Origin of the sequence: Streptomyces sp. ADI95-17 (genome assembly GCF_003846175.1) — a bacterium.
Lineage (GTDB): Bacteria > Actinomycetota > Actinomycetes > Streptomycetales > Streptomycetaceae > Streptomyces > Streptomyces sanglieri.
This window is the reverse complement of sequence record NZ_ML123054.1, coordinates 137,195-193,275: the sequence shown is the minus strand read 5'-3', so window position 1 is coordinate 193,275 and position 56,081 is coordinate 137,195. Positions and strand designations below refer to the sequence as shown.

General features: G+C 68.8%; 57 protein-coding genes, 1 tRNA gene, 1 pseudogene and 1 riboswitch (1 of these 60 cut by a window edge). Of the genes and pseudogenes, 28 read left to right on the top strand and 31 right to left on the bottom strand.

Translation table 11 applies throughout. The features are described 5' to 3' along the window. Together EES42_RS41290 and EES42_RS41285 are read left to right on the top strand one after the other, a co-directional pair. Positions 1-372, top strand: the end of a protein-coding gene (locus EES42_RS41290; RefSeq protein WP_241196918.1) for a Gfo/Idh/MocA family oxidoreductase. Its footprint begins 801 nt before the window's first position; the window shows 372 of its 1,173 coding nt (coding positions 802-1,173); its start codon lies off the left edge, out of view; it ends in the stop codon at positions 370-372. Then, positions 369-848 (top strand): heme-degrading domain-containing protein, encoded by a 480-nt coding sequence (locus EES42_RS41285; RefSeq protein ID WP_124723345.1) that lies wholly within the window; start codon positions 369-371, stop codon positions 846-848. The genes EES42_RS41290 and EES42_RS41285 overlap by 4 nt, the downstream gene beginning before the upstream one ends. 79 nt (positions 849-927) lie before the next feature. Here the strand turns inward: EES42_RS41285 and EES42_RS41280 are convergent, their stop codons facing one another. From EES42_RS41280 to EES42_RS41255, 6 genes are all read right to left on the bottom strand, one after another. After that, positions 928-1,788, bottom strand: coding sequence for a fumarylacetoacetate hydrolase family protein (locus EES42_RS41280; protein ID WP_124723344.1), 861 nt, complete (start codon positions 1,786-1,788; stop codon positions 928-930). A 136-nt stretch (positions 1,789-1,924) separates the two neighbouring features. After that, complete coding sequence (locus EES42_RS41275; protein ID WP_124723343.1) at positions 1,925-2,695, bottom strand: YidC/Oxa1 family membrane protein insertase; 771 nt, start codon at positions 2,693-2,695, stop codon at positions 1,925-1,927. 190 nt (positions 2,696-2,885) lie between these two features. Next, positions 2,886-3,218 carry a DUF6412 domain-containing protein gene (locus EES42_RS41270; RefSeq protein ID WP_124723342.1) on the bottom strand — a complete coding sequence of 111 codons (333 nt, stop codon included), beginning with the start codon at positions 3,216-3,218 and terminating at the stop codon, positions 2,886-2,888. A gap of 153 nt (positions 3,219-3,371) precedes the next feature. Then, complete coding sequence (locus EES42_RS41265) at positions 3,372-4,907, bottom strand: sodium:solute symporter family protein (protein WP_124723341.1); 1,536 nt, start codon at positions 4,905-4,907, stop codon at positions 3,372-3,374. Beyond that, positions 4,904-5,062, bottom strand: coding sequence for a DUF3311 domain-containing protein (locus EES42_RS41260; protein WP_124723383.1), 159 nt, complete (start codon positions 5,060-5,062; stop codon positions 4,904-4,906). Before EES42_RS41260 ends, EES42_RS41265 begins: the two co-directional genes overlap by 4 nt. A gap of 55 nt (positions 5,063-5,117) precedes the next feature. Next, positions 5,118-5,924, bottom strand: a complete 807-nt coding sequence (locus EES42_RS41255; protein WP_124723340.1) for a class E sortase — start codon at positions 5,922-5,924, stop codon at positions 5,118-5,120. Positions 5,925-6,010: 86 nt separating this feature from the next. On the opposite strand from EES42_RS41255, the gene EES42_RS41250 reads away from it, so the two are divergent. From EES42_RS41250 to EES42_RS41225, 6 genes are all read left to right on the top strand, one after another. Next, the gene (locus EES42_RS41250) at positions 6,011-7,018 is read left to right on the top strand and encodes an SEC-C domain-containing protein (RefSeq protein ID WP_124723339.1); all 1,008 of its coding nucleotides are present in this window, start codon (positions 6,011-6,013) and stop codon (positions 7,016-7,018) included. Positions 7,019-7,557: 539 nt separating this feature from the next. Then, positions 7,558-7,998, top strand: a complete 441-nt coding sequence (locus tag EES42_RS41245) for a hypothetical protein (RefSeq protein ID WP_124723338.1) — start codon at positions 7,558-7,560, stop codon at positions 7,996-7,998. Between the two features lie 15 nt (positions 7,999-8,013). Then, positions 8,014-10,341 carry a WXG100 family type VII secretion target gene (locus EES42_RS41240; protein WP_124723337.1) on the top strand — a complete coding sequence of 776 codons (2,328 nt, stop codon included), beginning with the start codon at positions 8,014-8,016 and terminating at the stop codon, positions 10,339-10,341. Next, positions 10,341-11,345, top strand: a complete 1,005-nt coding sequence (locus tag EES42_RS41235) for a hypothetical protein (RefSeq protein WP_124723336.1) — start codon at positions 10,341-10,343, stop codon at positions 11,343-11,345. Before EES42_RS41240 ends, EES42_RS41235 begins: the two co-directional genes overlap by 1 nt. A 316-nt stretch (positions 11,346-11,661) precedes the next feature. Further along, a complete protein-coding gene (locus tag EES42_RS41230) occupies positions 11,662-12,171 on the top strand; it encodes a GNAT family N-acetyltransferase (RefSeq protein ID WP_124723335.1) in 510 nt (169 codons plus the stop codon). Positions 12,172-12,266: 95 nt separating this feature from the next. Further along, positions 12,267-15,407 carry a DUF3427 domain-containing protein gene (locus EES42_RS41225; RefSeq protein ID WP_124723334.1) on the top strand — a complete coding sequence of 1,047 codons (3,141 nt, stop codon included), beginning with the start codon at positions 12,267-12,269 and terminating at the stop codon, positions 15,405-15,407. A 1-nt stretch (position 15,408) separates the two neighbouring features. Here EES42_RS41225 and EES42_RS41220 read toward each other — a convergent pair whose 3' ends face one another. Both EES42_RS41220 and EES42_RS41215 read right to left on the bottom strand, forming a co-directional pair. Then, entirely contained in the window at positions 15,409-16,335 is a 927-nt protein-coding gene (locus EES42_RS41220; RefSeq protein WP_124723333.1) for a YDG/SRA domain-containing protein, read from the bottom strand. Between the two features lie 241 nt (positions 16,336-16,576). Beyond that, positions 16,577-17,212 (bottom strand): ATP-binding protein, encoded by a 636-nt coding sequence (locus tag EES42_RS41215; protein WP_124723332.1) that lies wholly within the window; start codon positions 17,210-17,212, stop codon positions 16,577-16,579. Positions 17,213-17,434: 222 nt separating this feature from the next. Between EES42_RS41215 and EES42_RS41210 the strand changes: the two genes are divergently transcribed. Further along, complete coding sequence (locus EES42_RS41210) at positions 17,435-18,280, top strand: helix-turn-helix domain-containing protein (RefSeq protein WP_124723331.1); 846 nt, start codon at positions 17,435-17,437, stop codon at positions 18,278-18,280. Further along, positions 18,280-18,492, top strand: coding sequence for a DUF397 domain-containing protein (locus tag EES42_RS41205; protein ID WP_124723330.1), 213 nt, complete (start codon positions 18,280-18,282; stop codon positions 18,490-18,492). The genes EES42_RS41210 and EES42_RS41205 overlap by 1 nt, the downstream gene beginning before the upstream one ends. A gap of 52 nt (positions 18,493-18,544) precedes the next feature. Here EES42_RS41205 and EES42_RS41200 read toward each other — a convergent pair whose 3' ends face one another. The 4 genes and pseudogenes from EES42_RS41200 to EES42_RS41175 form a co-directional block, all read right to left on the bottom strand. After that, positions 18,545-19,396, bottom strand: coding sequence for a helix-turn-helix domain-containing protein (locus EES42_RS41200; RefSeq protein WP_124723329.1), 852 nt, complete (start codon positions 19,394-19,396; stop codon positions 18,545-18,547). Between the two features lie 17 nt (positions 19,397-19,413). After that, positions 19,414-20,182: pseudogene (locus EES42_RS41195) on the bottom strand (DUF6879 family protein). Positions 20,183-20,789: 607 nt separating this feature from the next. Further along, the gene (locus EES42_RS41180) at positions 20,790-21,935 is read right to left on the bottom strand and encodes a hypothetical protein (RefSeq protein ID WP_346775444.1); all 1,146 of its coding nucleotides are present in this window, start codon (positions 21,933-21,935) and stop codon (positions 20,790-20,792) included. A gap of 175 nt (positions 21,936-22,110) precedes the next feature. After that, entirely contained in the window at positions 22,111-22,500 is a 390-nt protein-coding gene (locus EES42_RS41175) for a hypothetical protein (protein WP_241196909.1), read from the bottom strand. A 250-nt stretch (positions 22,501-22,750) separates the two neighbouring features. Between EES42_RS41175 and EES42_RS41170 the strand changes: the two genes are divergently transcribed. The 5 genes from EES42_RS41170 (at position 22,751) to EES42_RS41150 (ending at position 28,319) form a co-directional block, all read left to right on the top strand. Then, positions 22,751-23,062, top strand: coding sequence for an ArsR/SmtB family transcription factor (locus tag EES42_RS41170; RefSeq protein ID WP_124723327.1), 312 nt, complete (start codon positions 22,751-22,753; stop codon positions 23,060-23,062). Positions 23,063-23,393: 331 nt separating this feature from the next. Next, on the top strand, positions 23,394-24,851 hold the full coding sequence (locus tag EES42_RS46975) for an eCIS core domain-containing protein (protein WP_241196917.1): 1,458 nt from the start codon (positions 23,394-23,396) through the stop codon (positions 24,849-24,851). Between the two features lie 202 nt (positions 24,852-25,053). Beyond that, a complete protein-coding gene (locus EES42_RS41160; RefSeq protein WP_206433860.1) occupies positions 25,054-26,391 on the top strand; it encodes an MFS transporter in 1,338 nt (445 codons plus the stop codon). A 392-nt stretch (positions 26,392-26,783) separates the two neighbouring features. Then, complete coding sequence (locus EES42_RS41155) at positions 26,784-27,692, top strand: hypothetical protein (protein WP_124723326.1); 909 nt, start codon at positions 26,784-26,786, stop codon at positions 27,690-27,692. Between the two features lie 147 nt (positions 27,693-27,839). Next, the gene (locus tag EES42_RS41150) at positions 27,840-28,319 is read left to right on the top strand and encodes a GNAT family N-acetyltransferase (RefSeq protein WP_124723325.1); all 480 of its coding nucleotides are present in this window, start codon (positions 27,840-27,842) and stop codon (positions 28,317-28,319) included. Between the two features lie 247 nt (positions 28,320-28,566). Here EES42_RS41150 and cpt read toward each other — a convergent pair whose 3' ends face one another. Beyond that, entirely contained in the window at positions 28,567-29,100 is a 534-nt protein-coding gene (cpt, locus tag EES42_RS41145; protein WP_241196908.1) for a chloramphenicol phosphotransferase CPT, read from the bottom strand. Positions 29,101-29,301: 201 nt separating this feature from the next. On the opposite strand from cpt, the gene EES42_RS41140 reads away from it, so the two are divergent. After that, complete coding sequence (locus EES42_RS41140; RefSeq protein WP_124723324.1) at positions 29,302-29,649, top strand: hypothetical protein; 348 nt, start codon at positions 29,302-29,304, stop codon at positions 29,647-29,649. A 153-nt stretch (positions 29,650-29,802) separates the two neighbouring features. After that, a complete protein-coding gene (locus EES42_RS41135) occupies positions 29,803-30,357 on the top strand; it encodes an NADPH-dependent FMN reductase (protein ID WP_124723323.1) in 555 nt (184 codons plus the stop codon). 54 nt (positions 30,358-30,411) lie between these two features. On the opposite strand, the gene EES42_RS41130 is transcribed toward EES42_RS41135, so the two are convergent. After that, the gene (locus EES42_RS41130) at positions 30,412-31,251 is read right to left on the bottom strand and encodes an alpha/beta fold hydrolase (protein ID WP_124723322.1); all 840 of its coding nucleotides are present in this window, start codon (positions 31,249-31,251) and stop codon (positions 30,412-30,414) included. Positions 31,252-31,400: 149 nt separating this feature from the next. Here EES42_RS41130 and EES42_RS41125 point away from each other — a divergent pair, with 149 nt between their 5' ends. Next, the gene (locus EES42_RS41125; RefSeq protein ID WP_124723321.1) at positions 31,401-32,006 is read left to right on the top strand and encodes a MepB family protein; all 606 of its coding nucleotides are present in this window, start codon (positions 31,401-31,403) and stop codon (positions 32,004-32,006) included. A gap of 149 nt (positions 32,007-32,155) precedes the next feature. Here the strand turns inward: EES42_RS41125 and EES42_RS41120 are convergent, their stop codons facing one another. Next, positions 32,156-32,785: a TetR/AcrR family transcriptional regulator gene (locus tag EES42_RS41120; protein ID WP_241196907.1), complete on the bottom strand. Its 630-nt coding sequence runs from the start codon at positions 32,783-32,785 to the stop codon at positions 32,156-32,158. Further along, positions 32,782-34,350, bottom strand: a complete 1,569-nt coding sequence (locus tag EES42_RS41115; protein WP_124723320.1) for an MFS transporter — start codon at positions 34,348-34,350, stop codon at positions 32,782-32,784. The genes EES42_RS41120 and EES42_RS41115 overlap by 4 nt, the downstream gene beginning before the upstream one ends. Positions 34,351-34,588: 238 nt before the next feature. On the opposite strand from EES42_RS41115, the gene EES42_RS41110 reads away from it, so the two are divergent. Further along, the gene (locus tag EES42_RS41110) at positions 34,589-34,891 is read left to right on the top strand and encodes a hypothetical protein (protein WP_124723319.1); all 303 of its coding nucleotides are present in this window, start codon (positions 34,589-34,591) and stop codon (positions 34,889-34,891) included. A gap of 96 nt (positions 34,892-34,987) precedes the next feature. Here the strand turns inward: EES42_RS41110 and EES42_RS41105 are convergent, their stop codons facing one another. Next, positions 34,988-36,409 (bottom strand): DUF445 domain-containing protein, encoded by a 1,422-nt coding sequence (locus tag EES42_RS41105; protein WP_124723318.1) that lies wholly within the window; start codon positions 36,407-36,409, stop codon positions 34,988-34,990. A 98-nt stretch (positions 36,410-36,507) separates the two neighbouring features. Here EES42_RS41105 and EES42_RS41100 point away from each other — a divergent pair, with 98 nt between their 5' ends. Next, positions 36,508-37,767: an SGNH/GDSL hydrolase family protein gene (locus tag EES42_RS41100; protein ID WP_124723317.1), complete on the top strand. Its 1,260-nt coding sequence runs from the start codon at positions 36,508-36,510 to the stop codon at positions 37,765-37,767. A gap of 111 nt (positions 37,768-37,878) precedes the next feature. On the opposite strand, the gene EES42_RS41095 is transcribed toward EES42_RS41100, so the two are convergent. The 4 genes from EES42_RS41095 to EES42_RS41080 form a co-directional block, all read right to left on the bottom strand. After that, positions 37,879-38,601, bottom strand: a complete 723-nt coding sequence (locus EES42_RS41095) for a DUF1707 SHOCT-like domain-containing protein (protein ID WP_164495526.1) — start codon at positions 38,599-38,601, stop codon at positions 37,879-37,881. 61 nt (positions 38,602-38,662) lie between these two features. Continuing rightward, positions 38,663-39,649: an ABC transporter ATP-binding protein gene (locus EES42_RS41090; RefSeq protein ID WP_124723376.1), complete on the bottom strand. Its 987-nt coding sequence runs from the start codon at positions 39,647-39,649 to the stop codon at positions 38,663-38,665. Positions 39,650-39,681: 32 nt separating this feature from the next. Next, a complete protein-coding gene (locus tag EES42_RS41085) occupies positions 39,682-40,506 on the bottom strand; it encodes an ABC transporter permease (RefSeq protein ID WP_241196916.1) in 825 nt (274 codons plus the stop codon). A gap of 73 nt (positions 40,507-40,579) precedes the next feature. After that, a complete protein-coding gene (locus EES42_RS41080) occupies positions 40,580-41,380 on the bottom strand; it encodes an ABC transporter permease (RefSeq protein ID WP_124723315.1) in 801 nt (266 codons plus the stop codon). 181 nt (positions 41,381-41,561) lie between these two features. On the opposite strand from EES42_RS41080, the gene EES42_RS41075 reads away from it, so the two are divergent. After that, positions 41,562-43,994, top strand: coding sequence for a transglycosylase domain-containing protein (locus EES42_RS41075; RefSeq protein WP_124723314.1), 2,433 nt, complete (start codon positions 41,562-41,564; stop codon positions 43,992-43,994). Here EES42_RS41075 and EES42_RS41070 read toward each other — a convergent pair. From EES42_RS41070 to EES42_RS41060, 3 genes are all read right to left on the bottom strand, one after another. Next, the gene (locus EES42_RS41070; protein ID WP_124723313.1) at positions 43,988-44,308 is read right to left on the bottom strand and encodes a DMT family transporter; all 321 of its coding nucleotides are present in this window, start codon (positions 44,306-44,308) and stop codon (positions 43,988-43,990) included. The genes EES42_RS41075 and EES42_RS41070 overlap by 7 nt on opposite strands. A 39-nt stretch (positions 44,309-44,347) precedes the next feature. After that, a riboswitch (guanidine-III (ykkC-III) riboswitch) is annotated at positions 44,348-44,413 on the bottom strand. Positions 44,414-44,466: 53 nt separating this feature from the next. Next, positions 44,467-44,805 (bottom strand): GroES family chaperonin, encoded by a 339-nt coding sequence (locus tag EES42_RS41065; RefSeq protein ID WP_030923137.1) that lies wholly within the window; start codon positions 44,803-44,805, stop codon positions 44,467-44,469. A gap of 61 nt (positions 44,806-44,866) precedes the next feature. Further along, positions 44,867-45,187: a DUF3618 domain-containing protein gene (locus EES42_RS41060; RefSeq protein WP_124723312.1), complete on the bottom strand. Its 321-nt coding sequence runs from the start codon at positions 45,185-45,187 to the stop codon at positions 44,867-44,869. 128 nt (positions 45,188-45,315) lie between these two features. Here EES42_RS41060 and bcp point away from each other — a divergent pair, with 128 nt between their 5' ends. The 4 genes from bcp (at position 45,316) to EES42_RS41040 (ending at position 48,005) form a co-directional block, all read left to right on the top strand. After that, positions 45,316-45,783, top strand: a complete 468-nt coding sequence (gene bcp, locus EES42_RS41055) for a thioredoxin-dependent thiol peroxidase (protein ID WP_124723311.1) — start codon at positions 45,316-45,318, stop codon at positions 45,781-45,783. 223 nt (positions 45,784-46,006) lie between these two features. After that, positions 46,007-47,503 (top strand): glycine betaine/L-proline transporter ProP, encoded by a 1,497-nt coding sequence (gene proP / locus EES42_RS41050; RefSeq protein WP_124723310.1) that lies wholly within the window; start codon positions 46,007-46,009, stop codon positions 47,501-47,503. Between the two features lie 96 nt (positions 47,504-47,599). Beyond that, positions 47,600-47,878, top strand: a complete 279-nt coding sequence (locus EES42_RS41045) for an HNH endonuclease signature motif containing protein (RefSeq protein WP_327311016.1) — start codon at positions 47,600-47,602, stop codon at positions 47,876-47,878. A gap of 43 nt (positions 47,879-47,921) precedes the next feature. Beyond that, positions 47,922-48,005, top strand: a tRNA-Leu gene (locus EES42_RS41040). A gap of 65 nt (positions 48,006-48,070) precedes the next feature. Here the strand turns inward: EES42_RS41040 and rdgB are convergent. The 4 genes from rdgB to EES42_RS41020 all read right to left on the bottom strand — a co-directional run bounded on the left by rdgB (position 48,071) and on the right by EES42_RS41020 (position 50,304). Continuing rightward, on the bottom strand, positions 48,071-48,673 hold the full coding sequence (rdgB, locus tag EES42_RS41035; protein WP_124723309.1) for an RdgB/HAM1 family non-canonical purine NTP pyrophosphatase: 603 nt from the start codon (positions 48,671-48,673) through the stop codon (positions 48,071-48,073). 21 nt (positions 48,674-48,694) lie between these two features. Continuing rightward, a complete protein-coding gene (locus tag EES42_RS41030; protein WP_124723308.1) occupies positions 48,695-49,087 on the bottom strand; it encodes a hypothetical protein in 393 nt (130 codons plus the stop codon). Positions 49,088-49,189: 102 nt separating this feature from the next. After that, positions 49,190-49,927 carry a ribonuclease PH gene (rph, locus tag EES42_RS41025; RefSeq protein WP_124723307.1) on the bottom strand — a complete coding sequence of 246 codons (738 nt, stop codon included), beginning with the start codon at positions 49,925-49,927 and terminating at the stop codon, positions 49,190-49,192. 143 nt (positions 49,928-50,070) lie between these two features. Further along, positions 50,071-50,304, bottom strand: a complete 234-nt coding sequence (locus EES42_RS41020; protein ID WP_014156020.1) for a glucose PTS transporter subunit EIIB — start codon at positions 50,302-50,304, stop codon at positions 50,071-50,073. 222 nt (positions 50,305-50,526) lie between these two features. Here EES42_RS41020 and EES42_RS41015 point away from each other — a divergent pair, with 222 nt between their 5' ends. Together EES42_RS41015 and EES42_RS41010 are read left to right on the top strand one after the other, a co-directional pair. Then, complete coding sequence (locus tag EES42_RS41015; RefSeq protein WP_124723306.1) at positions 50,527-51,837, top strand: PTS transporter subunit EIIC; 1,311 nt, start codon at positions 50,527-50,529, stop codon at positions 51,835-51,837. Positions 51,838-52,107: 270 nt separating this feature from the next. After that, positions 52,108-53,373 carry a PTS transporter subunit EIIC gene (locus EES42_RS41010; protein WP_124723305.1) on the top strand — a complete coding sequence of 422 codons (1,266 nt, stop codon included), beginning with the start codon at positions 52,108-52,110 and terminating at the stop codon, positions 53,371-53,373. 85 nt (positions 53,374-53,458) lie between these two features. On the opposite strand, the gene EES42_RS41005 is transcribed toward EES42_RS41010, so the two are convergent. Beyond that, entirely contained in the window at positions 53,459-54,211 is a 753-nt protein-coding gene (locus tag EES42_RS41005; RefSeq protein WP_124723304.1) for an MBL fold metallo-hydrolase, read from the bottom strand. 177 nt (positions 54,212-54,388) lie between these two features. On the opposite strand from EES42_RS41005, the gene EES42_RS41000 reads away from it, so the two are divergent. Next, positions 54,389-54,904 (top strand): type II toxin-antitoxin system PemK/MazF family toxin, encoded by a 516-nt coding sequence (locus tag EES42_RS41000; RefSeq protein ID WP_124723303.1) that lies wholly within the window; start codon positions 54,389-54,391, stop codon positions 54,902-54,904. A 46-nt stretch (positions 54,905-54,950) separates the two neighbouring features. Here EES42_RS41000 and EES42_RS40995 read toward each other — a convergent pair whose 3' ends face one another. Both EES42_RS40995 and EES42_RS46970 read right to left on the bottom strand, forming a co-directional pair. After that, positions 54,951-55,901 (bottom strand): PLP-dependent cysteine synthase family protein, encoded by a 951-nt coding sequence (locus EES42_RS40995; RefSeq protein ID WP_124723302.1) that lies wholly within the window; start codon positions 55,899-55,901, stop codon positions 54,951-54,953. Further along, positions 55,901-56,081, bottom strand: a 181-nt coding sequence (locus tag EES42_RS46970; protein WP_241196906.1) for a MoaD/ThiS family protein, incomplete at its 5' end; no start/stop codon positions are given. The genes EES42_RS46970 and EES42_RS40995, both read right to left, overlap by 1 nt.

The following is a 56,081-nucleotide window of genomic DNA, read 5'->3' as shown; positions in this document are numbered from 1 at the left end:
GACCCGCAGGAGGCCGACCTGCGCGCGGGCCTGCGTCCGGCGGCGGACCGGCCGTGGGGCGAGGAGCCCGAGGCGCTGTGGGGCCGGATCGGCTCGGGCGAGTCCCCGGCGACGGGCGGCGGCACCCCGGTCCGTTCACTGCCGGGCGACTACCCCGCGTACTACGCGGCGGTCACCGCCGCGCTGCGCGGAGCGGGTGAGAATCCGGTGACCGCCCTTCAGGCGGCGGCCGCTCTGGATGTCCTGGAGGCGGCCCGCCGCTCGGCCCACGAGGGAGTCACCGTGAAACTGCCCGCCACGACGGCGCCGTCCGCCACCGACTCCGATTCCGACTCCACCGACTTCCCCGATACCGAGGAGCAGCCCGTATGAGCCACACCGCTCCGACCGTCTCCGAGCTCATCGCCCAGGAGCGTCGGCTGACACTGCCGCACTTCAGCTACGACGACGCGTACGCCCTCGGCGCCCTGCTCGTCTCGATGGCCCGGGAGAGCCACGCCCCGGTCGCGATCGACATCCGGCGCGGCGCACAGCAGATGTTCCACGCCGCGCTGCCGGGTTCGAGCGCGGACAACGACGCCTGGGCCGACCGCAAGCGCAGGGTCGTGGAGCGGTACGGCGAGAGTTCGTACCTGGTCGGAACCCGGTTCCGGGCGAAGGGGACGACCTTCGAGGACTCCTCGCGCCTGGACCCGGACGTCTATGCCGCACACGGCGGCTCGTTCCCCATCGCGGTCGAGGGCGCGGGCGTCATCGGCTCGGTCACGGTCTCGGGGCTGCCCCAGGCGGAGGACCACGCGATGGTGGTCGCGGCGCTGGAGCGGTTCGCGACGACGCTCGACGCGTGACTGCCGCATGACTCCGTGAGGGGGGCCGGCCCGCTCGGGGAGGGGCGGGCGGTCGCCCCGCCCTTCCCCTCCGCACCCGTTACGCGTCCTTGAGCTCCTGGCGCTGCCGTCCCAGCCCGGCGATCTCCAGCTCGACGACGTCCCCGGCCCGCAGATACGGCTTGGGCTCGGGCTGACCGAGGGCGACCCCGGCCGGCGTCCCGGTGTTGATCACATCGCCCGGGTAGAGCGTCATGAAGTGGCTCAGGTACCGGACGACCTCGCCCACCGGGAAGATCTGGTCGGCCGTCGTGCCGTCCTGCTTCAGCTCGCCGTTGACCCAGAGCTTCAGCGACAGCGCCTGCGGGTCGGCGACCTCGTCCGCCGTCACCAGCCACGGACCCAGCGGGTTGAACGTCTCGCAGTTCTTGCCCTTGTCCCAGGTGCCCCCGCGCTCGATCTGGAACTCGCGCTCGGAGACATCGTGCGCGGTCGCGTAACCGGCGACGTGCGCGAGCCCCTCCTCGGCGGATTCCAGGTAGCGGGCGGTGCGCCCGATGACGACCGCGAGCTCGACCTCCCAGTCGGTCTTGACGCTGCCGCGCGGCACCAGCACCGTGTCGTCGGGCCCGACGACGGTGTCCGGCGCCTTGAAGAACAGGATCGGCTCGGTCGGTATCGCCGCTCCCGTCTCGGTGGCGTGGTCGTGGTAGTTCAGCCCGATGCACACGATCTTGCCGATCCGGGCGAGCGGCGGCCCGACCCGCAGCCCCTCGGCGTCGAGCTCGGGCAGCTCGCCGGGCGCGGCCGCGGCGGCCCGTACCCGGGCAAGCGCGGACTCGTCCGCGAGCAGGGCACTGTCGATGTCGGTGACGATTCCCGACAGGTCGCGCAGGGTTCCGTTCCCGTCCAGCAGCGCCGGTCGTTCCGCGCCTGCCGTACCCACACGAAGCAGCTTCAACGGTCTATCTCCCCTTGGTCGAGATCGGGCCCGTCGGATGGGTGGCGGCCATCGCAGGCTTGTCCGATCGTCCAAGACCTCCGATCACTCCGCAAGACCCTGTTCACACACTGGACCGGCACCCCCGCGTCCGCGGTCACGCCGCGGTGGCCACGGTGGCCTTGGCGGCCGGCATGTCGCGGTAGAGCACGGCCCGCTCGACCGCGGTCCAGGTGGTGCTGGTGACGACGTACAGCGCGGCGGCGAGCGGCACGACGGACACGGTGAACAGGGTGGCGAAGGACATCAGCGGCATCAGCTTCGTCATCGCGCCCATGCCGGGCACCGGCTGCCCGTCGGGGCCGGTGGTCGGAGCGACGGGGTTGGCGGCCATCTGCCGCTTCGTACGCCGGAAGTTGAACGTGGCCACGGCGGCGACGATCGCGAAGAGGCCGAGGTAGACCAGTCCCTGCGGGCCGAACATCCCGCCGTGCGAGAGCGCGTCGTGCCAGCGCTCGCCGAGCGGGGCGTCGAAGAGCTGGTGGCCGAGGAGCTCGTTGGGCTCGCCGCCGATCTTCTGGCTGGAGAAGAGGTGGTAGAGCAGGAAGAAGGCGGGCATCTGCAACAGGCTGGGCAGGCAGCCGGAGAGCGGCGAGACCTTCTCCTCCTTGTGCAGTTCCATGAGCGCCTTCTGCATCCGCTCGGGGTTCTTGCCGTGCTTCTTGCGCAGCGCGGCGATCTGCGGCTGGAGCCTGGTGCGGGCCTTCTGCCCCCGCGCCGCGGCCCGCGACAGCGGGTGCACGGCGAGCCGTACGAGGGCGGTGAACAGCACGATCGCGGCGGCGGCGGAGGCGGTCTGGAAGAGCGGGTGCAGCAGATCGGCCAGCGCGCCGACCAGACTGGCGAATGCGGACATGAAGACGGACATGGATGAGCCCTCCGGGGGTCTCGTCGTGCCGGGAGTAAGTACGGACTCGGCATGACGGACCGCGCGGGGCACCGATGAGTGGTGCCTGCGAGACACCGATGATCGGTGCCTGCCAGGCGCCGATGAGTGGTGCCTGCCAGGCGCCGATGAGTGGTGCCCGCTGGGGAGTGGCTGCTACTGCTGCGCGCCCCTACGCGGCCGTCGGAAGGGCACGGCCGGGGGCTCGGGGGCGCCTGCGCCCCTTGGCGTCGGGATCCCGCTGCGGCAGGAACGCGGTGCGTTTCTCCCGGTCGCGGATGGCGGTACGGACCCGGGTGCGGGGCACCGGGGCGGCGCACCGGGCGCTGATGAGGGAGGCGACGGCGAGCGCGGAGCCTGCGGCGGCGGTCGCGGCGAGCGCGACCGCGGCGGAGAGGCTGCCGCCCTCGGCGAGGAGCACCTCGGTGATGAGGAAGAGCAGCAGTCCGGCGGGGCGGAGCAGCCGGGCGAGGCCACCGCGCAGACGACTCACGTCACCGTTCACGGCCCCTCCCCTCTTCCCCTTCGCGGCCGGTCGGCCGGTCTCGCACCCGTGCCGTTCGTACACACGCGCGTGTGATGCTCTCCAGCCGTTATACACGATGGGTCCGGCACACCGGTCCGCCCCCGACCGGCGCACCGGTCCGTCCGGCGGCGGTCAGTGGCTCGTTCCCGCGGGAGCGCCGTCCGGTTCCGGCTCCCGTTCCGGGGCCGGGATCTCGTCCCGTGCGAGCACCTCGCCGTCCGGCCGCTCGTCGCGTTCGCGCGGTCCCGCGTACGTCACCGCGAGCGCGACGGCGAGGTTGGCGCCGAGCGCCACGATGCCCGCGTTGACGCCCCACACCGGGTCGTTCTCCGTGAACACGAACCCGCACACCACCCCCACGCCGACGACCAGCCCGCTCATCGCCCCGAGCAGGGTCAACCGCCGCCACATCAGCCCCAGCAGCACCATCGGGAGCAGCTGGGCCATTCCCTCGTACGAAATGAGGGAGAGCCGCACCAGGGTGTTCGGGGCGGTGTACGTCAGCAGCAGGGCGAGGCTTCCCGCGATCACGACGACCACTTGCGCGGCGCCCTTCTGCCGCCGCTCCAGGCGAGGTACGAGCGAGAGCACACTGCGCCCCCACATCGTGCCGATGACCAGCATGAAGACGGCCATCGGCACGATCGAGGACAGTGCCGCGGCCACCCCGATGACGCCGACCGTCCAGGCCGGCAGCGAGTCCACGACCAGTTTGAAGAGCGCCAGGTTGGACTCGGCGCCGACGAGCCCCGGCACGACGAAGAGGGCCGCCATGCCGAGCAGCATCGGCACGAAGAGCAGCACGTTGTAGGCGGGCAGCAGCATCGCGTTGCGGCGCAGCACGTCGGCGTTCTTCGCGCCGAGGTAGCCCGCGACGGTCGTCGGGAAGATCACCACGGTGAGCGAGTTGAGGAACGAGGTGGTGATGAACCAGGCCTGTCCGAGTCCGCTGTCCCCGTGCCCGGGGAAGGTCAGCCACTCGCTCTTCTCGGTGACGATCCGGTCGAGGAAGGGCCCGTAGCCGTCGAAGTAGTGCATCGGTACGTAGACGGCGAGGAACCCGAGCGTGGCGATCACGAGCACGTCCTTCAGCACGGACACCCACGCGCTGCCCCGCAGCCCGCTCACCACGACGAAGCCGGTGGTGACGGCGAAGGCGATGAAGTAGGCCCAGTTCAGGCTGATGGCACCGTAGGAGATGGTCGAGACGACCACGCCCATGCCGGTGATCTGGAGCTGGATGTACGGCAGCAGGAAGACGGTCGCGAGGACGGCGACGAGCGCGCCGAGCCAGGGCCGTCCGAAGCGGTGCGCGACCATGTCGGTGATCCCGACGAGTCCGTGCCTGCGCGCGTACGCCCAGAGCATCGGGCCGACGACGTAGCCGATGGCGTACCCGCAGGACATGTACGCCACCACGTAGAGCACCGGCGCCCCGTAGTTGTAGCCCCAGCCCGCGGCGCCCAGATAGCTGAAGCTGGTGTAGCCCTCGCCGGCCATCAGCACCCAGATGAAGACGGTCCCGAGGCTGCGTCCGCCCACGGACCATTCGGCGAGCCCGCCGCCCTCGCCGTTCCCCTTGCGCCGCCCGCGCGTCGCGAGCAGTCCGAGGGCGACGGTGGCGACCATGAAGACCGCGAAGACGGAGGTCGCGACGGTGGCGTTCACCGGCGGTCCCCCCGCCGGGTCAGCCATACGGCGACGGGGGTCAGCAGGGTCGCCCCGAGCAGCCACACGAAGAGGAACGGCAGCCCGAGGATCACCGGGTGGACCCGGTTCACGAGCGGCAGCACCCCCAGGTAGAGCACGTAGGGGACCAGCAACCACAACAACTGCGGACGTCGTCTGAGCACGTCAGGGAACCTTAGTGCGATGCCGCTACCGCGACCGGACATCCACGAGTCTTCCCCATACGACAAGCCGGTACCGAGAGGTGAATTCGGGCGTACAGGTAGTGAGCGTCACATAGGAACCGGCCTCGGTGTACCCGGTGTAGGGCTTCACATTGCTGCGCGGTACGGCGGCGATGACACCGCCGTCGCGCGGGCTCGTCCGCGCCAGCGTCCGGTCGACGGTGTACGTGTACACGGCCTCCCGGGTCTCGACGTCGATCCGGTCCCCGCGCCGCAGCCGGTTGATGTATCTGAAGGGTTCGCCGTGCGTGTTGCGGTGCCCGGCGAGCGCGAAGTTCCCGGGCCGGCCGGGCTGCGCGGTGCGCGGGTAGTGCCCGACGTATCCCTTGTCGAGTACGCCGCTCTTGCTGATGCCCTGGGCGACGGGCGCGACGAGCCCGAGGCGCGGGATGCGGATGACGGCGTACGCCTGGTCCCAGCGGGGCGCGGAACGCGCGGCGGCACCGCCCTCGCCTCCACCCGAACGCCCGCCGGACGCACCGGAATCATTGGATTTACCCGTTTTACCCGAACCGCCCCCGCTCCCACCCCCGGGATCACCGCCGCCCGTCCCGCTCCCCGGCTCTTCCCCCCACTCCCGCTGAAGGGCCCGCACCTGGTGCTCGGCTCCCGCGCGGGCCTGCCGGTTGGTCCACCACAGCTGATGAACAACGAGCAACAACAGAACGACGCCCAGGGTCACCACCAACTCGGCAGCCGTCCACAGCCCGCGCGCGGCGACCCTGCGCCCCCGCGAGTTCCGCTGCACCACCACCGGTATCCGCTCCCGCACGGCCGCACGATAGGCCCCCGGCCCGTAACTCTCCAGCCCTGGAACAACCCTCCGCCCCGAAGCCGTACAGCAGTACGGTGTGGTTCATGCGCCCCGACACGCCTGCCGACCACACCACCGAAGCCGAGCGCCTGCTGCGCGCCGCGGCGCGGTACCCCGAGGACCGTGAGCCGCTGCTCCTCCAGGCCGCGGCCCATCTGGAACTCGCCGGCGACCGCGCCCGCGCCACCACCCTCTACGACGAACTCCTCGGCTCCACCGATCCCGATCTCGACCACCCGCACCTGGTCAAGGCCCTCAACGCGGCCAACCTGTGGGAGTACGGCCACGAGGCGGAGGCCCGCGCGATCATCGAAGGCATCCGTGCCGCGGGCCCGCTCGACCCGGGCCCCTGGGAGATCGCCGCCGAGACCCTCGAAGCCCACGACGAACTCGAAGCGGCCCACGACTACTTCTCGACCGCGCTGACGCTCCTCCTGACGCCGGGCGAGGAGGTCCCGTACGCCAGCCAGTCGCTGCTGTCCGGCCGCCACCGGGTGCGCAGGCTGATGGGCGTCGACCACGACGCCTGGGACGAGCTCGCCGACACCCTGCACACCGCGACCGTCCCGCTGGACGAGCTCCACGACCCGAAGCGCCTGTGGTCGCTGGGCTCCTCGGACCCGGGCGAGCTCCAGGCCGAGATCACCCGCCTGCGGGCCGAGTTGGGCACGTACCGCACCGCGCTGTCCCGCCCGTTCCCGGTCGCGGTGCTGCACTGGCCGGCCGCCGAACTCGCCGAACTCCTCACCGCCTACCCGGACCTGCGCGAGGAGTACCCCTCCCACCCGGAGCACCTGGCCCGCCTGGAGGCCGCCCTGCGCGACCTCCACCAGGCCGGCACGCCGAACCTCGGCATCGTGACCGGCACGGTCCCGTCGTACGAGGCGTTCGCCGCCTCGGAGGCCGCCTCCCCCTCCGACCCGAACCTCCTCCCCCAGTACGCCACCACCCTCGCCGCCCGGGGCCGGGCGACCCCCTGGCCCCCGGCCCGCAGCGCGGCCTGCTGGTGCGGATCGGGGCGGGCTTATCGGGAGTGCCACGGGGGCGAGTGAGGCATCGGATCGGAGGCGGCCCCGGTCCGGCCGGGGCGCCTACTCGTCGCACGGCGCGCCCCAGGTGGGACGATCAAGCCGGGCAGTGGCACCGCCACGGCACACCATCTCGGGGGCAGCGTCACGATTCCGTGCTGAGACAAGATCGCGGCTACCTTGTCCGAGTTGCTTCTGTTACGAATGAAGAGGTCAGGTGCGCTGTCAGTGAGCAACTAGGGACAGTTGCCGAGGAACTGGCTGCGCGTTGAGGACGAGACGTCGGTGACCTTCAAGATGCGGGTGGACGATCTCCTGAGGCGGTTGGAGGGATCGAGGGCCGCCGCACAGGATCACGGCTCGTGCTCTGCCCACACCGCAACCCGGTGGATTCTTGAGGGGTATTGCCTCTGCCGCAATCACGGATGCGATCCCTGTCGTCGGGGTGCCGCGCAGACAGCGATGTGCTGCCGCACCGGGCTCCGCACAGCCGGACGCACCACTGGGACCGAGGCATACGGCGTGGCCGCACGGATACAGCAACTACGGAGGGAGTCCCTGAGATGGCGTGGGACGAGTGGGAGCAACTGAAGGTCGATGCGCGGGCCCGTCGGCAGGAGGGCATGAGTCTGGACAGCGCTCCCGCCGCGGGCGGTGGAGGCGGCAGCGGGGACGCGGCCGACCTGAAGACGAACCAACCGGGCAAGAAGATCGCGGTCAAGGCCTTGCGAGAATCCATACGGCCGGGGACGGACAAAGCCGGCCGCCACGCCGATGAGTCCTCGTCCTCCGCGGTGCGAGAGTTCTCGGGCTGGGACACCGGTACCGGCCTCAAGGACGCGCACGCGGAATGGGAATTGCAGGTCAGGGACCTCAAGGCGCGTTTGGCGAAGGACCAGGAGGATCTGGAGGGGGCCCACAGGGACCTCCAGTACGTCGACTACGACGTCAGGAGCGGGGTAGCGGGGATCGATGCCGGGTCCGCCCCTCGGCGCGAAGTCTAGGAACGGGGAACAGGCATGCTCGGCTATCAGGACGTGGTCACCATCAGGATCGATGCGCTGACCGCGGCGGCCAAGGACTGGGACGGCATGGCCGGCGGTTTCGAGGAACTCGATACCCTTTACGCCGCGAAGGTGGAGTCGTTTCCCAAAGACGGCACGTGGGTGGGCGAAAGCGCCGACGCAGCAGCAGGGCAGTTCTCGAATACGCGCAAGCAGTTCAAGAACGGGCAGACGGAGGCCCGCGCCATCGCGTCGCTCCTACGGGACGCGCATCAGCAGTTTTCCACGCTGATCGGCCACGTCAATAAGGTGGTGGAGGAGGCGAAGGCGGACGAAATGTCCGTCAACAGCAAGGGGGAGGCTGTCTATGACTTCAGCAAGCTCACTCCGATGCGGCACGACGACGAATACCCCAAGTACGTGTCGCAGGCAAAGGCTTCCGAGGCTGCCTGGACGAAGGCGATCAAGGAGGCCGTGCGGGCGGTCGACGACGCCGACCAAGGCGTCAAACTGGCCCTCCACGAGGCGGCCGGTATCAAGAGCTGGGTCGAGCGCGCGCTCGACCCTCTGGGGGGCCACACGTTCAATGGCTCGGCGGTGGGCGACATCGAGGTGTACGAGGCTCGCGAGGCCAAGTACTACGCGGACAGGTTGCTCGACGGTGAGAAGCTGACAGCTGAAGAGCGGGCCGAAATGGACCGGTTCTTCCGGGACAACGCGCACGACACGGTATTCAGCCAGACGCTCCTCGACTCTCTGGGCCCTGAGAAAACCCTTGAGTTGTCCAACCGGTTCAACGATCTCGCATACCACGACGACACCAAGAACAAGACGCAGTACCTCGGCCTGGAGCAGGGGCTGGCCAACACGGTGTCCGGGGCGACCCGCGTTCCTGATTTCAAGGGACCGGACGGTAAGCAGCTCACGTACGGATCCAAGGCATACCAGGAAGCCTTCTCGGAATGGAAGAAGACTTCGGATGCGTCGTTCTACAACGAATGGCGCGACGGGCTGAAGACGGCGGGGATGGAGAAGTACGACCTGGACGCAGCGGCGAACAACACCAACACCGTCGCCAAGGGGCATGGGCAGCAAGTACGGGGCTACCAGAGCTTAATGACCTTGATGGAACAGGGCAGCGACCAGCCGTCCGCACAGTTCATGGCGGACGTCACGGACGACATGATCTCAGCGGAGAAGCACGACAAGGACGTCTGGGACCTGTACGGCAACTTCGACGAGGCCGGCGGAATGTCCTGGTTCGCGAACGACCCGGTGGACGCCGCCCTCGGCATCATGGGCCGCGACCCCGAGACGTCCACCGGCTATCTCGACCCCCACTCCGGCGACGGCAGTGACGACCGCCTCGACTACCTCCTCAAGGAGCGGGACTGGAACGTCACCAACACCACTGTGTGGCGTGGTGAGATAGAGATGGACGCTTCTGATGTTGCTGACGGCGACAACCGCACCGGGCTCGGTGCCGCAATCGAGGCAGGATCCACCGGCCATCCCGCCGGCGACACGTCCCAGCCGAGCGACGGCAAGCACAGCGCGGCCGAAGCGCGCATCATGCAATCGACCGTGAACATCCTCGACCAGGACACGAAGGGTGACAGCATCGACGCCAACCTGCGCGATCCCATCGCCCGGGCCCTGGTGGATTACTCGCCGGACACCCACAACACGCTCACGCACGACCCCCGTTACAAGTATCCGGAAGGCGGCTCTGTCTTCGAGGACGCCAACGGCGGTCACCTCAACGTCTCCCAGGACTCCCTGACCCGGGTGCTGCGGGGCGTCTCCGACAACCCGCAGAACTTCGCCAATCTCTACGACGCCGAACGCGCACAGGCCGCCGCGGCACTCGCCGGTGCCGACGCGACGTACAGCGACAACAAGGACTGGGAGAACCGGGTCGCCGATGTAGGCATGGGATCCGGCGTCTTCAACGCCATCGGAGCCGATGTCATCCTCGACGACCGCGACGCCCGCAAGGCATGGGCGGACGACGTGGCTCGGTACTCCTACCACGCAGGGGGTGCGCCCCTGACGATCATCCCCAACATCGGGGACGTCGCACAGCGCATGGTGGACGGCGCCACCTATGAATGGTCCAAGGATGTGAAGGCAGAGGCGGACCAGGTCGCCAATGTCAAGGTGGCCGCGGACATGGGCGCCAAGTCGCAAGGCGCCCTCGACCTGGTCCAGCAGTGGGAGAAGACGCGCGGCATGGACTACACGACGGACTCTCGCGCCATCTACCTGCAGGACCAGATGAACCTGCACTACGGCTCAGCCCGCAACCAAGCCCTTGCCGATCTGCATCGGGGACTGTCCTGATGAAGAAGTCCGTCATCGCTGCCGCAACGGCAGCTGCCGTTCTCGCTGCCGGAGGCGGCATCGTCTACGCCACCGGAACCTACGACGACTGGCGTGACGCACGTGCGCTGGACGACGCGTGCCGAGGCATGGTCGATGCCTCCGAGGTGCAGAAGGCGCTGGGCGCGGACCGGGTGAGCGGCAAGAAATCCGGCGGCGCGGGATGCTTGGCCTACGACCCCGGTGAGACCGGGGCCTCTGTGGCGATATCCGTTCAGCGTGGCAGGGACGCAGAGTGGATCAAGGTGAACTCAGGCCTGTTCCTCACCAAGGACCCCGCCGAGATGCTGGTTCCAGTGGGCAGGGGCCGGCCGGCAGCGGTGTCCGCGGGAAGCGGCACGAAGCCGTACGCCACCGCCTTTCTGCCCTGCGGCAAGGGGGCGGACGATGATCTGGTACTCAACCTGACCGCCACCCGGGCCGACTCCGCAGGCAGTACGCAGGACCGGCAGGACGGAATGGCCGTACTGGTCACCCGCGCCCTGGACGCCGCGGCGAAGGATCAGGGGTGCGCACAGCACGACTCCTCGAAGGTGCGCGGCGCACCGTCCGGCGCGTTCAAGGACCTGGCCAAGGCCGGAACCGCGACCGGCACCTGTCGGGGCATCAGCTCACCCTCGTACGAATCTGCGACGGACGCCGCGGCTCCGATCGAGCAATGCCTCACGGCCGACGCCGAAGGCGTCCCCGCGTTCCGTCTGGCCGCCTACTACGGTCCGTACACGAACGCCCCCCGCCGCAACCCCCAGCGCAACCCGAACGACTACGTCGGCGCCGGCGGCACCAACGACGGCAAGTCCTGGACCACCGCGTCGTGCCCCACCGGCACGGCCCTGTACACGCTGGAACCTGTCGCCTCCCACGCCACAGCCGGCGCCGGGGAGCGCAAGGCGCTTCTCTCCTTCGCCGCACGGTCAGCCGAGCGGCACGGCTGCGGTACCCCCGACCAAGCGATCAGCGAGTAGGCGGCCCGGGGCAGGGCGCAGGTGCCGTCGGCACCCGGAAGCGGGTGAGGTCATCCCCTGCTCCACCGCACGCGGACGAGGAGTTGTGGAAGCACCGCGGCGTCGCTCTTCGTCCGGCAGGCGCAGAACACGCGGCTGCCTGCGCGAGGGGGCGCGTGCCTGCACAGATGCACAGGGGCGACCAACGCATGCTGATGCGGCGGCAGCTTGCGCTGCCGCTGCCGCGGGGAGGACGAGCATGGTGACCACTGCCCCTCCCGAAGCCCCGCGAACAAATGAAATCCACCCGACGGCCCGAAGTCCATATGGTTCTGCCATGCCCGAACTCCAGCGCCTCCGCCCCGACCACGCGCCCGCCCTGCTCACCTTCGAGCAGGAGAACCGCACGTACTTCGCCGCATCCGTACCGGACCGGGGCGACGCCTACTTCACCGACTTCGCCGCCCAGCTCACCGCCCGGCTCACCGAACAGGCCGCCGGGATCTGCCACTTCCACCTGCTGGTCGACCCGGACGGAGAGGTGCTGGGCCGGTTCAACCTGGTCGACATCGCGGACGGCTCCGCCGATCTGGGCTTCCGCGTGGCCGAGAAGGCCACCCGCCGCGGCCTGGCCACGGCCACCGTCCTCCACCTCTGCACCCTGGCAGCCACGGAGTACGGCCTGACCACCCTCCGCGCGGCAGCCGCCCTCGAAAACACGGCCTCCCGCACGGTCCTGACCCGCGCGGGTTTCGTCCCGACGGGAGAAGAGGTACAGCTGAGCGGGCGGCCGGGCTTGGGCTATGTGCGGGACTTGAGTAGAGGCCCCAAGGACGGGGCCCGGTAGCCGCCACCCCAGTGCAAGGGCGCAGGCGGCCGGTGGTTTGTCAGTCCCGCTTGATACAACTGCATGCGTAGCTGGTGAGATGAGGGGATTCCGTCATGCCCAACGAGATGGCAGGCAACGCGGCCCCGGTCGCTGGGCTGTACGAGACGCTGATCACCCAACGCCTCGAAGATCGCATGAAGCAGTTCGGCTCCGCGGGCTGGCGCTCCATCGACGAGGTGGTTGGCGCTGAATCTGCGCCAACCGTGCTGACCAGACACATCGCGAACGTCGTACGAAGGGTTCTCCAGGGCCTCTCACCTGCGGAGCAGGTAGTTGCTGCGAACCACATCCTGGATTCGCTCAGCACCATCGAAGGCGCGACCGAGTGGGTCGATCTCGTCCTCGAAGGCCCGCGACAACTGCTCGCAGTCGCAGAGCAAGAAGCTCCTGGTGTGTACGCAATTCGCCCGGCGACGCCCCTCTCCGAGACAGCACTGATCACAAATTCCCCCGAAGACCCGAGCCTGGGCTTCGAACTGCGAGCCGAGCTGGCCACAGCAGACCGCGTTGATCTCCTCTGCGCCTTCGTGAAGTGGCATGGACTCCGAGTCCTTGAGCAGTCGCTCTCCTCCGCGCGCGAGCGTGGTATCCCCATCCGCGTGCTGACCACTACCTACATCGGAGCAACCGAGCGTCGTGCGCTGGACCGCCTGGTCCGTGAATTCGGTGCTGAGGTGAAGGTCAACTACGAGCTTCGCTCGACGCGTCTACACGCCAAGGCGTGGCTCTTCCGTCGCAGTAGTGGCTTCGATACGGCGTACGTAGGCAGCTCGAACCTGTCCAAGGCTGCGTTGCTCGACGGGCTCGAATGGAACGTGCGGCTCTCGTCGGTCGCCACCCCCGCGGTCATCCGCAAGTTCGAGGCAACATTTGATGCGTACTGGAGCGAGCGCTCCTTCGAGCCATACGACCCCGACAGCGATGCATCACGACTCGACGAAGCGCTCGCACAGGCTGGCGGGTCCAGCCGGAACGGAAGCACCGCCATCACACTCTCTGGGCTTGAGGTTCGTCCCTACCCTCACCAGCGCGACATGCTTGAACGCCTCGAAGTGGAACGCATCATCCACGACCGGCACCGCAACCTCCTCGTTGCAGCGACCGGAACGGGCAAGACCGTGATGGCAGCCTTGGACTTCAAGCGCCTGCGGCAGACGCTAGGCCGCGATCCGCGTCTGCTCTTCGTCGCGCACCGCAAGGAGATCTTGGAACAGTCTCTGCGCGTGTACCAGAACGTGTTGGTCGACGCTAACTTCGGTGAACTCTTCGTCGGTGGGGAGATCCCCGATAACTGGACGCACGTCTTCGGTAGCGTTCAGTCGCTCAACTCACGTGTGCTAGACCGCCTCGCTCCAGACCACTTCGATGTCATCGTGATCGACGAGTTCCACCACGGCACGTCCCCGACGTACCGGAGAATCCTGGATCACTTCGAGCCGCAGGAGCTCCTCGGACTCACTGCAACCCCGGAGCGCATGGATGGACTGAACATCCAGGACGAGTTCTTTGACGGTCGGATCGCCGCAGAGATGCGCCTCTGGGAAGCTCTAGAGAACGACCTACTCAGTCCATTCCACTACTTCGGCGTCACCGACAACACTGACATGAGCGCAATCGCCTGGAAGCGTGGAGCGTACGACGCCGGGGACCTCAGCAACCTCTTCACTGGCAATGACGCACGAGCCAGGCTCGTCGTGCAAGCCGTGAAGGACAAGGTTGCTGACCCGGGATCGATGCGCGCCTTGGGCTTCTGCGTGTCAGTCGCACATGCAGTCTTCATGGCCGACTTCTTCCGTCGAGCCGGCCTCAACGCGGTGGCCCTGTCCGGTGAGACCCCACGCCATGAGCGTAAGGAGTCCCTGGACCAGCTCAAAGCAGGAACGCTCCAAGTCATCTTCTCTGTGGACCTGTTCAACGAAGGCCTCGACATCCCTGACGTCGACACCCTGCTTCTTCTGCGTCCCACTTCCAGCGCCACGGTGTTTCTCCAGCAGCTGGGACGAGGCCTGCGGCGGACCGAGGACAAGGCGGTCCTCACCGTCCTGGACTTCATCGGTCAGCACCGCAAGGAGTTCCGCTTCGAGGAACAGTTCCGCGCGCTGACCAACCTCACCCGCAATCGTCTGCTCACCAACATCGAGCACGACTTCCCGCAGCTGCCATCTGGCTGCCAGATCATCCTTGAGTCGAAGGCCAAGGACCTGATCATTGACAACATCCGCAGTCAGATCAGCGTCAACGTCACACAACTTGCCCGCGAGGTCGCCGACTACGCCGAACCGCGACTCGCTAGCTACCTCCAGGAGAGCCGTCGCGAGCTCAAGGAGCTGTACCGGGGCAACGGAAACTCATGGACAGGCCTGCTCCGCCGGGCAAAGCTTCTCCCCGAGTCCGGGCCAGACGGAGAACCCTCACTGCTGAAACGCATCTCAGCCTTTCTCCACGTTGACGACCCGCTCCGAGTCGCCGCGTACGGCAAGCTGCTCATCGACGATGCCCCCGCGTACAGCGAGCTCAGCGAACAAGAGCAGGCCTTCGCCCGCATGTTCTTCTTCTCACTGTGGCCACTGGGCGGCGGCTTCAGCAGCTACCAAGAGGGATTCGACACCCTCCGCCCGCAGCACGCCTTCCGCGACGAACTCCGCCAGGTCCTCGCTCACGTCCTAGACCAGGCCGACCACGTACCCGTCCCGCTGCTCGGCGAGCACGCGAGCCTGCCGCTGTCAGTGCACGCCTCGTACAGCCGCGAAGAGATCCTTCCCGCGCTCGGCCAGTCCTACGTAGGCGGCTTCATGCCGGGGCACTTCCGGGAAGGTGTGAAGTGGTGCGAGAACATCCAAACCGATGCACTGCTCATCACCCTCGAAAAGGATGAGAAGGACTTCTCCCCGGAGACTCGCTACAAGGACTACGCACGGAACGAGCACCTGTTCCACTGGGAGTCCCAGAACCAGACCTCAGAGACGTCCCCCACCGGCATCCGCTACCAGACCCACGAAGAGAAGGGCACCCACGTCCTCCTCTTCGTCCGCCGCTACAAAAAGACAGACATCGGCGGACCTCAGCCGTGGATGCTCCTTGGCTCCGCCGAGTACGTCGAGCACAAGGGCAGCAAGCCCATGGGCATCATCTGGAAGCTCCTCCACGAGATGCCAGCCGACGTGTGGACCTACTCAGCAATCGCTGCGGGTTGATCTAAAGGTTCTCCGAGCGATCTGCCCATCTAGATCGATGCTGCCCCAGGCAGGCTGTGTCGATCTGATGCTCCCGCTCCACGTAGAGGTCGCCGAGCACCCGGCGGTTGAGGGTGTCTACGACCTTGAGGTCATCAGTGATGAGGCGTGCCCCGTTGTCGAAGAGAACATGACAGTTCGGGCAGAGACACAAAATATTGCTACGGACGTCACGACCATCATGTGGCCTGCCTAGCGCATGTATGTGCGCTCCCTCGCTGTACCTCGCACCATTGATGTCGACCACAACTGGGATACGACACATCTGACAGGTGTTGTCGTAGAGAGCTTTTATGGTGCGAGCTTCCTGAGTGTTGCGCACGAGCCGCTGGGTGCTGACATACCTCGCGGCTGCTACCTGCCGAGCCAGGTCCGCTTGGTCATCCGCAGGTGTGTCGCTCACCTCGTCCACGCCCCAACGCTCCCCGGCCGAGGACTTCGCGAGGCGGAACTGCCACATGAGGTGCCCGCGCTCAGTGCGCACATTCCAGTAATCCTCAACGAGGTACAGACCACGGTATACGTACCCTTCGGTCGCCTTACCCCGCCTGATCCCAAGCCCCCGTACGTATCGGATGGGTAGCCCCTCCCGATAGTTGATCAGCATGCCCTCATTGACCCCAGTCAGGGACTGATCCTCCGTGAGGTGCCCGTCATCGTCCGGCTTCCCCCCTTGGGCCGTATAGATGATGGTGTCACCCAAGTCCTCGTCACCGGCGTAACCGCCACTGGCAACTATCGAGTCAACGCCCTCATGTGACGTCCCCGAGATCCCCCGACCCCGAAACCGATGCACGTCTGCCGCGTACAGGGCATCGTGCGTTCGGAACCGCTGCCCCTCGCTCACATTTGGGGGTGGGCCGAAATAGATGGGCTTCGATGGCGACATGCGAACATGCTGCCGATTACTTGCGTTCGATCAAGCTTTTCGGCCGATCATGGCCACTTCCCATCGATCGGTGTCCCGAAGCAACCACTTTGCCGGTGCCCCACGGAAGGGTGAGCGACCCCACCCCACCTCTACGGCACCTGCGAGCCCGCCGCCTGACACCGAGCCTCGGATTTCGCAGCTGGCCTCCAGGCCATCTAGCTCCTGAGCGATTTCATCGAGTTCAGCGACTGGCGTTGTTTCACGCTGAACCTGCCACCTCAGCTTCGAAGTGCGTTTGTGCGCAGTCGAGGGCCTCGTCCGGATCGCAGCCATGGGCACGGAACCAGTGGAGGAGATCGACGATCAGGTCGATTGCCAGCTCCCTCCCCAAAGCCAGACTCAGCCGCTCGCGACGCGCGCTCGCCGGGACACTACCGAGCCCGCAGAGTCCCAATAGGGCTTCCGCCTTGGCAACTTGCGGGCCGTGAACGTGATCACTTGATGACTGAAGACCGGTAGACAACTCACACCAGGTGACTTTGGAATCACCGCGGAGGATGACGCCCCAGTGATCGGCCACACCGTCCACAAGAGTCATTCCCCTCCCCGTCTGACTCCCCTCCGCCGCTGCGACGAGCGTCGGAAGCCCCTGCAGGTCGGGATCGCTCACCTCGACGCGAAGGCGACCACCATTCATCGACACGGCTAGACAACACGGAGTTCCGGGGCCCACATGCGTAACCACGTTTGAGACCAGTTCCGTAACGCAGATCTGCGCCGCATCGACGACTTCCGGCAGGCCCCAGAGCTCCAGGTGCAATCGCATCACTCGCCGCAGGCCGGCGAGCTCTTCAGCCTCAGCCAGGAACGCCAGGTCCCACGCCTTTCTGTCCATCCCGAAACGACACTCACTCAAGCCACTCACTCCTACACTTGCAAGATAGTCACTCTGCGCACCCAACACCTCTCACACTGTCAGTGAAACTCTCAAAATGGAACTCCCATATCGGCGCTCGCGGGAGCACACCAACTGCCGCGCGCCCCCGAAGTGCGCTGTCTTGCTCAATGCGCTCCACACGATGCACGCTCTTGAGGATCAACACGAGGGATCAAAGCCATGCCAGTTGGACCGACCACCCGCAGACGCCAACTCGGCGCAGATCTGCGCCGCCTCCGCGAGCACAAAGGCCTCACTCTGGAAGAGGCAGGAGCTCGGGTTGGCATCTCCAAGGCAACCTTGAGCCGCTACGAGACGAAGGAGGGCACGGTCAAGTGGCCAGCCGTCGACGCCCTCTGCCGCGAATACGGCGCATCGGATCAAGAGCGTTCGTCGCTGGTCGAGCTCGCCAAGGGAGCTCGAATCCAAGGCTGGTGGCGGTCACTGGCCGACCCGATTCCCGAGTCGATGAACCTCATGCTGACCCTCGAAGACGAGGTGGTGAGCGAGGACCACTACGCCTGCATGTACGTACCTGGTCTGCTGCAGACGCGCGAGTATGCAGAAGCGGTACATCGCGCCTCGGAGAGGCGATGCACTGACCAGGAGATCCACCACATGGTGGACATCCGCATGAAGCGGCAAGAACTTCTCGCTCGGACCGAGCCACCACACATCTGGGCGGTGATTGATGAAGCAGTCATCCGGCGCATCGTGGGTGGCCGCGACGTCATGCGCAAGCAGTTGAAGCACCTGTGTGCACTGGCCGCTCAACCGCACATCACTGTGCAGATACTGCCGTTCGAAGCAGGCGCCCACGCGGCAGCAGTGGGTAGCTTCGTCGTCCTTGGTGGCCCCGCACCCGAGCTTGACGTCGTGTACGTGGACATCATTGGTGGTGGCCTCTTCATGGAGAAGACGCAGGAACTTGCGCGCTATAAGTTGGCGTTCGAGTACCTGCGTGCACAGGCGTTGGATATCGATCTGTCTGCCACGTTCCTGAATCGAGTCTGCGGAGAGCTTTGATGGATCACGAACAAGCACACTGGTTCAAGTCGTCGTACAGCGGCGGAAGTGGCACGGAGTGCGTCGAGGTCGCCGACCTGGCGTCGGTCATCGGTGTGCGCGACTCGAAGCAACCTCGGGGGGCTCGGCTGACTGTGCAACGAAGCGCCTGGACCGAGTTCGTACGAGGCCTGCGAAGCTCTGCGTCCGGGGAGTGCGCAGTGCACTCGTGACCAGGCATGGCGCCCTCTGGTAGCAGTCGGGCCAAGCGAGCTGCAGGGCACGTCAGCGAACGTCGACGCTCCGGCGGACCTGGGCGATCGTGCGTTGGGCTTCGGAGCCGTGCACGGCGGATTCGCTCAGGGCCTGCCACGCGCGCTGATACGTGGTGATGGTGTCGGTGTCGTCCAGCCACAGTTCGGCGTGCCAGTCCTCGGTTACCACGAGGCGACCGTCGAAGCACCAGAAGCCATTGGCCGGAGGGACCTTCACTGTTGCGTGGAGGGGGACGATTCCGAGGTGGATGGTGTCCATGCCGATGACGCCGGCCAGGCGGTCCAGCTGGGCGGCGAGTACGTGGGGAGGGCAGATCAAGGTGTGCAGCGCGGCTTCCCACATCAGGACGTGAAGTCGCTTGCCCGGGCGGTACAGCCACTCCTGCCGTTTCATTCGGGAGCGGACGGCTTCTTCCGTGTCTCGGACCGAGTTCTGAAGCTCCGCGTACCTGAGGAACACGTGGCGCGCGTAGTCGGCCGTCTGGAGCATGCCCGACACCATGGTCGGTTCCCACTCGTGGATGGTCGTGGCACCTGCGACCAGCTCGTTCCAGGTGTCCTGCACCGGGCGGTGGCCGGAGGCGAGTTGCCGTCGCCATGAGCGTACGTGCGACTCGAACCCCCGCAGTCGGGCGTGCAGTTCGTCGTAGACGTCCGGGAAGCCGGTTGCGACGGCCCACAGCTTCAGGTCTTCGGGGGAAGCTGTCTGCCGGCCGTTCTCCAGCTTGCTGATCTTGGACTGCGTCCATCCGAGGCGCGCGGCCAATTCTGCACCGGTGAGCGGCCCACCTGGGCACGTGGCACGGAGCTCCCGGAGCCTGGCGCCCAGGGCTGCCCGTGCCTGTTGATAGTCCGTACTCACCGGTTCAGCGCATGCCTTCAGCCGAGCCGGTTGATACCGGCCGCGAACATCTCGTGCGGGAGTGCGTGGTGCCATGCCGCGTCACGGGTCAGGGAGCAGCGCACCACTTCTGCCGGCTCCGTGATGAGTTCGACGTCCACGAGTTGATCGTCGGGGTCGAAGTTCAACCATGCCACGATTCGCGAGTCGAAGATCCAGAAGTCCTCTTCCGGCAGGCCGAGCCGTGCCGCGTCGGCCCTCCGCAGACTTCTGATGTCCTCGCCGATGACGGTGTTCCGCTTCGCGTTGTCGAGGAGGTAAAGCTGGCCGGGGGTCGGCGGGTCGTCGGGTCGTCGGGTCGTCGGCGATACGGACTCGTTCGACCCGCTTTCCCTGCTCCGTCTGAGCTCGGATCATGGCGCAGTACGGGTCTTCAAGGTCCCAGTCGACGCTGCCGGTCTCGGCGAACTGGCGGTATGTGTCTGTGATTTCGTCGCTTGCGTAGCGCCGCCGGGTCTCCAGCCGCCATGCCGTGTGCTTGAACGTCCTGAACAGGTTCTCGAACTCGTCCAGGTCGATGATCCTCGCCGCGCGGGTGACGTCCCTCGGCGCATAGTCGACCAAGAGTTCGCGCGGCACAACGACGGCCACTTCGCCTTCCGACAGGTGATGCAGCTGGGCCACGTCCTCTGGATCGCTGAGCGGCGGTCCGTGAACGATGACTTCGCGGCTTTCGAGATCCTCGTGGAGGGACGGACATCCCGTGCCGCCGCTACCTGTGCCGTTGAACCGCAGTCTGCGTGCCATTTCGACCTGCCTCTCGCGCGGAACCGCTCCGGATCACAGGATCGCCGCCACCATCCAGGAATGTCGATGCATGGCTGGCACCGTCGCGAGAATATTCGTGAATATCAGCTCGTCCCTCCAACTGCACCTGCATAGCTTTCCTTTCGTGAGTAATCCCAGGACGACGATGGCTGCGCCGGTTCACGTGGTGAGCCCCCTCGCGGCACCCGAACCCACCCCCGGATGCGATGTGTGCAGAGCACTCGCACGGGAACGCCAGGAGGCTGCCGGGTCGGGCAACTGGTCAACGGTCACCGACTGCAATATTGAACTGCGGCGACACCACAGGGTGCATCCGTGACAGCTGTCCGTCTGCACGCCGCGTACCGCTACGTGCCGCATCGCATCACTGAGCACCCCGACACTGGCACCACATTCGAAGCCGGATGTCTCTGGTGCAACTGGGCCGCGGAACCTTCGACGGACTCCGCGAGCGTCGATGTGGAATGCATGCGCCACACCGGCCTCAGCGGGCACAAGAGCTTCCGGCGCGTCCGCACGTCTTTTGCTGTGGTCATGCGCGCGTGAGGTCTCGGTCGGCTTCCTGCCCGATGCGGACAGGACATGATCAGCCCACGCCCGGTGCGGCCGCCGATGTCGTGTTGATCTTTGCGAAGCGCTTTCGCCACGGCAGATGCTCGGGCTCCGAGGATGGGGCTGCTGGGTATACGACGTTCGCTGCGTTCAGGCGGCACGGGGTGCATTCCGTCTCGTCCAGCAAGGGGCGGAAGGTGTGCTTCTCGCCCGGGCCCTTGCATTCGACGAGCTCGCGGGGGCGTACGGGCTCGTAGGGCCAGGAGACGGCGCGGGTCTCGGGAAGCTTCTGGGCGAGGCGGTAGCGGAGGAAGCCGACCGCCGAGCGCACGCCTTCTTTCGGGCGTTCGGCAAGCAGGGCCTGGCGAAGGTCGGACTCGCCCAGGCCGCGCTCCAGCCACTTCACCGCCTCGACGGCCAGCTGCGCGGCCTCGCGTACGCCCAGGTGCAGTTCGCGGCGGGAGTGGCGCAGGGAGAGCAGCACTCGCTCGGCTCGGGCCAGCAGGGTCGGATCCGCTGCCGGGGACGCCGTCGCGGCCGGCCGCTCCGGTTCGGAGGGTGGGTGGGGAGTGGTCTTATCACTGTGGTCTTCTACCGGTTCATAGCCACCGGCCGTCGGGGCAATCGGCGTGCCGACCGTCGGAGAGTGCGTACTCGGTGACCGAGGGGCGGGCGGGGCCGTGGACCGGGCTGCGGGAAAGGCTACGGGAGAGGCGGCGGGCGGGGTTGCCCGCGCGTGGCAAGCCTGCTCACTCGTCAGGGGGTTGTTCGCGACCAGTTGCTCGGTGATCCAGCGTCCCCCGTCGCCCTGGCTTCGCCATTCGTGGACGTACCCGTACTCGACGAGCTGTCCCTTCGCCTTCTGGTACGCGCGGCCCTTGATACCCAGCTTCCGGGCCAGTTCGCCCAAGGGCTGGAAGGCGGCGTTATCCGGGAGGCCCTGTACGTACAGGAGCAGGATCTTCGCGTCACTGCTCAGGCGTGGGTGGCGTACGACATCGTGCGATGCCTTCGTATAGCGCGCGGACGGCGCGATAGCATGACGCAACATTTCCGGTGGCTCTTTCCCACTGGTGGTGTAGGCCCTCGGGTTGGTGTTGGCGCACCGCCGGGGGCCGCCCCATGTACACACGGGCACACAGAGCGTGATGACCTCGTCACCGTACAGCACCGATTCCATGTCCCGCCACGTGTACGGGACTTCGCGCCTCGATCGCCATATTGGCCGCACCTGCTGCCGCGGCGACGATGTGGCGTGTCCGCACGTCGTCCGTTGCTGCCGTGGCCGCAGGCGCCGGTTCGGCCGCCCCGCGCGGGCGCTCCGCAACGCAGACCCCCGAGCCCCCGCTGCCCGGTCAGGCCTGCCAGAGGGTGCCGTGCCGGTGCTTCGGCGGGGGGATTTCGATTGTGTCTGCGGCTTCGAGGGTGAGTTCACCGGTGGGAGTGTTCAGCAGGCGTCGGAGGAGGCCTGTCTGGGCGCGGAGGCGTTGGCGGGATCGGCGTTCTTCCAGGGTGGAGGCGCGCGAGATGCCTCGGTCGCGGTTGTGGCGGGGGAAGCGGTAGACGTCGACCCGGCGGCGGATGATCTGCGGGACGGGCCTGCGGGCCTGGAACGTTGCCTCGGTGAGGCTTCGGGTGCTGTACCGGAGGTCGCCCAGGGTCACCGAATGCCAGGGCAGGTTCGGGCCGTCGGCGTAGGTCATTGTGGCCCGCGAAGGGGGGACGTGGTGTGCGGTGCGTGTCACGGGGCTCCGTCTGCGGCAGCCGGCGGGGAATTCTGGTCGGCCGCGTGAAGCCCGTGGGGCCTGTCGCGCGGCCGTGTGTCGTCTGAGACCTGAGCGACCCTAGTCGCGGGCCGGCGCCTGGGACGGGGGTTTCTGCCCCAGGGCCTCCGGTCGGCCGGCGCCTCCGTGGCTGACCTGGTGGGGGTCTCTCGACTTGACTTGGCGCTACATATCGCGAAAACTAGATGCATTCCTTCGGAGAGGCGAACCAATGGACCCCCTGGCCGTGCACAAGGCGCTCGCCAATCCCGCGCGGCTGCAGTTCATGCAGTGGCTGAGGGAGCCGGAGAAGTTCTTCGACGAGGACTCCTACCGGCAGCAGGGGCTCGGATTCCACATCGGGGTGTGTGTCGGTGACATCCAGAAGCGGGCCGGGCTGGCGCAGTCGGTGGTCTCGGGGTATCTGCAGACGCTGAAGGACGCGGGGCTGCTCGTCTCGGAGCGCATCGGCAAGTGGACGTACTACCGGCGCAACGAGCCGGTGATCGCCGAGTTCGCCGCGTACGTTCGTGACGAGTTGTAGGCCGCGCGATCCCCTTCCGGCTCGGGCCGAGACTGCCCGGTGCGGGAAGGGGGCACGAGGAATGCCCCCAGGTCTTCCCTCCCGGGTCTGTCGGCGCGGCCGGGTGGGCTGACATTCTGGGCGGGCGGTGTTGTGCCGTGTCCCTGCCGATGTCCGCTCCCCCGCCACCGCCCGCACCTTGTATCGCTGTCGACGAGAACTGCCGGAAGGAGCGAACTTGCGAGCCCGTGTCTCGGCCTCGGACATCGAGAGCCGGAAGAACGAAAGCCGGAAGTCCGAAAGCCGGAAGGACGAGCTGTCCGCTCGGGAAGGCGCGTCCGCGGCGCCGTCGATGCGCGTCGACGGTGCGCAGGCTCCGTCGCTCTCCCCTCTGCAGCGGAGCGTCGGCAACGCGGTCGTCCTGCGGATGCTCCGGCAGGGGCAGGAGGGCGAGGCTTCCGTCCAGCGCTCCTCGGTCCACGACGTTCTGCGGAGGCCCGGCAGGCCCTTGGACGGGGCGGTGCGGCAGGAGATGGAGAGCCGGCTCGGGGCCGACTTCGGCGACGTACGTGTGCACACGGACAGCGCCGCCCGCGCGTCCGCCGCGGAGGTGGGCGCCCATGCGTACACCTCGGGCAGTCACATCGTGCTCGGTGCCGGCGGTGGCGATCGGCACACCCTGGCCCACGAGCTGACCCATGTGATCCAGCAGCGCCAGGGGCCGGTCCCGGGCACCGACAACGGGGCCGGGCTCCGGATCTCCGACCCCGGTGACCGCTTCGAGCGCGAGGCCGAGGCGAACGCCTCCCGTGCGCTCGCGGGGCCGGTGCAGTCCGTCGAGCATGCCTCGGAACAGCCGGCGGGCAGGGCACACGTCGGCGGTGACGCCGAGTTGCAGCGTCGCATCGTGAAGATCAAGAAGGGCACCCCGGGCACAGCCGAAACGGCCCTGTTCGAGGGCTTCTTCGAGGCCGTCGACAGGGCGGTGGAGTGGGCCTACAACTACGTGACCACCGCCCCGCAACTGGGCCCGCTCAGTGACTACGACGGCTACACGAAGCGTTGGGTCGAGGTCTGGCAGGACTTCCATGCCAACGGCCGGAGCGGTGGCATCTCCAAGGAGTTCGGCTACGCGATCGAATCCGTCGCCCAGGCCCGCCTGGAAGGCGCCGGACGGCCCACGCTTCCCGCGGGGACGTACTTCGCCACGCAGGTGACGTTCGGCTCCACCCGGCCGGACTACGTCCTGTACTCACAGGGGAATCCCATCGGGGCCGTGGACATCACCGCCACCGCCAGCGAGGGCCACGTCCTGAACAAGACCAGCTGGGACGCCCTGTTCCCGCAGTTCGGCGAGTCCGTCTACCTGTCGCTCGACCCCACCGTCATCGCCGGGATGAAACTGGCCAACGCCAATGCCGCGCCCCTCACACAGCAGCAGGCCGACCAGCTGAAGCAGCAGGCCGCGGCGAACCGCGCCATGTGGGAGGGGAACTGGCAGCAGATGGGCATCTCCTTCAAGGAGGACATGCAGCGCGCGGGAATCGTGAACGCCGCGGGCCGGGTGAAGGGCGGCGGCGATGCGGTCGTCCGCGAGGAGCAGCGTCGCAACGCCGTCTTCGACTGGATGATGGACAAGCTGGGCGTCGACGCCGCCACCGCCCAGAGCAACGCCACGGTCATGCTGCTCAAGTTCAACCCGAGTTGGCCCGATTCGTTCTCCTGCAACTACTCCACGGGAAGTGCGTCCCGCGGCGAGGCGTTCCTGACCTCGGTGTTCCCGAAGTGGCAACAGAGCCAGGGAACTTGACAGCAAATCGACCGACCGGCCACTCATTGATCACGGCCCGCGCCTCCGCCTCGCCCCTTGTATTGCGTCACGTGTCCGTCGATACGTGACGCCCGGGCCGAGGGCCGGGGCCGGCCGGGCGTCCCATCCCCACGGCGCAACCCATCCCCACGATGCAATGCATCTACTTTTCTAGATTTATTGAAAGGTTCTGATCGTTCCGATGAGAAAGACCTCCCTCACCGTCCTCGTGCTCGCCCTCGGCGTGTTCGGGATCATCACCACCGAAATGGGCATGGTCGGTGTGCTCCCCCAGGTGTCGGCCGAACTCGGCGTCACACCGTCCACCGCCGGCTGGCTCGTCGGAGTGTTCGCCCTGGTCATCGCGGTGTCCGGGCCGTTCACCACGCTGCTCGCCTCCGGCATCGACCGCAAGAAGGTGCTCGCCGCCGCGATCGCGGTGTTCGCCGTCTCCAACGCCGTCTACGCGCTCACCACGCAGTACGAGGTGATGCTCGCCTTCCGCGTCATTCCCGCGCTCTTCCATCCCGTGTTCTTCGCGGTCGCGCTCGCCACCGCCGCGCGGCTGGTACCCGCGAAGGACGCGACCCGGGCCACGACGACCGTGTTCGCGGGGGTCACCGTCGGCTTCGCGTTCGGTGTGCCGTTGACCTCGTACCTCGCCGAACATCTGTCCCTGTCGTCGGCCTTCTGGTTCGGTGCGCTCGTCAACCTGATCGCCTTCCTCGGCATTCTGCGGTTCGTGCCGTCGATGCCGGCCGGGCAAGGCGGGCGGACCTCGTACGGTGCGCAGTTGAGCGTTCTCAAGCGGCCCCGGATGTGGCTGACCATCGTGTCGGTCGTGCTCGTCTTCGCGGCGATGTTCTCGGTCTACGGCTACTTCGCGGAGTACCTGGGTCAGGTCACGCACATGGGCGGTACGTGGGTCAGCGCCATGCTGATGGCGTTCGGCATCGTGATGATCCTCGGGAACTTCGCCTTCGGCAGCCTGCTGCGACGCAGTGTCATCCGGACCGTGGTCGCCTACCCGGTCCTGTGCCTGCTGGTCTACGTCCTTCTCTACGCGGTCGGCCCGCTGTTCGCCCCGATGGTTCCGGCGGTCCTGGTCTGGGGCGCCGTGCATTCCGGCGGCCTCATCGTGAGCCAGAGCTGGCTGGGACGAGACGCGAGCGATGCGCCCGAGTTCGGCAACAGCCTTTTCATCTCGTTCTCCAACCTCGGCATCACCGTGGGCACCGCCGTCGGTGGCTGGGTCCTGGCGGAGCACGGTGCCCGGCAACTGCCTTGGGTCGGAGCCGGGTTCGCGATCGCCGCGCTGCTCGTCATGGGCCTGCGGCTGAGGCTGGAACGCGGCGGGGAGCGAAGCGCGACGAAGGCCGGTCGGCCGGAGCGCGCGGATGCCGCGGATTCCGCGGATGCCGGGGGTGCCGCGGATTCCGCGGATGCCGCGGATGCCGGGGGTGCCGGGGGTGCCGGGGGTGCCGGGGCGACCGGCATCAGTCATCCCAACGGGTCCGCGCCGGTGAGCCAGAACGGCTGACGGCCCCAGGCCCCTTCGACCCCACGTTCCTTCGACCCCACGTTCCTTCGGCCTCTCGCCTCTTCAGTCTCTCGCCCCTTCGGTCTTTCGCTCCTTGCACTGCTCGTCCCCCGACTCCCCGGCGGAGTCGGGGGACACCTCTGTTCCGTCCCTTTCGCGCAGTGGAGTTGAGCGAGGGATGCGATTGCCACGCAGTGACGGATGCCGCCAAACGAGTGCCACCCACGCCATCTGCTGGGCACAGGGCCAGGACTTTCGGGAGACTGGCGGCCAGTGCGGTGGTGCCGCTTGAACAGTTCGTTACCGAGAGGCGATTTCCGGCCACAACACAACACCCCTTACCCTGCGATACATCGGTCACCAACGGTCGGCCGGGACAGAAGGGCGACAACATGACCTCCGAGACCAACACACTGGTCACCATCGATGCCACAACTACCTTGCTGGAGGCGGAACTTCCGCGACTGGAGCAGCACCAGCAGAGCCTGGAGAAGGAACTCGCGACCGTCACCGAGCGCCTGGAGTCGGTGCGTACCGCGTTGACCGCACTGCGCGCCCTGTCGGCCTCCCCCGCCACTGCCCCCGCGCCCACCGCGACTGCCGACGTGGCCGAGGACGTCAAGGCCGAGGAGGCCGAGAGCGCAGCGGCCGCCGAGGCCGGGGCGGCGAGCGTTCCGGCTGCCCGGATTCCGCAGCAGGCGCAGGATTCCGTGGACTCCGCCGCCCAGGCGGAGGCCCCGCAGGAGGAGGCGGCGACCACCCCCGCGCGCCGCACCGCCCGAAAGGCGCCCGCCGCACCCAAGGGCCGCAAGCAGGCCGCAGCCAAGCCGAGGGCTCAGCGCGGCCAGAGCAAGAAGGCCGCCGCCAAGCCCGTCGAGGAGGTCAAGGACGCCGAGGACAGCAAGGGCACCGAGGACACGGAGGCCGCCGCGCCCGCCAAGGCGACCAAGGCGACCAGGGCGACCCGGACGGTGAAGGACACCAAGTCCGCCGCACCGGCCAAGGCGACCAAGGCCGCCAAGCCGGCGAAGGCCCGCGCGCCGAAGAAGGCCGCGTCCACCGCGACCGCGTCGACCCCCGCACCGGCCGTCGACGACAGCGGCAGCCTCACCGAGCTGACCATGAAGGTGCTCGCCGAGGCCGGCAACAAGCCGGTCCGCGCCCGTGACGTGACGAAGGCCCTGGGGCGCGAGCTCACCCCCAACGGCATCAACACCGTTCGCAGCACCCTGGACCGGCTCGTCGCCACCTCCCGGGCCCACCGCGCCGGCCGGGGCCTCTACCAGGCCCCCGCGAACTGACCTTCTTGCAAGGGGAGTTCACTGGATGCCCGGTTCCGCCGCTCCGGCGGCGCCGGGCATCCCGGCGTTGCGGACCGGGCGACGGCAGGGTCGGCGAAGGCGGATATCCGTTCGATGCGGCGGCGCATCCGTCTATAAGTTGCGCGCATGTCTTCATCACTGCGACTCGAAAAGATCACGGCGGACAACGTCGAGGCCGCCTGCCGACTGAAAGTACGGCCCGACCAGGACGGACTCGTGAAGCCGGTCGCCTGGTCGCTCGCCCAGGCCTACGCGACCCCCGACATCGCCTGGCCACGGCTGATCCTCGACGGCGATCAGCTCGTGGGCTTCGTCATGGCCTTCTTCGACGTCCGCTTCTACCCGGACGATCCGAACGACAACAGGCTGCGCTCCGGACTCTGGCGGTTGAACATCGCCGCCGATCAACAGGGCCGGGGGTACGGCCGTTTCGCCGTGGAAGCGGTGTGCGAGGAGATCCGGCGGCGGGGACAGACGCGTGCGACCGTGAGCTGGGTTCCCGGTGAGCACGGGCCCGAACAGTTCTACTTCAGGCTCGGGTTCCGGCTGACCGGGGAGACGAGCGGGGACCAGGTCGTCGGTGAGCTGGAGCTCGGCGACGCGTAGTGCCATGGTGCGCCATGCCGTGACGTGCGCCATGCCGGGGTACGCAGTGCCGTGACGTGACGTGCGCCATGCCGGGGTGCGCAGTGCCGTGACGTGTGCCATGCCGGGGTGCGCAGTGCCGTGACGTGACGTGTGCCATTCCGTGACGTGCGCCGTGCCGTGCTGCGATGTGCGCTTTGGTGCATCGTGCGGTGAAGCGCCGCGCTGTGGCCGGAAATGATCAGTGGGGATGGTGGGCCGAGCCCCGTCACACGATGTGAGCTGCGATGATCCGCGCACACTCGATGGGCTCGCTCCGCGTCGTGTCCACTTCCAGGTCGTAGGTCACACCCCGGTGGACCAGTTCCGCCTGTGCTGCCGCCATGCCGGGTACGCGATCGCCCCGCGCGATCTCACGGGCAGCGGCGACGGCGCTCTCGCACCGGACTCCGACCCACAGCACCCCGAGTCCGTCGAGCGCCTTCTGCCACCGCTGCTGGGACTCCGCACCGCCGAGGAACACCTCGTCCACGATGATCCCGGCGCCGGCCCGGGCCATCGTGGCGACACCCTCGATCCATGCCGTCTCCAACGTACGGAACTCCGCGCCGACGACCACCTCGCCGTCCGGGGCGAACTCGATGCCCGCGTCCGACTCGCTCATGGACGCGGGCATCGCCTCGACCAGTGTGTCGACCCCGAACGTCAGCCATGGATCCGGCAATACCGTCTGGAGGCACCGGGCGATGCCTGATTTTCCGGAGCTGGAGCCGCCGTTGAGCACGATCATCTGGGTCTTCATCGAGCCACAGTAAAACCCGGCAGCGGGGGCAGTCGGGCACCTCGGTCAACACAGTGGAACCGGTGCATGACCCGCATGGCCGTCGGCAGAACCGATTCAGCAGCTCACGTCCGGGTGACGGAGCCCCACATGGGGCCGAAATCGCAGGTCAACGGCTCAGACTTGGGCCGTTTCCGACCCCCCGCACAAGGAGTTCCCTCCATGCGTCTTCGTTCCACCGTCGCTGCCGCCTTCGGCGCGCTCGCGCTGCTCGTCGCCGTGCCGGCCTCGGCCGGCGCGGCCACCGGGGACTTCTCGTACACATATTCAGGCCTCGACGGCTCGCCACGGGTGGGCTTCCTCTTCGACCCGCCGAGCCGGATGTGCATCACGCTGCCCGAGGTCGCCGACCCCAACTCGTCGTACCCCGCCCACACCCCGCAGAACTTCACCGACTCCAGCGCGACCGTCTTCACCGGTCCCGACTGCAACGGCGACTACTTCACCCTCCGGCCCCACGGCGGCCACGCCGGCAGCCGGCTGAAGCTCCGCTCGGTCGTCTTCAGCTGACCCCGTCGCAAGCCGCACGCACCACGCGACCCCCACCCCGGTACGAGCCGCCCCGCGCCCGTGCCGGGGTGGTGTCGTGCCAGGGGCGTGTACGGGGGCGTGTACGGGGGCGTGTGCGGGAATGAGTTCCGGGGCTTCGGAGGTTGAGCTGGTATGCCCACACCACCCGTGATCCTTCTGCTGTCCGGAAGCCTGCGCAGCGGCTCCTCCAACGAGACCGTGCTGCGCACCGCGCAGGCCGTGGCCGCCTCGGAGGTACGGACCGTTCTCTACGGCGGCCTCGCGGCGCTCCCGCACTTCAATCCCGACGACGACACGGATCCGCTGCCGCGGCCGGTGGCGGAGCTGCGTGCGGCCATCGACGGGGCGGATGCCGTTCTGGTCTGTACGCCGGAGTACGCGGGGACCTTGCCGGGGGCGTTCAAGAACCTGCTGGACTGGACGGTCGGCGGCACCGAGATCTGCGACAAGCCGACCGCCTGGGTGAACGCCGCGGCACCCGGGCGCGGTCAGGGCGCGGAGGCCACACTGCGTACGGTGCTGGGCTATACCGGCGCGGACATCGTGGAGCCGGCCTGCGTACGGATCTCCGTGGACCGCAACACGGTCGGTCCGGACGGGGTCATCACCGATCCGGGCGCCCGCGAGCAGCTGGGGCGGGTGCTCGGGCTGCTGACGGGGCGGGCCGCGGAGGCCGGGCGGGGGTAGGCGGCCCCGGCTTCGGACCGCCCCGCCTCCCCCGCTTCCGTCCTCGTCCCGTTCTCAGCTCGTCAGTGTGTTCCGCAGTGCGTCGGCGAAGCCCTTCGGGTCGCCGAGGAAGCCGGCGTGGTCGCCCGGGAACTCGACCGGGCGGGTGCCGAGCAGTTCCGCCAGCACGGTGGACGTCCGGTACGTGATCAGGCCCTGCGAGTCGGCGCCGATCCCGACCAGGACCCGGGTCGGTGCGGCGGTCAGGGCGGCGATGTCGGGTACGTAGCGGGCGGTGCCCCGCAGATCGTGGCCGAAGAAGCGGGCGCCGTTGGCGAGGTCCTGCTCCGTGGGCTCGCCGAACGGCCCGTCGGCGGCGCCCTCCCCGCCCTCACCGATTTCCGTGCTCTCCCCGCCCTCGGTCACGAATCCGGCGACGGCCATGAACTTCATCCATGCCGCGCCCTGGCCCTCCTTGTGGAAGGTCTCGATGATGGCCTCGGTCTTGGCGCGCTGTTCGGCCGCGTCGGGAAGGATCTCCATGATGGGCGGCTCGTGCGCGACCAGCGTCCGTACCCGGTCGGGGTGCCGGGCGACGAGTGCCAGCCCGGTCACCGCGCCGCCGCTGCTCCCGAACACATCGGCCGTATCGGCCCCGAGCGCGTCCAGGATCGCCGCCACGTCGTCCGCCCGCCGGTCGGGCAGGGTGTCCTCGTCGGGGTCGTCGAGAGTGCTGCCGGAGATGCCCCGCGGGTCGTGCGTGACGACGGTGTGGTCGCTCGCGAGCGCGTCCGCCAGCGAGGCGAACGCCTCGGCCTCCATGGGCGACCCCATGATCAGCAGGAGCGGTCCCGCGCCGCGTACCTCGTAGTGCAGCTGCGCGCCGGGAACCCGGAGGGTGTGGGTGGCGGTCATGCCGGTGGTCCTTCCTTGATCGGCGCTCCGCGGTCGCGGTGCCGTTGTGTTCGACAGAGGTAGGACTCCGGCCGTCGGGGAAACTCATCGCCCGATGGGCTCCCCGCCCGGGGCGCAACGACGGGACAGGCACTGACAGAATGGGTGAAATGGCAGCACATTCTGATCCTCGGCCGGCGCCCTGGCCGGACGGCGCACCCCTTCACCCCGATCTCCTCGCGGCGAAGGCGCTCGTCTACGACCCGAGCGGGCTCGTGTGCTCGCGGCCGGTGCCCGAGGCCGAGAGCGCCGAGTACGGGGCGCACGGGTTCACCGTGGACGGCTCCGCCGTCAGGTTCCGGGTGGCCCGGACCACCCCGACCAAGGTCGGCCAGTTCGTGACGGTGTGGAAGCGGTCCGCCGACGGCGGGCCGATCCGGCCCTACGACTCCGGGGACCCCGTCGACCTCTTCGTCATCAGCACCCGCGACACCGGTGACACTGGTGACGCGGGTGACGCGGGTGACACCGATGGCATCAGTGGTGCCGGTGGTTTCGGGCAGTTCGTGTTTCCGCGGGCGGTGCTCCGCGAGCGGGACATCGTGTCGACGGCCGGGGTCGGCGGGAAGCGTGGGTTCCGTGTCTATCCGCCGTGGGTGACGACGACCAACCGCCAGGCCGGCCGTACGCAGAAGTGGCAGGTGGAGTACTTCCTGCCGGTCCCGGACGGCGAGCCGGCCGACCCGGACCGGTGCCGGGCGCTCTACCGTCCTTGACGGGGGTGGGCGGTCTGTCGTCCGTGACGGGAGTGGACGGTCTGCCTCCCTTGACGGGAGTGGACGGTCTGCCGTCCGTGACGGTGGCGGGCGGTCAGCGGTAGTCCTCCGGGTACCCCTGCCCGGACCATCCATGTCCGACTGCCGATTCAGGCACCGCCGATCAGGGACTGCAGCGCGGGCGCGTACAGGTCCGCGATGTGTTCGGTGGTGGCGTCCGCGCCGGCGCCCTCGCGGTGGAGGCTGAGGGTGGCGCCGAGGCCGAGGAGGTGGCCGGCGATCAGTTCGGCGCGCAGGGCGCGTTCGCGGCCGGGGAGGCGGGCGGTCAGGGCGTCGGTGACCTGTTCGTGGAAGCGGTCGCGCAGCAGGGAGCGTTCGTCCTGGTTGCCCAGCGAGAAGACGACGCGCAACAGCGGGTCCGACTGCAGTTCGCGGCGGTGGTTCACCAGTGTCACCACCATGTGGCGGCCCAGGGCTTCGAGCGGCGCGTCGAGGAGTTCGGCGGCGGCGGGGCCGAAGTCGGCGACGGTGTTGAAGAGTTCTTCCTTGCGGCCGAAGTGCTTGACCACCAGGGACGGACTCACTCCGGCGTCGGCCGCGATCCCCCTGATGGTGACCTCGGCGTACGGGCGCTGGGTGAACGCCCGGCGGGCGGCGCGCAGGATCGCGCCCTTGCCGCTGCCCGGGTCGGCGGCGGACCGGGCAGCGGCCGAAGCCGGGGCCGGCGCCGGGGTCCGGGCCGAGGACGGGGCCGGTGCGGTGGCCTGGCCGCTGATCATGCGCCCTCCTGGATCGGCATTGTCCGCACACCGTCCTTCCGGTCCCCCGGGACGTCGCGGTTCCCTTCGACGGTACCCGCCCCGGCGGTCCCGCCCGCCTCGCCGGTCACGCCCGTAGATCCCGTCGCTCCCGTCGCGGGGGTACGGCCGCCCGGCAGGCACAGGGTGACCAGCAGCGCCGCCAGTGCCGCGCCCGCCGCGATCAGGAAGACCAGCTGGTACGCGTGGAGCGTCGGGGCCGTTCTGCCGCCCACCCGGAACGTGATGTTGGCGAGGACCGCCGCCACCGTCGCGCTGCAGAACGCCTGCCCGATCGACCGCATCAGTGTGTTGAGGCCGTTGGCCGCGCCGGTCTCGCTCACCGGGACGCCGCGCATGACCAGCGCGGGGAGTGCCGAGTACGCGATGGCCGTGCCCGAGGCGACGACCGTCGCGCCCCCGATGATCAGCCAGAGGTTGTGGCTGGTGAAGTACCGCACCACGTAGCCGCAGCCGATCACCCCGGCCGCCAGCGCCAGGCTGACCTTCGGGCCGTACTTCGCGGAGATCCGCGCCGAGACCGGTGAGAGCACCACCATCATCACGCCGCCCGGCAGCAGACAGAGGCCACTGACGACGAGCGAGGCGCCCAGACCGTAACCCGTCTCCTTCGGCTCCTGCACCATCTGCGCGGTGACCAGGGAGTTCGCGTAGAAGGCGAAGCCGATCAGCAGGGCGGCGATGTTGGTGAGCAGGACCGCGGGGCGGGCCGAGACCCGCAGGTCGACCATGGGCGAGACCACCCGGAGCTCGTACGCGCCCCAGATCAGCGCCACGACGACGGCCGCCGCCAGCAGGCCGGCCGTCCGGGCCGAGGTCCAGCCCCAGTCTGCGCCCTGGGTGACCGCGAGCAGCAGGCAGACCAGGGCCCCGGACAGCCCCAGCGCGCCGAGGGCGTCGAAGCGGCCACGGGTACGGAGCGGGGATTCCGGTACGCACCACAGCACCAGCACGATGTCGATGACGCCGATCGCACCCGAGACCCAGAACATGGTGTGCCAGTCGAAGTTCTCGACGACGAGGGCCGCGACCGGCAGCCCGATCGCCGCGCCGATGCCGAGCGTCGAGCTCATCAGCGCCACGGCGGACAGCACCCGCTCGGGCGGGAGTTCGTCGCGCAGGATGCTGATGCCCAGCGGCAGGACGGCGAGCGCCGCGCCCTGCAGGGCGCGGCCGGTGATCAGTACCCCGATGTGCGAACTGACCGCGCACAGCACCGAACCCACCACCAGCACCAGCAGCGAGGCGACGAGCACCCGCCGCTTGCCGTACATGTCGCCGACCCGGCCCAGGACGGGCGTGAAGACGGCACCGGTGAGCAGGGTGACGGTGACCAGCCAGCTCGCGGCGGCCGGGCTCGCGCCGGTGAGGGCCGGGATGTGCGGGAGCAGCGGGACGACGATCGTCTGCATCACCGCGACCACGACACCGCAGAACGCCAGCACACCGACGGCGAAGCGGGGATGCGGCGCCTCGGCGGCGGCGGTGGTGGTGCCGGTGGTCGGGGCAGGTATGTCCGCTGGCATGGCTCTCCGTACGGTGCTCGGCGGCTGGGGCGTCGTGCGGGGGCGACGTGCGGGAGGGGGTCGCGACGGTGCGCCGGGCGGGCGGCGCAGGGGCAGGACACCGGGGTGCACGCGTGTTCACCCCCAGGGTAAACGCTTGTGCACCCCCTCGGCGACCGGAATCCCGGGCATCGCGTTAGCCTCGAAGCCCCGGGCTCAGGGCCCGGACAACACGGACGAGAAGGCGAAGGTGGCTGCGATGGCGAAGGTTCCGGCAGCGGCGGTGGCGGCGAGCGGGCTGGTCGGCGGGTACGCCGTCGCGCGATGGACCAGGAAGCGGCCGCTGGGCGGGGTCGCCCTCGCCGCCGCGGGCACTGTCGCCGCGTACGAGTGGAACCGGCAGGCCGGGCCGCGCGCGGCCGTCGGGCTGACCACGGCGTACGTCGCCGCGTTCGCCGGTTCGCACCCGCTGGCCAAGAAGGTCGGCGCCTGGCCCGCCGTCTTCGCCGTGGCGGGCGGCATGGCCGCCGCGTCGTGGGCGGTCACCCGCCGGGCCGCCTGAGCCCGTACGGCCGGGCCGCCCGAAGCGCGTACGGAAGCACAACAGCAGGGGCGGGAGCTCCGAAGAGCCCCCGCCCCTTGCGCCGTCCGGGCTCCGCTACGCCCCCAGCGCCCACGACACCGTATAGATCAGCAGCCCCGCCAGCGCACCCACCACGGTGCCGTTGATCCGGATGAACTGGAGGTCGCGGCCGATGTGCGCCTCGATCTTCTTCGACGTCTGGTCCGCGTCCCAGCTCGCGACCGTGTCGCTGATCAGCGAGGTGATCTCCGCGCGGTAGGTCGTGACGACATAGACCGCCGCGTCCTCCAGCCAGCCGTCCAGCTTCGCCTGCAGCCGGTCGTCCGTCGCCAGCCGCGCCCCCAGTGCCATCAGTGAGGCCCGCGCCCGCAGCCGCAGCTCGCTCTGCTCGTCCTCCGCCGCCGCGATGATCATCGTGCGTACGGACGACCAGGCCGAGGCGATGACGTCCTGGACCTCGCCGCGTCCCAGGATCTCCGACTTCAGCCGCTCCACCCGGGCCCGGGTGTCCGAGTCCGTCTGGAGGTCGGCCGCGAAGTCCGTCAGGAACGTGTCGATCGAGGCGCGCGCCGGGTGCCCCGGCATGTCCCGCATCTCCGTGACGAACCTCAGCAGCTCCTTGTAGACCCGCTCCCCGACCCGCTTGTCGACGAACCGCGGCGTCCAGCCCGGGGCCCCGCCCTGCACCGCGTCCATCACCGAGTCGCCGTGCAGCACCAGCCAGTCGTGGGCGCGCACGCAGATCAGGTCGACCACTCTGCGGTGGCCGCCGTCGGCGACGATCTTGTCCAGCATCTTGCCGAGGCCGGGCCCGATCTCCACCGCGTTGGCCCGCCGGGTGATCGCCTCGCCCACCACGGCCTGCACATCCGAATCCCGCAGCACCTTCAGCGCCCCGCGCAACGCGGTCGACAGCTCGGCGGTGACCCGGTCCGCGTGCTCCGGCTCGGCCAGCCACGCACCGACGCGGCGGCCGACACCCAGCGCGTGGATCCGGCCCCGTACGACATCGCCGGAGAGAAAATTCTCGCCGACGAAGGAACCCAGGGACGCCCCCAGCTGGTCCTTCTTGGTGGGGATAATGGCGGTGTGCGGGATCGGCAGGCCGAGCGGACGCTTGAACAGCGCCGTGACGGCGAACCAGTCGGCCAGCGCACCGACCATCCCCGCCTCGGCGGCCGCGGCGACGAAGCCCGGCCAGCCGCCCACACCCGCGTTCTTCGCCCAGGTGGCGAGTACGTACACGAGCGCGACCAGCAGAAGGAGGCCCGTCGCCGTGGTCTTCATCCGGCGCACACCGCGCCGCTTCTCCTCGTCGGCCGCGGTGTACGCGAACGAGGCGAGGGGGGCGGGCCGGCCGCCGGGCGCCCGCCCCCCGGCACGCTCCTGCTGCCGCGCGGCCTCTCCCCCGGCCTCAGCTCCGGCTCCGGTCCGATCGATCCGTTCCATCCGCTCCACCCGTCCGCGTACGCCTCGCCCCCGGTGTCCCGTACGCATTGTCCCTGCCTGACCTACTCCCGGGCCGCACGTCGAGTTCCCGAGGCCCTGATCCATCATGGGATCAGTCCGATTGATCATGAGGAGACACACCGCCCATGCCCAGGCGCCAGGGGTACGCCCTGCTCATCGCCCTCGTGGCGGGCACCGCCGCGCTCGCCGCCGCCGTGGCGTTCGCCGGCTCCCTGCTGTTCTCCGGCCCCGGCGCCCGGCCGCAGCAGATCGCCGTACCCGACCCGCGCTCCGTGGCCCGTACGCCCGCCGCCGCCGCGCACTCCACCGGCCTCTGGGCCGCGACCTGGACCGCGGCCCCCGCCACCGGGGTCGTCGACTCCTACAACAGCAGCGCGCTCAACCGACGCACCATCCGTGACGTCGTGCACACCAGCATCGGCGGCGACGCGGCCCGCATCACCCTCTCCAACGCCTTCGGCACCCGCCCGCTGGTCATGGACCGCGTCACCGTGAACACCCGCCCGGTGACCTTCGCGGGCGCCCGCACCGTGACCGTGGCGGCCGGCGGGCAGGTCGTCAGCGACCCGGTCACGGTCCCGGTCGCCGCCGACTCCGACCTGGTGGTCACCCTGCGCACCCCCACCGCCCGGGGGCCCGTCACCGTCCACGAGCGCAGCCACCAGACGTCGTACGTGGACACCGCCTGGGGCACCCGGCGGACCGACGGCTGGCGCTACCTCACCGCGGTCGACGTGCACACCCGGACCGCCGCCGGGACGATCGCCGTCATCGGCGACTCGCTCACCGCGGGCACCGGCTCCTCCCTCGACACGAACAGCCGCTGGCCCGATGTCCTCGCCGACCGGCTGGGCGGCCGGTACGGGGTGGCCAACGCGGGCATCGCGGGCAACCGCATCCTGCGCGACGGACTCGGCGGACGCGGCGTACGGGCGAGCGCCCGCTTCGAGCGCGACGTACTGGACGTCGCCGGGGTGAAGACCGTCGTCGTCGCGCTCGGCATCAACGACGTGCAACAGTCCCCGCGGGAGACCGACCCGCAGCGCATCGCGGACGGCCTGCGCGCCATGACCCGGAGCGCCCACGCGCAGGGCCTGCGGGTCGTCGGGGCCACGCTCATGCCGTACGAGGGATTCGCCACCTGGACGCCCCGGAGCGACGACGTACGGGTCCGGGTCAACGCGCTGATCCGGGCGGGCGGGGTCTTCGACTCCGTCATCGACTTCGACGCGGCGGCCCGTGACCCCCACCGCCCGACGCGGCTCCTGCCGGCCTACGACAGCGGCGACCACCTCCACCTGAACGACGCGGGCTACCGGCAGCTGGGCTCGATGGTCGACCTGACGACGCTGGTGCCCGACCGGCCCATGTCCGACCAGCTCTGACAGGCTGCTTCGACGGGCAGCTCGACGGGCGGCGCCCCGTGAGGCGAGCGGGGCTCCGGGAGGCGGGCGGCGCCCCTGGACCCCCAGGAGAACCCCGGGGCTCCGCCCCTGTCAGTCCGACGGCCCCTTCTCCAGCCGGCCACGTCCGCTCCCGCGCCCGTTCCCGCGCTCCCCGTCCAGCTCCCGCTGCCGCTCCCGCAGCCGCGCCAGCTCCGCATCGCGCAGCCGCTGCTTCTCCGCCTTGCTCCGCTTGTGTTCCACACCGACGCCGCCCATCAGCGCGAAGCCGGTGATCCGCACCCGCGGGGAGTCCGGCGACGGGATGCCCTCGTCCTTCGAGCGCTCCCCGAAACCGCCCATGAAACCGACGCCCCGGACCTCGACGTTCAGCTCCGGCGGAACCGTCACCTGGATCCCGCCCATGATCGTGATGCAGCGGATGACCACCTCGCGGTCCTCGAAGTTCGCCTCGCGCAGATCGATCTCGCCGCCGCCCCACATCGCGAACGCGGTGAACTTACGGCCCACCGTCCAGTTCCCCCGGCGACCGAAACCGCCCCACATCGCGAACGCGCCGCTCGACGTGGCGGGCTTGCCGATCCGGTCCGCCCACCGCTTCTGCGATCCGGTCCGCGCCGGAGCCGCCCCCACCGGGGCCACCGCCACGCCCGGCGCGGGAAGATCCCGTACCAGCGGCTCCAACTCCCCATGCGTACGGGCCTTGTAGGCCGCTTCGAGCCGCTGCTCGAACTCCGCCATCTCCAGCCGGCCCTCGGCAACCGCCTCGCGCAGGGTCTCGGCGACACGCTCACGCTCGGAATCGGAAGCACGCATTTCCGGAAGGTCACTTGTCATACCGCGCAGCCTATTGAACGTCCGTACGTCCGTCCCAGCCCTACATGCCGGTGGCCGACTCATACATCTTCGCGATCACGGCCTCGATGTCCGGCTCCCGCACCGAGAGGTCGACCAGCGGGTAGTCCGCGGCGATCCGGGCGACCAGCGGAGCGGCCGACTCCGAGGCCGGGAAGGCCAGCCACTGCCGCGGGCCCTCCACCTTCACCGTACGGACCGAAGGCGCCGACTCCAGCCGGATCGGCGGCAGTTGACGCTCAAGATCGACCACCAGCGTCCGCTCGCTCTCACCCACCTCGTGCAGACCGGCGAGAGCCCCGTCGTACATCAGACGGCCGTGGTCGATCACCATCACACGCTTGCAGAGCTGCTCGATGTCGGTCAGATCATGGGTGGTGAGCAGCACCGTCGTGCCGCGTTCGGCGTTCAGGTCCCGCAGGAATCCACGGACCTTGGACTTGGAGACGACGTCCAGACCGATCGTCGGCTCGTCCAGATACAGCACCTCGGGATCGTGCAGCAGCGCCGCCGCGATGTCACCGCGCATCCGCTGCCCCAACGACAACTGCCGCACCGGAACGTCCAACAGCTCGCCCAGATCGAGGAGTTCGACACACCGTTCCAGGTTCTCCCGGTACCGCGCGTCGGGAATCCGGTACATCCGGTGCATCAGCCGGTACGAATCGCGCAGCGGCAGGTCCCACCACAGCGTGGTGCGCTGGCCGAACACCACACCGATCCGGTGCGCCAGCCTCGTACGCTCCCGCGAAGGGTCGATGCCCGCCACCCGCAGCCGGCCGCCGCTCGGGGTGAGGATGCCGGTCAGCATCTTGATCGTGGTCGACTTCCCGGCACCGTTCGGCCCGATGTAGCCGACCATCTCGCCACGCGCGACGCGGAAGCTGATCGAATCGACCGCCCGCACCTGTCGGCGTTCACTGCGCATGAATCCGGTCTTGCGACGCACGTCGAAGACCTTCTCCACCTGGTCGAGCTCGATGAAGCCGGAGGGGTTTTCCGCGTCCATGTCCGGTGCCCTGTCCCGTTCGTAGTTGTCGATCAACTTCCTGTACTGCGGTACGCGCGCAGCCCCGCGCGCCAGCCCAGACCGGCCGGCAGCCAGCACAGACCCGCCACCACCGGGGGCAGGAACGCCACCCAGACCGGCAGATCCAGCGGGTAGTCCCGGCCCAGCACATACAGCGCGGGCAGCCAGTTCACGAAGGCCAGCGGCACCACGAACGTCACCCCGCGCACCAGATCCTTCGCGAAGACCGACGGCGGGTACTGGAGCAGTGTGTTCCCGCCGTACGTGAAGGCGTTCTGCACCTGGGAGGCGTCCTGCGCGACGAACTGGAACGCCGCCCCCGCCACGAACAGCGCCCCGAAGACCGCCGCCCCGCTCAGCAGCATCATCGGCATCATGGCCACCTTCAGCGGCGTCCACTCGATGTCCAGCGCCACCAGCGCGTACCCCAGCACCAGCACCCCCTGGAGCACCCGCCCCAGCCTGCGCAGCGCGAACCGGTCCGCCGCCACCTGGGCGAGCACCGGGACCGGCCGCACCAGCAACGTGTCCAGCGTGCCGTCGCGCACCCGCGCGCCCAGCCGGTCCATCGAGCCCAGCAACAGATCGGCGAGACCGAACGCGGTGCCCGACACCCCGTACAACAGGGCGATCTCGGGCAGTGTGTAGCCGCCCAGCCGGTCCACGTGCGAGAACATCAGCAGGATCGCGACGAAGTCGAAGGCGGTCGCCGCGAAGTTCCCGAACGCCGTCATGGCGAACGAGGCGCGGTACGCCATCGTCGAGCGCAGCCACATCATCGCGATCAGCCCGTACGCCCTGACCCCCTCGACGAACCCGGGCCGCTCGGCGAACACCGCCTCGGGCCAGTCCGCGGGACGGCCGCCGGGTCCGTCCGCCGTCCCGGCCACCTCCACCGCACCGGTCGTGTCAGCCACCCTGGACCACCACCCTCCTCGTCGCCACCGACTGCACCATCCGCCCCACCAGCAGCAGCGCCAGCGCCCAGCCGGCCTGGAAGGCGTACGCCCTCACCAGCTCCCAGCCCGGGTACTTGCCGAGGAACACATCGACCGGCACCTGGAGCAGCGACGACCACGGCAGCGCCCGCGCGACGTCCCCCAGCACCCCGGGGAACAGCGTCAGCGGAAGCAGCATCCCGGAGAAGAACATCCCGGCCAGCCAGGCCATCTGCGCCGTCCCCGCCCCGTCCAGCAGCCAGAACGCGGAGAGCGCCACCAGATAACGGATCGCGAAACTCACCACGACGCCGAGCCCCACCGAGACCAGGAAGGCCACCCAGACCCCCGGCGAGGAGGGCAGCGCCAGATCGAAGGCGAGCGAACCCACCAGCATCGGCACGATGCCCCGCCCCAGCAGATGGAACGCGGCCCGGCCCAGATCGCCCGCCAGCCACCACAGTTGGAGATCGGCGGGCCGGTAGAGATCGACCGCGATGTCGCCGGTCCGGATCCGCTCGATCAGCTCGTCCTCGAAACCGCCGCCCATCATGGAACAGGTCATCAGCAGCGCCTGCCCCAGCCAGACATAGCTGAGCGCCTGCGACATGTCGTAACCGCCGAGCTGCGGCCGCTCGTCCCACAACGCCACATAGGTGTACGCCAGGATGAACCCGAAGACGGTGTTGGTGAAGACTCCGGCCGCCGTGGCGGTCCGGTAGGTGGCGTAGCGCCGGAACTGTCCCGCCGCCACCACCGCGTAAAGCCGCACCGCACACACCCCCCATCGCCGGGTGCCCAACGGCTTTGGACACCAAAGCGCAAGACCCTAGTCCAGCGGGGACGGCCACCGCGACCGCTTTTCGAGGGCCGATTCGGGGTCGATCCGGCGCATATTCCACAGAAAAGGGCACTATGGGGGAACTGACCGCGGCCGAGGAGTCTGCACGGACATGAGCGACGAGCCACAGCAGCCGAGCGGGGAACACGAGCCCCGGGGCTGGGCCCCCAGGGATCCGGCCGGCCACGGCGCCGCCGGAGCGTCCGGCGGACCGGGCGGCGAAGGCGGCAATCCCCAGAGGCCCGGACAGCCCAAGCGGACCAAGCGCCCCAAGCGCACCGGATGGCGCCGCGCCGTCCCCACCTGGCGGATGGTCCTCGGCGCCGTCCTCTTCGTTGCCGTGCTCCTGATCGGCGGTTTCATCGCCGGGTACGAGCTCGTCGACATCCCGCCCGCCAACGCCAGCGCCACCGCGCAGTCCAACGTCTACCTCTACAAGGACGGCAGCGTCATCGCCCGCTCCGGCGAGATCAACCGGGAGAACGTCAAGCTCGCCCAGGTCCCGCTCACCGTCCAGCGCGCCGTCCTCGCCGCGGAGGACCGCGACTTCTACTCCGAACGGGCCGTCGATCTCAAGGCCATGGCCCGCGCCGCCTTCAACACACTCACCGGCAAGGGCAAGCAGGGCGGCTCGACGATCACCCAGCAGTACGTCAAGAACTACTACCTGGGCCAGGAACAGACCATCGTCCGCAAGGCCAAGGAGTTCTTCATCGCGGTCAAGCTCAACCGCGAGGAGTCCAAGGACCAGATCTTCGAGGGCTACCTCAACACCAGCTACTTCGGCCGCAACGCCTACGGCATCCAGGCCGCCGCCCAGGCCTACTACTCCAAGGACATCGGCGAGATCACCACCGCCGAGGGCGCCTACCTCGCCTCCCTGCTCAACGCCCCCAGCGCGTACGACATCGTCGTCCACCCCCAGAACAAGGCCGCCGCCCTCGGGCGCTGGAACTACGTGCTCGACGGCATGGTCAAGGAGAAATGGCTCGGCCCGGCCGAACGCGCCGCCATGAAATTCCCCGTACCCGGCAAGGTCAAGCCGTCCACCGGACTCTCCGGACAGCGCGGCTACATCGTCCAGGCCGTCGACGACTACCTCACCGGCAACGACGTCATCGACGAGGACACCCTCGCCACCGGCGGCTACCGGATCACCACCACCCTGGAGAAGAAGAAACAGGACGCCCTCGTCAAGGCCGTCGACGACAACGTCATGTCCCACACCAGCCCCGACCGCAAGGCCGACCGCAACGTCCGCGTCGGCGGCGCCTCCATCGACCCCGGCACCGGCCGCGTCGTCGCCATGTACGGCGGCGTCGACTACACCAAGCAGTACGTGAACAACGCGACCCGCCGCGACTACCAGGTCGGCTCCACCTTCAAGCCCTTCGTCTTCACCTCCGCCGTCGCCAACCGCTCCACCACCCAGGACGGCCGGCGCATCACCCCCAACACCATCTACGACGGCACCAACAAGCGCATGGTCCAGGGCCCCGACGGACCCACCGGCTACGCCCCCGCCAACGAGGACGACATCAGCTACGGGCCCATCACCGTCTCCACCGCCACCGACAAGTCCGTCAACGCCGTCTACGCCCAGATGGCCGAGGACGTCGGCCCCGGCAAGGTCAAACAGACCGCCATCGACCTGGGCCTGCCCAAGAACACCCCCGACCTCACCGCGTACCCGTCCAACGCCCTCGGCGTCGCCACCGCCAGCGTCCTCGACATGACCGAGGCGTACGCCACCCTCGCCAACCACGGCCGGCACGGCGCGTACACCCTCGTCGAACGGATCAGCAAGGACGGCGAGGACCTCCAGCTCCCCGACAGCGGCCACACCGGGCAGGCGGTCAGCCGCCAAGCCGCCGACACCACGACCTCGATCCTCCAGAGCGTCGTCGAGAGCGGCACCGGCACCGCCGCCCAGGCCGCGGGCCGCCCCGCCGCGGGCAAGACCGGCACCGCCGAGGAGGACAAGGCGGCCTGGTTCGCCGGCTACACCCCCGACCTCACCACCGTCATCGCCGTCATGGGCCAGGACCCCGAGACCGGCGTGCAGAAACCCCTGTACGGGGCACTCGGGCTCGCCCGCATCAACGGCGGCGGCGCACCCGCCCAGGCCTGGGCCCAGTACACCGAGGCCGCCCTGCGGTCCACCACGGCCACGGACTTCGACCTCGAACTCGAACGCGGCGCCGAGGAACCCGCCCCGCCCACCGGTGAGGAGACCAACCCCCAGGACACCGGAACACCCTCCGAGAACACCTCCAGCACCCCGCCCAACACCCCCGGATCCACCCCGCCCAGCAGCCCGACGACCCCCGGCAGCAGCGAACCGGCCACCGGCGGCACCGACACCGGCAGCCCGAGCGACGGCACCACGGAAAACGGCGGCGCGCAGAACGGCGGCGGTGACAACGGCGGCCCGCGCGGCGGCGAGAACGGCGGCGGGGCGGGGGCCGGGGGCGAGGGCGACGGCGGCCGGGAAGGCAGTGAATTCCTCCCCGGCACCCTGGGCACACCGGCCCCGCGTCAGTGACCCGAGGTCGCCTTCAGCCCGACGACGGCGACCAGCAGCAGACAGACGAAGAAGATCCGGGCGGCGGTCACCGGCTCGTTCAGCACGACCATGCCCAGCACCGCCGCGCCGGCCGCACCGATGCCGACCCACACGCCGTACGCCGTGCCGATCGGCAGCGTCCGGGCCGCATGGGACAGCAACACCATGCTCGCGACGATCCCGAGGCCGGTGAACACGCTCGGCCAGAGCCGGGTGAACCCCTCGGTGTACTTCATCCCGATCGACCAGGCCACTTCCAGCAGACCGGCGACAACGAGCAGAACCCAGGCCATGACGGCACCTCCGACGAGACAGAACACGCGAACAACACGGGTGCGTCGTCTTTTCGAAGCCCGGTACGGCGCGTCTCGTCGGGGTCACACCACGATAGCAAAGAACATGCAAAGGGCCTGGTGACACCGGTCACCAGGCCACACCAGTGGGGTGTCGGCTACAGATACAGCCCGGTGGAATCCACCGACCCCTCGAACCGGTCCGCCGCCACCGCGTGCAGATCGCGCTCACGCATCAGCACGTACGCCACCCCGCGCACCTCGACCTCCGCACGGTCCTCGGGGTCGTACAGCACCCGGTCGCCCGGCTCCACCGTCCGCACGTTCTGGCCCACCGCGACCACCACGGCCCAGGCCAGCCGACGGCCGACCGCGGCAGTCGCCGGGATGAGGATGCCGCCACCGGAACGCCGCTCGCCCTCGGGCGTATCGGACCGGACCAGCACGCGGTCGTGCAGCATGCGGATGGGCAGTTTGTCGTCGGTGTTCTCGCTCACGCCCCGCAACCTACCTGCCCGCGGCGGCTCCACACCCCTCCGGGGTGCGCGGGCCGCGGCATCAGCCCTTGCGGCGCCGCTTCGACGCCACGACCAGACCCACGACACCCACCGCGAGCAGCGCCGCCGGGATCACCCGCTCCAGGCGCGGAGCCCCGTCCTCGGACACGAACTGCGCCTTCACGTCCGACACCGTCCGGTTCACCGCGACGAACGCCCGCCCGGCCGTCCGGTCGACGGCCTCGGCGGCCTTGGCCTTCGCGTCACCCATGATCGTCTTCGGGTGCACCCGCACCCCGATCTCGTCGAGCACCACCGCGAGCTGCTCACGCCTGGTGATGATGTCCGCCTCGATCTGCGCAGGGGTCCTGGCATCCGACACTGCGCCGCCTCCGTGGTCGTCGTCCGGTAAACCTTCATCGACAGTCTGTCAGCTCGACCGGCCGCGCACCCGGCGGCACCCCTATTACGCTCGGTCCCGTACACCCCACGTGCCACCCGAGGAGAACCATGAGCGAGCGACTCCAGCCCGGCGACACCGCCCCCGCCTTCACCCTGCCCGACGCCGACGGCAACGAGATCTCGCTCGCCGACCACAAGGGCCGCAAGGTCATCGTCTACTTCTACCCTGCCGCCCTCACCCCCGGCTGCACCAAGCAGGCCTGCGACTTCACCGACAACCTGGAGCTGCTCACCGGTGCCGGCTACGACGTCATCGGCGTCTCCCCCGACAAGCCCGAGAAGCTCGCCAAGTTCCGCGAAAAGGAGCACCTCAAGGTCACGCTGGTCGGCGACCCGTCCAAGGAGACCCTTGAGGCGTACGGAGCCTTCGGCGAGAAGAAGCTCTACGGCAAAACGGTGACGGGCGTCATCCGCTCCACGATCGTCGTGGACGAGGAGGGCAAGGTCGAGCGCGCCCTCTACAACGTCAAGGCCACCGGCCACGTCGCCAAGATCATCAGGGACCTCGGCATCTGACCCCGCCGCGGACCGCCCCCGGAAGCATCCGGCGGAACGGACGGCGGACGCACTGGCGCACTGGCGCACTGGCGCACTGGCGCACTGGCGCAACGGAAAGACGCGACGGAAACATGTGACCGGAACATGTGACGGACATCCCAATCGGCCGTCCCTCCGGTTTGCGACCGCCATGACCGCGCAGAAGCCTGTCCTGGAACACTCAACCAGGAAAGGACCGGCCATGGCGGCTTCCGACCCCCACCTGGCGGCCGACCCTGAAGCGGTCAAACGCCACCCCACCCTCTTCCGTGCCATCCGGCAGCGGAGAAACCCCAGGCTGCGCAGGTCGGACATCACCGTCACCGACGACCGGGCGGTCAAGCGGGCGGTGAAGGCGGCCTCCCTGGGGAACGCCATGGAGTGGTTCGACTTCGGGATCTACTCCTATCTGGCCGTCACCCTGGGCCATGTCTTCTTCCCGTCCGGGAACGACACGACCCAGCTCCTCTCCTCGTTCGCGACCTTCGCCGTGGCCTTCCTCGTACGGCCCCTCGGCGGCATGGTCTTCGGGCCGATGGGCGACAGGATCGGCCGCAAGAAGGTCCTCGCGCTCACCATGATCCTGATGGCGGTCGGCACCTTCGCCATCGGCGTCATCCCCTCCCACGACGCCATCGGCCTCTGGGCCCCCGCTCTGCTGATCTTCTTCCGCCTGGTGCAGGGCTTCTCCACCGGCGGCGAGTACGGCGGCGCGTCCACCTTCATCGCCGAGTACGCCCCCGACAAGCGCCGCGGCTACTTCGGCAGCTTCCTCGAATTCGGCACCCTGGCCGGCTACGTCGGCGCCGCCGGACTCGTCACCGCGCTGACCGCGGTCCTGGACACCGGCCAGATGGAGTCCTGGGGCTGGCGCATCCCGTTCCTCGTCGCGGGCCCCCTCGGCCTGGTCGGCCTCTATCTGCGGCTGCGCCTGGACGAGACCCCCGCCTTCCAGAAGCTGGAGGGCGGCACCGTCCACGCGTCGGAGGCCGCCGACCACGTCGAGACCACCGCCAAGGGCGACCTCGCCAGGATCTTCCGGCAGTACTGGCCGACGCTGATCCTCTGCATCTGCCTGGTCGGCGCGTACAACATCACCGACTACATGCTGCTGTCGTACATGCCGACCTACCTCTCCGACGAACTCGGCTACAGCGAGACCCACGGCCTGCTCATCCTGCTCGCCGTCATGGTCTTCCTGATGCTGATCATCAGTCAGATCGGCAGGCTCTCCGACCGCTTCGGCCGCAAACCGCTCCTGATGACCGGCATGCTCGGCTTCTTCTTCCTCTCCCTCCCCGCCTTCCTGCTCATCCGCCAGGGCAGCATCCCCGCCATCACGGCCGGCATGCTGATGCTGGGCCTCTCCCTGGTCTGCATGCTCGGCACGATGTCCGCCGCCCTCCCGGCCCTCTTCCCCACCCCGGTCCGCTACGGCTCGCTCTCCGTGGGCTACAACCTCTCGGCCTCCCTCTTCGGCGGCACGACCCCGCTGGTGATCACGGCCCTGATCAGCTGGAGCGGCACCAACCTGATGCCGGCCTACTACGCGATGGCGGCGGCCCTGGTCGGCGTGATCGCCGTGGCCTGCATGAAGGAGACCGCCCGGAAACCCCTGGCCGGTTCCCCGCCCTCGGTGGAGACCCACGAGGAAGCAGCCGAACTGGTTGCCTCCCGGGCCCCCGAACCCAAGTTCTGACCCGAACGCCGCAAGGTCCTCCGGCCGAAGCTCGACACAAGCCACTTCACGCGCCGGGCCTGGAGCTCGACACAGGCTCGCGGGCCCAAGGCGATCGTGCCTACGACTCTGGTGGTCAGACCCCAAGGAACAACACGCACGAATCGGGAAAGGCTCCACCGCGCCCTTCGCGAGATCGGCGTCCCATATCGCTGTGAATCATGCGGCAGCCCAGGCAGGTGGCTGGAACAGCCCTTCACACTCCAGATCGACCACATCAACGGTGACCGGCTCGACAACCGACCCGAGAACCTTCGCTACCTCTGCCCCAACTGCCATTCCTTCACTGACACTTGGTGCCGGAACCGGCGACCTGCCAAATCAGTCACCGTATAACCCTTCGGGTCTGCACAGCCTCTCCTTGTAGACTGCCAGAGACGCGCGAGTGCTGGAATTGGTTAGACAGGCTGGTTTTAGGTACCAGTGCCCTAGCGGCGTGAGGGTTCGAGTCCCTCCTCGCGTACCTCCGGTGACAGGCCCGGCCCGCTTCCGTAGCGGGCCGGGCCTGTCACGTTCACGGAGACGTCGTCACCCCAACAGCTCCCGCACCACCGGCACCAACGCCCGGAACGCCTTGCCCCGGTGGCTGATCGCGTTCTTCTCCGCCGGGGTCAGTTCCGCGCAGGTGCGGGTGTCGCCCTCGGGCTGGAGGATCGGGTCGTAGCCGAAGCCGTTCGTGCCGGACGGGGTGTGGCGCAGGGTGCCCATGAGACGGCCCTCGACCACGCGTTCCGTGCCGTCGGGGAGGGCGAGGGCGGCCGCGCAGGCGAAGTGGGCGGCGCGGTGGGCCTCGTCGATGTCGGAGAGCTGGGCCAGGAGCAGGTCCAGGTTGGCCTTGTCGTCGCCGTGGGTGCCGGCCCAGCGGGCGGAGAAGATGCCGGGGGCGCCGCCGAGCACGTCCACGCAGAGGCCGGAGTCGTCGGCGATGGCCGGGTGGCCGGTGGCCCTGGCCAGGGCGTGGGCCTTGAGCAGGGCGTTCTCGGCGAAGGTGACGCCGGTTTCCTTGACGTCGGGGACATCGGGGTACGCGTCCGCGCCGACGAGCTCATGGGTGAGGCCGGCGTCGGCGAGGATCGCGTGGAGTTCGGTGATCTTCCCGGCGTTGCGGGTGGCGAGGATGAGGCGGGTCATGTCACCCAGTATCGGGGGTGATCAGGGGGTGCAGACCTTGCCGATCTCCGCGGCGGCATCGGTGACCGGCTTGATGTCGGGGGTGGCGTCGCCCTTCTCGATGGAGTCGCGGACGTTGCCGACGCCCGCCTGGAGGTTGTCGACGGCCTTGCCGAGGTCGGCGTTGTCGGTCTTGTCCCCGAGGTTGCCGAGCTCCTTCTCGATCTCGTCGAGGGCCTCGGATGCCTGGGTGGGGTCGCCTGCGGCGTTGGAGACGGCCTGCTGGAGGTTGTCGACGCTGGTGGCGATGGCATCGGCGGTGCGGACGCAGTCCAGTGCCTTGTCGACGGCGCCGCAGCCGGAGGCGGCGGTGAGGGCGAGGGCGGTCAGGGTCAGCGCGACGGTGATGCGGCGGTGGCGGGCGGCCTTGGCCATGGTGCGGTTCCTCCCCGGATGCGGATACGCGGATGGGCGCACGGTTCGACCCGTGCGCCCGTGTTCGTAACGACGCGCTGTGGTGCGTATTTGGTTGCTTCTTTACTCGCCCAGGGTGCGGGCGAGGGCGTCGTTCTGGAAGACGGTGAGGTCCGCGCAGCCCGCGGTGGCGAGGTCGAGGAGGGCGCCGAGTTCCTTGCGGTCGAAGGGGGTTGCCTCGGCGGTGCCCTGGACCTCGACGAAGCGGCCGTCGCCGGTGCAGACGACGTTCATGTCGGTCTCGGCGCGGACGTCCTCCTCGTAGCAGAGGTCGAGGAGGGGGGTGCCGTCGACGATGCCGACGCTGATCGCGGAGACGGTGTCGGTCAGCGGCTTGCGGCCGTGCTTGACGATCTTCTTGTGCTGGGCCCAGCTGACGGCGTCGGCGAGGGCGACGTAGGCGCCGGTGATGGCGGCGGTGCGGGTGCCGCCGTCGGCCTGGAGGACGTCGCAGTCCAGGACGATGGTGTTCTCGCCGAGGGCCTTGTAGTCGATGACGGCACGCAGGGAGCGGCCGATGAGCCGGCTGATCTCGTGAGTGCGGCCGCCGATCTTGCCGCGTACGGATTCGCGGTCGCCGCGGGTGTTGGTGGAGCGGGGCAGCATGGAGTACTCGGCGGTGACCCAGCCTTCGCCGCTGCCCTTGCGCCAGCGCGGGACGCCTTCGGTGACGGAGGCGGTGCAGAAGACCTTGGTGTCGCCGAAGGAGATGAGTACGGATCCTTCGGCGTGCTTGCTCCATCCGCGTTCGATGGTGACGGGGCGGAGCTGTTCGGGGGTGCGGCCGTCGATACGAGACATGGCGTCGACTTTATCGGGTGCGTGGGCGGCGCCCATCCGGGTGCGCGACAGGCCCCGTCCGGGTGGGCGGGGCCTGTACGGTGCCGAGCGGCCGGCTCGGCGAAGGGCCGAGCGGCCGGCTCAGTGGAGGGCTGGGCGGCCGGTCACATCATGTCTTCGATGTCGGCGGCGATGGGGTCGGCGTCGGTGCCGATGACGACCTGGATCGCGGTGCCCATCTTGACGACGCCGTGGGCCCCGGCGGCCTTGAGCGCGGCTTCGTCGACCTTGCTGGGGTCGTGGACCTCGGTGCGGAGGCGGGTGATGCAGCCTTCGATCTCGTCGATGTTCTCGATACCGCCGAGCCCGGCGACGATCTTCTCAGCCTTGCTGGCCATGGCCTTCTCCCTGGTTCTTCACGTGCGTGCGACGGCCCACCCTGGGTCCGTTTCGTCACCGTAACGCACGTTTGGCCCAGCTTCGCGAGCGGGTGGCTGGACCGTCCCCAATGATGACGATCACCGGTGCCCTGTCTTCCAGGCGGGTTACGCACCGTACCTCAACTGGTCTACACCAGTCTGCAACGACCGCCGAACGCGCCTTGTTCCGGGAGGATGCCGATGAGTTCGAGCAGCGCCGCAGTGCCACAGAAGACGTGGTGGAACGGCCTCTTCCAGGGTCTCCAGAAGATGGGACGCAGCCTCCAGCTGCCGATCGCCGTCCTGCCCGCGGCCGGCATTCTGAACCGGTTGGGCCAGCCGGACGTATTCGGCGACGAGGGCCTGGGGTGGAACAACATCGCCAAGGTGTTCGCGGCGGCGGGCGGTGCGCTGCTCGACTCGGGGCTCGGCCTTCCGCTGCTGTTCTGCATCGGCGTCGCGATCGGCATGGCGAAGAAGTCGGACGGTTCGACCGCGCTCGCCGCGGTGGCCGGCTTCCTCGTCTACTACGCGGTGCTGCACGCCTTTCCGGTGGACTGCGCCCCGGGTTCGACGTTCACCTCCGGCGGCACCTGGTTCGGCACCTGTGTGACCGGCGACGCCAAGGTCACAGCGGCCGAGTACCAGAACCCCGGGGTGTTCGGCGGCATCGTGATGGGGCTGCTGTCCGCCTGGTTCTGGCAGCGGTACCACCGGGTCAAGCTGGTGGACTGGCTGGGCTTCTTCAACGGCCGCCGGCTCGTCCCCATCATCATGGCCTTCGTCGGGCTGCTCTTCGCGGGCCTGTGCGCCTGGCTGTGGCAGCCGATCGGTGACGGTCTGACCAGCTTCTCCAAGTGGCTGGTGGACCTGGACTGGGTGGGCTCCGGCATCTTCGGTCTCGCCAACCGCGCGCTGCTGGTCATCGGCCTCCACCAGTTCCTGAACACCTTCGTCTGGTTCCAGTTCGGCGACTTCACCAAGCCGGACGGCACGGTCGTGCACGGTGACATCAACCGGTTCCTGGCGGGCGACCCGACGGCCGGCCAGTTCACCTCGGGCTTCTTCCCGATCATGATGTTCGCACTCCCCGCGGCGGCGCTGGCGATCTACCACTGCGCCAAGCCACATCGCCGGAAGGCGGTCGGCGGCATGATGCTCTCGGTCGGCCTGACGTCGTTCGTGACGGGCATCACCGAGCCGATCGAGTACTCGTTCCTCTTCGTCGCACCGCTGCTGTACGCGATCCACGCGGTGCTCACCGGTGTCTCGATGGCGGTGACGTGGGCGCTCGGGGTGAAGGACGGCTTCAGCTTCTCGGCGGGTCTGATCGACTACGTCATCAACTGGAGCCTGGCGACCAAACCCTGGCTGATCATCCCGATCGGGCTGGCCTTCGCCGCCGTGTACTACGTGATCTTCCGGTTCGCGATCACCAGGTTCAACCTCCAGACACCGGGCCGTGAGCCCGACGAAGTGGAGGAGGAAATCGAGAGGAACCTCACGAAGTAGCAGATCGGACGGGCTGTCGGCCCGCCCGGAGCAGTCCCGAAGGCCCTCGGACCCGCGTGGTCCGGGGGCCTTCTGCCGTGTCACCGAGCGTGGGTGATGGCTCATGCGAAGTAATCGGAATTTGCAGGTTCCTTATCCAACCTTCACCATGCTACAACTGGTCTACACCACTGAGTGGTCCAGACCACGTGGCATTCTGCCGCGTTTCTCGAGTCGCCGCCTCCCCCCATTCAACGACCTGGGCGGCGCCTTGCCCCATGGAGGAAGTTGATGTCCACGGCAGACACCGCACCCGCGGTCAGCAAGAAGAAGGGTGCCGGCGTGATGTCGGTCATGCAGCGCATCGGCCGCAGCCTCATGCTGCCGGTCGCGGTGCTGCCCGCTGCCGCGCTTCTGGTGCGTCTCGGCAACGACGACATGCTCGGCAGGGACTCGTTCCCGGACTTCGTCACCAAGATCGCGAGCTTCATGGCCGCGGGCGGCAACGCGATCCTCGACAACATGGCGCTGCTGTTCGCCGTCGGCATCGCGATCGGCTTCGCCAAGAAGTCGGACGGTTCGACCGCGCTCGCGGCCGTCACCGGCTACCTGGTCTTCCAGAAGGTGCTCGCCACCTTCACCGACAGCAACCTTCCGCAGGTCGCGACGGTGGTCGACGGCAAGATAGTCATGACGGACGCCCCGGTGGACGCCAAGGTCCTCGGCGGTGTGGTGATGGGCATCGTCGTCGCGCTGCTCTACCAGAAGTTCTACCGGACGAAGCTGCCCGCCTGGGCCGGCTTCTTCGGCGGCCGCCGCCTGGTCCCGATCCTCTCCGCCTTCGCGGGCTTGGTCATCGGCATCGTCTTCGGTTACATCTGGCCGGTCCTCGGCACCGGGCTGCACAACTTCGGCGAGTGGCTGGTCGGTTCCGGCGCGGTCGGCGCGGGGATCTTCGGTGTCGCCAACCGTGCGCTGATCCCGGTCGGCATGCACCACCTGCTGAACTCGTTCCCGTGGTTCCAGGCCGGTGAGTTCCACGGCAAGAGCGGCGACATCAACCGCTTCCTGGCCGGTGACCCGACGGCCGGCCAGTTCATGACCGGCTTCTTCCCGATCATGATGTTCGCCCTCCCGGCCGCGTGCCTCGCCATCGTGCACTGCGCCCGCCCGGAGCGCCGCAAGGTCGTCGGCGGCATGATGTTCTCGCTCGCGCTCACCGCGTTCGTGACCGGTGTCACCGAGCCGATCGAGTTCACCTTCATGTTCATCGCCCCGGTGCTGTACGCGATCCACGCGGTGCTCACCGGTGTCTCGATGGCCCTCACCTGGGGCCTCGGCATGAAGGACGGCTTCGGCTTCTCCGCCGGTGCGGTCGACTTCTTCCTGAACCTCGGCATCGCCAGCAAGCCGTGGATGCTGGTGCTGGTCGGCCTCTGCTTCGCGGTGATCTACTACGTGGTCTTCCGCTTCGCGATCACCAAGTTCAACCTGCCGACTCCGGGCCGTGAGTCGGACGAGGAGCTCGCCGAGCTCCTCAAGGCCGAGGCGAAGTAGGCCTCGCCCGGCACACGACGAAGCCCTCACCTCCCGGCGGGAAGGTGAGGGCTTCGTCGTTGTCCGCGACGCTGCGCGCGGGGGGCTAGACCTCGTACACCGTCCCCGGCACCGCCACCTCCGCCGGTCCGTCGAAGACCACGCGGGCGTCGGCCAGGTTGCGGTCGGCGTCGGTCCACGGCGGGATGTGGGTGAGGACCAGGCGCCCCACGCCGGCCCGGGCGGCGGTCTCGCCGGCCTCGCGGCCGTTGAGGTGGAGGTCCGGGATGTCCTCCTTGCCATGGACGAACGATGCTTCACACAGGAACAGATCGACGCCCTCGGCGAGTTCGTCCAGGGCCTCGCAGGCCCCCGTGTCGCCGGAGTACGCCAGCGAGCGGCCGCCGTGCTCGATGCGGATCCCGAAGGTGTCGACGGGATGGCAGAGCTTCTCCGTACGGACGGAGAAGGGGCCGATCTCGAACGATCCGGGCTTCAGCGTGTGGAAGTCGAAGACCTCGCTCATCGCGTGCTCGGACGGAGTGTCGGCGTGCGCGGTGGTCAGCCGCTGTTCGGTGCCCTCGGGCCCGTACACCGGGAGGGGGGCGGGGCGTCCGCCGTCGTGCCGGTAGTAGCGGACGACGAAGTACGCGCACATGTCGATGCAGTGATCGGCATGGAGATGACTGAGGAAAATGGCGTCGAGGTCGTAGAGACCGACATGGCGCTGCAGCTCGCCGAGGGCGCCGTTGCCCATGTCGAGGAGCAGCCTGAAGCCGTCGGCCTCTACGAGGTAGCTCGAACACGCTGATCCCGCGGACGGGAACGAGCCGGAGCAGCCGACGACGGTGAGCTTCATGGAGCGTGAACCTCCGAGACGTGGGAACGGGGAGGGTTCGTGCGGTCTGTTGAGCGGTTTGTCGAGCGTAAGGCGCGAAACAGCCGGTCGCTCCTCCACGGCCGTCCGTTGTGGGGGAACTCACCTGCTCTGTCACCGGTTCGATGGAAGCGGTGGTGACGCCGGTACGGTCGGGACATGGACATGTCCTGGTGGTGGATCGCGCTCGTTCTTGTCGTGCTGCTCGCGCTCGTTGCGGCGGTCGCCGATGGGCGGGGGCGGGGCGGGCGTCGGCCCCGTGGGGGTTCCCGCAGGTCGGCGGGGGTGGAGGGGACGCGCTCCGGTGGGCGTCCGGGCGGCCGGACGCGCCCGCCGGCGGGGCCCGGTCGCGGGCCGGGGCCGGAGCGGCGGCCGCGGCCGGGTGAGATCTGGTGGGCCGAGGTGCCGTACGAGGACGGGCCGGGGGCGAAGGACCGGCCCTGTCTGGTGCTGTCGGTACGGGGTGACTCGGCGCTCGTCGCGAAGATCACCAGCAAGCTTCACGCGGACCGGCCCGGGGTGATCGCACTGCCCGCGGGAACGGTGGGTGACGCTCGGGGCCGGGCGAGTTTCCTGGAGACGGACGAGCTGCGGGAGGTCTCGGTACGCGGGTTCCGGCGCCGGGTGGGGGTCGTGGACCCGGCGGTGTGGGAGCGGGTGCGGAACCTCGGATGAGGTGAGGTGAGGTGCGCCCGCACCGGGCGCACCTCCTCGAAGGCCTTCAGGCCCAGAGCTGGCCGTGCAGGGTCTCGATGGCCGCTTCCGTGGTCGGGGCGGTGTAGACGCCCGTCGACAGGTACTTCCAGCCGCCGTCCGCGACGACGAAGACGATGTCGGCCGGCTCCCCGGCCTTGACGGCCTTGTTGCCCACGCCGATCGCCGCGTGGAGTGCGGCGCCGGTGGAGACGCCCGCGAAGATGCCCTCCTGCTGGAGGAGTTCGCGGGTGCGGGTGACGGCGTCGGCCGAGCCGACGGAGAAGCGGGTGGTGAGGACCGAGGCGTCGTAGAGCTCGGGGACGAAGCCCTCGTCCAGGTTGCGGAGTCCGTAGACCAGGTCGTCGTAGCGCGGCTCGGCGGCGACGATCTTGACGTCCGGCTTGTGTTCGCGCAGGTAGCGGCCGACGCCCATCAGTGTTCCCGTGGTGCCGAGGCCGGCCACGAAGTGGGTGACGGACGGGAGGTCGGCGAGGATCTCCGGGCCGGTGGTGGCGTAGTGGGCGCCCGCGTTGTCCGGGTTTCCGTACTGGTAGAGCATGACCCAGTCGGGGTGCTCGGCGGCCAGTTCCTTGGCGACGCGGACGGCCGTGTTGGAGCCGCCCGCCGCCGGGGACGAGATGATCTCGGCGCCCCACATGGCGAGCAGGTCGCGCCGCTCCTGGGAGGTGTTCTCCGGCATGACGCACACGATGCGGTAGCCCTTGAGCTTGGCCGCCATGGCGAGCGAGATCCCGGTGTTGCCGCTGGTGGGCTCCAGGATGGTGCAGCCGGGGGTCAACCGGCCGTCCTTCTCCGCCTGTTCGACCATGTGGAGCGCGGGGCGGTCCTTGATCGAGCCGGTGGGGTTGCGGTCCTCCAGCTTGGCCCAGATCCGGACGTCGTCGGAGGGTGACAGCCGCGGCAGGCGGACCAGCGGGGTGTTGCCCACCGCGGCGAGCGGGCTGTCGTACCGCATCAGTTCATGCCGCCGGCGACGGCCGGGAGGATGGTGACGTTGTCGCCGTCGCTGAGCTTGGTGGAGATGCCGTCGAGGAAGCGGACGTCCTCGTCGTTGAGGTAGACGTTCACGAAGCGGCGGAGTTCGTCGCCGTCGACGATGCGCTCGCGGATGCCGTTGTGGCGGCTCTCCAGGTCC

Coding starts and splice junctions, on each gene's coding strand:
- EES42_RS41015 (WP_124723306.1), top strand. CDS start 50,527: ATGAGTTCGAGCAGCGCCGCAGTGCCACAGAAGACGTGGTGGAACGGC.
- cpt (WP_241196908.1), bottom strand. CDS start 29,100: ATGAAGACCCAGATGATCGTGCTCAACGGCGGCTCCAGCTCCGGAAAA.
- EES42_RS41010 (WP_124723305.1), top strand. CDS start 52,108: ATGTCCACGGCAGACACCGCACCCGCGGTCAGCAAGAAGAAGGGTGCC.
- EES42_RS41070 (WP_124723313.1), bottom strand. CDS start 44,308: ATGGCCTGGGTTCTGCTCGTTGTCGCCGGTCTGCTGGAAGTGGCCTGG.
- EES42_RS41130 (WP_124723322.1), bottom strand. CDS start 31,251: ATGACCGCCACCCACACCCTCCGGGTTCCCGGCGCGCAGCTGCACTAC.
- EES42_RS41100 (WP_124723317.1), top strand. CDS start 36,508: ATGCCCAGGCGCCAGGGGTACGCCCTGCTCATCGCCCTCGTGGCGGGC.
- EES42_RS41180 (WP_346775444.1), bottom strand. CDS start 21,935: ATGGAATCGGTGCTGTACGGTGACGAGGTCATCACGCTCTGTGTGCCC.
- EES42_RS41160 (WP_206433860.1), top strand. CDS start 25,054: ATGAGAAAGACCTCCCTCACCGTCCTCGTGCTCGCCCTCGGCGTGTTC.
- bcp (WP_124723311.1), top strand. CDS start 45,316: ATGAGCGAGCGACTCCAGCCCGGCGACACCGCCCCCGCCTTCACCCTG.
- EES42_RS41230 (WP_124723335.1), top strand. CDS start 11,662: ATGCCCGAACTCCAGCGCCTCCGCCCCGACCACGCGCCCGCCCTGCTC.
- EES42_RS41005 (WP_124723304.1), bottom strand. CDS start 54,211: ATGAAGCTCACCGTCGTCGGCTGCTCCGGCTCGTTCCCGTCCGCGGGA.
- EES42_RS40995 (WP_124723302.1), bottom strand. CDS start 55,901: ATGCGGTACGACAGCCCGCTCGCCGCGGTGGGCAACACCCCGCTGGTC.
- EES42_RS41245 (WP_124723338.1), top strand. CDS start 7,558: ATGGCGTGGGACGAGTGGGAGCAACTGAAGGTCGATGCGCGGGCCCGT.
- EES42_RS41140 (WP_124723324.1), top strand. CDS start 29,302: ATGCGTCTTCGTTCCACCGTCGCTGCCGCCTTCGGCGCGCTCGCGCTG.
- EES42_RS46975 (WP_241196917.1), top strand. CDS start 23,394: ATGCGCGTCGACGGTGCGCAGGCTCCGTCGCTCTCCCCTCTGCAGCGG.
- EES42_RS41020 (WP_014156020.1), bottom strand. CDS start 50,304: ATGGCCAGCAAGGCTGAGAAGATCGTCGCCGGGCTCGGCGGTATCGAG.
- EES42_RS41285 (WP_124723345.1), top strand. CDS start 369: ATGAGCCACACCGCTCCGACCGTCTCCGAGCTCATCGCCCAGGAGCGT.
- EES42_RS41150 (WP_124723325.1), top strand. CDS start 27,840: ATGTCTTCATCACTGCGACTCGAAAAGATCACGGCGGACAACGTCGAG.
- EES42_RS41235 (WP_124723336.1), top strand. CDS start 10,341: ATGAAGAAGTCCGTCATCGCTGCCGCAACGGCAGCTGCCGTTCTCGCT.
- EES42_RS41120 (WP_241196907.1), bottom strand. CDS start 32,785: ATGATCAGCGGCCAGGCCACCGCACCGGCCCCGTCCTCGGCCCGGACC.
- EES42_RS41000 (WP_124723303.1), top strand. CDS start 54,389: ATGGACATGTCCTGGTGGTGGATCGCGCTCGTTCTTGTCGTGCTGCTC.
- rdgB (WP_124723309.1), bottom strand. CDS start 48,673: ATGACCCGCCTCATCCTCGCCACCCGCAACGCCGGGAAGATCACCGAA.
- EES42_RS41210 (WP_124723331.1), top strand. CDS start 17,435: ATGCCAGTTGGACCGACCACCCGCAGACGCCAACTCGGCGCAGATCTG.
- EES42_RS41095 (WP_164495526.1), bottom strand. CDS start 38,601: ATGCGTGCTTCCGATTCCGAGCGTGAGCGTGTCGCCGAGACCCTGCGC.
- EES42_RS41275 (WP_124723343.1), bottom strand. CDS start 2,695: ATGTCCGTCTTCATGTCCGCATTCGCCAGTCTGGTCGGCGCGCTGGCC.
- EES42_RS41220 (WP_124723333.1), bottom strand. CDS start 16,335: ATGTCGCCATCGAAGCCCATCTATTTCGGCCCACCCCCAAATGTGAGC.
- EES42_RS41170 (WP_124723327.1), top strand. CDS start 22,751: ATGGACCCCCTGGCCGTGCACAAGGCGCTCGCCAATCCCGCGCGGCTG.
- EES42_RS41155 (WP_124723326.1), top strand. CDS start 26,784: ATGACCTCCGAGACCAACACACTGGTCACCATCGATGCCACAACTACC.
- EES42_RS41250 (WP_124723339.1), top strand. CDS start 6,011: ATGCGCCCCGACACGCCTGCCGACCACACCACCGAAGCCGAGCGCCTG.
- EES42_RS41205 (WP_124723330.1), top strand. CDS start 18,280: ATGGATCACGAACAAGCACACTGGTTCAAGTCGTCGTACAGCGGCGGA.
- EES42_RS41115 (WP_124723320.1), bottom strand. CDS start 34,350: ATGCCAGCGGACATACCTGCCCCGACCACCGGCACCACCACCGCCGCC.
- EES42_RS41240 (WP_124723337.1), top strand. CDS start 8,014: ATGCTCGGCTATCAGGACGTGGTCACCATCAGGATCGATGCGCTGACC.
- rph (WP_124723307.1), bottom strand. CDS start 49,927: ATGTCTCGTATCGACGGCCGCACCCCCGAACAGCTCCGCCCCGTCACC.
- EES42_RS41030 (WP_124723308.1), bottom strand. CDS start 49,087: ATGGCCAAGGCCGCCCGCCACCGCCGCATCACCGTCGCGCTGACCCTG.
- EES42_RS41215 (WP_124723332.1), bottom strand. CDS start 17,212: ATGGACAGAAAGGCGTGGGACCTGGCGTTCCTGGCTGAGGCTGAAGAG.
- proP (WP_124723310.1), top strand. CDS start 46,007: ATGGCGGCTTCCGACCCCCACCTGGCGGCCGACCCTGAAGCGGTCAAA.
- EES42_RS41075 (WP_124723314.1), top strand. CDS start 41,562: ATGAGCGACGAGCCACAGCAGCCGAGCGGGGAACACGAGCCCCGGGGC.
- EES42_RS41105 (WP_124723318.1), bottom strand. CDS start 36,409: ATGCGTACGGGACACCGGGGGCGAGGCGTACGCGGACGGGTGGAGCGG.
- EES42_RS41225 (WP_124723334.1), top strand. CDS start 12,267: ATGCCCAACGAGATGGCAGGCAACGCGGCCCCGGTCGCTGGGCTGTAC.
- EES42_RS41135 (WP_124723323.1), top strand. CDS start 29,803: ATGCCCACACCACCCGTGATCCTTCTGCTGTCCGGAAGCCTGCGCAGC.
- EES42_RS41090 (WP_124723376.1), bottom strand. CDS start 39,649: ATGGACGCGGAAAACCCCTCCGGCTTCATCGAGCTCGACCAGGTGGAG.
- EES42_RS41125 (WP_124723321.1), top strand. CDS start 31,401: ATGGCAGCACATTCTGATCCTCGGCCGGCGCCCTGGCCGGACGGCGCA.
- EES42_RS41110 (WP_124723319.1), top strand. CDS start 34,589: ATGGCGAAGGTTCCGGCAGCGGCGGTGGCGGCGAGCGGGCTGGTCGGC.